The following is a 56,677-nucleotide window of genomic DNA, read 5'->3' on the forward strand; positions in this document are numbered from 1 at the left end:
CGCACGCCAGCTCGGCGACGCCGCTCCCGAGCACCCACGGCCGGGCGGGGCCGAGTGCGGCCGGGATGAGCGGCTCGAACACCGCGGGCCGCCGCAGGTGCAGGACACCCGCCGCGCCCAGCAGCCCGGCGAGGGCGAGGGCGGGCAGGTGCCGGCGCGCGGCGGCCCCGGTGGTCACGCGTTCCCGAGCAGCTGCTCGAACGAGGGCACGTCGTCGAACTCGTCGACCCGCACCACGGGCGGTCGGGCCGCGACCGTCGCCGCGAGCTCCGCACCCGCCCGGCGGATGCGGGACGGCAGGGCGTCCTCCGCGCTGCCCCAGTCGTCCGTCGCGGCGAAGACCGCCGTGCTCTCCACGTGCGCCCGCAGGTAGGTGAACAGCGGCCGGACGCCGTGCTCCACCGCCAGGGAGTGCCGCGCGGTGCCGCCCGTCGCGCCGAGCAGCACCGGCTTGCCCGTCAGGGCGTCCTTGTCGATGACGTCGACGAAGGACGTGAACAGCCCGGACGCCGTCGCGGCGAAGATCGGCGTCACGGCGATGAGCGCGTCCGCGCCGTCGACGGCCTCGAGGGCGTCGGTGAGCGCCTCCGAGGGGAAGCCCGTCAGCAGGCGGTTGACGACGTCGTGGGCGAGGTCCCGCACCTCGAGGGTGCGGACCTCGACCGGCACGCCGCGGGCCTCGAGCTCCTCGACGGTGGCCGACGCCAGGCGGTCGGCCAGCAGCCGCGTCGACGAGGGCTGGGACAGGCCCGCCGCGAGCACGACGAGCCGTCGCGGCTCGGGCGCGGGCACGCGGGTCGCGCCGTCCACGGCGTGCAGCGTGCCGTGCGACGAGCTGCGGGACGTGCCGGTCGGTGCACCCGTCGACGTGCCGCGCGGGCCGGTCGGGGTCGTCGCCATCAGGAGGCCGCCTTCGCGCTGGTGCGGGGGTCGTCGGAGGGGGTGGTGGCCTCGGCGCCGGACGCGTCGGCGTCCTCGGCGCGGCGGCCGGTCCAGCGGTCGGCGCCGACGACGGGCTGCGCGTGCAGCTCGCCGGCGGCGCGGGCGGCCGCGACGCGCTCGGCGTGGGTCGGGGGCCCGGAGGGCACGTGCGCGGGCCGCGCGGCCTCGGCCTCGCGGCGCAGGACCGGCACGATCTCCTCGGCGAGGAGGTCGATCTGCTCGAGCACGGTCTTGAGGGGCAGGCCGGCGTGGTCGATGAGGAACAGCTGGCGCTGGTAGTCGCCGACCTGCTCGCGGAAGCGCGCGTAGCGGTCGATGACCTGCTGCGGGCTGCCGACGGTCAGCGGCGTCTCACGGGTGAAGTCCTCCATCGACGGACCGTGCCCGTAGACGGGGGCGTTGTCGAAGTACGGGCGGAACTCGTCGACGGCCTTCTGGGAGTCCTTGCGGACGAAGACCTGCCCGCCGAGCCCGACGATCGCCTGGTCGGCCCGGCCGTGCCCGTGCTTCTCGAAGCGCTGCCGGTAGAACCGCACCATCTGCCGGGTGTGGCTCATCGGCCAGAAGATGTTGTTGTGGAAGAAGCCGTCGCCGTAGAAGGCGGCCTGCTCGGCGATCTCCGCGCTGCGGATGGAGCCGTGCCAGACGAAGGGCGGCACGCCGTCGAGCGGGCGGGGCGTCGAGGTGAAGCCCTGCAGGGGCGTGCGGAACTTCCCCTCCCAGTCCACGACGTCCTCGGTCCAGAGCCGCCGCAGGAGCGCGTAGTTCTCGACCGCGAGGTTGAGGCCCTGCCGGATGTCCTGGCCGAACCACGGGTACACCGGTCCGGTGTTGCCGCGGCCGAGCATGAGGTCCATGCGGCCGTCGCTGATGACCTGGAGCATCGCGTACTCCTCGGCCAGGCGGACGGGGTCGTTCGTCGTGATGAGCGTGGTCGCGGTGGACAGCGTGATGCGCTCCGTGACGCCGGCCAGGTAGCCGAGCATCGTCGTGGGCGACGAGGGGACGAACGGCGGGTTGTGGTGCTCGCCCGTGGCGAAGACGTCCAGGCCGGCCTGGTCCGCGTGCTTCGCGATGGTGAGCATCGACCGGACCCGCTCCGTGTCGTCCGGCGTGCGTCCCGTGGTGGGGTCCGTCGTGACGTCCCCCACGGTGAAGATCCCGAACTGCATCTCGCGCCTCCCGATCCATGCGTTTGCATGTACTGCTGACGAGGACCCTGAACCGTGCGCCCCCGGCGGGTATTCCGGTCGGCTCGACCCACCACGACGCTACCGTCCGGGCGCGACCTGCCGATGGTGGTCTGCGGGGACCGGGTGACGGGTCCCAGGACACGCGACCGGGCCCGGACGGGCCGGGGAGCCGGCGAGGGGACGGGACGTGCACGAGATGCGACCCTGCGTGGTGCTCGCGGGCGCCGCCACCACGGGCGGCACGGTGCTCTCGCTCGGCGACGGGTCCGCCCGCGTCGGCGTCGAGCGTGCTCCGGCGACGGGACCTGCGCGGCTCGCGGTCACGGCCCAGGGGCTCGCCGCCGTCCGGGACGAGACGGCCCTCGTGCCCGGCACGCCGGTCCGCCTGCGCGTCCAGGACGACGCGCGCGGCATCTGCGTCTACGGCGGCGTCGTCGCCGAGGTCGTGGCGGGCGAGCACGGCGGTGGGGAGGTGCGCCTCGTCGAGGTGGGGCTCCTGTCCGCCGTGCAGCTGCGCGCGGCGCTCCGCGTCGCCATCGACGTCCAGGTCGTCGCCACCGTGGTGCGCCGCGGCGCCGAGCCCGACGCCGCCCCCGAGCGCATGGAGCTGCAGCTCCTCGACCTGTCGGCGGAGGGGCTGCGCATCACCACGCCCGGGTCGCTCGCGATCGGCGACGAGCTCGTCACCGCGATCCCGGACGCCCGCCCCGTCGGCCGCGCGGCGGCCGAGCCGCTGCCCGTGCGCCTGGAGGTCGTGCGCAGCAGCGTGCACGGCGACGTGCAGCACCACGGCTGCCGGCTCGTCGGCCTCGGGCACCGCGAGGCCGAGGCGCTGCACGCCTTCGTCGCGCGCCTCCAGCGCGACCGCCGCGCCGCCTTCGCCGGCGTCTCCTGACCGGGCCCGTGCGGACGGGCCCGGACGGGACCCGGACGCGCCTGGACGACGCCTGAACCACCGGCGGGAGAGACCCGGACGGCGCGACCGCCGGCTGGACGGTCCGCGGACCCGCCCCTGGTGGTCGTCCGGCGACCGGGACGCCCCCGGGCGCCGACGGTCAGGCGACGGGCTCGTCCGGCGTCGGCGGCGTCCGCCGCGCGTCCTCGGCGACGAGCGCCGGCACCGGGCGGCCCAGCAGGCGGCGCGCCTCGTCGGCGGGGACGGCACGCGAGAACAGGTAGCCCTGCGCGCTCGCGCAGCCGATCGCCCGCAGCGCGCGCAGCTGCTCGGCGGTCTCCACGCCCTCGGCGACGACGTCGAGGTCGAGGGCGCGGCCCATGGCGACGACCGCGCGCACGAGCTCCTGCGACCGCGCGTCGTCGGCGAGCTCGGCGACGAAGGAGCGGTCGATCTTCAGCGCGTCCACCGGGTAGCGCTGCAGCGTCTGCAGGGAGGAGTGCCCGGTGCCGAAGTCGTCGATGTGCAGGCTCAGGCCCGCGTCCCGGAAGCGCCGGACCATCCGGTCGGCGAGCTCGGGGCTGCGGGCGATGACGCGCTCGGTGATCTCCAGCGCGAGGTGCTCCGGGCCGAGCCCGTGCCGCGTCAGCGTCGCGAGCGTCGTCGGCACGAGGTCCGCGTCCCAGAACTCGCGGTCGGACAGGTTGACGGACACGGTGACCGGCCCGGCGTGCGCGCGCCGCCACCCGGCGATGTCGCGCGCGACCCGGTCGACGAGCCAGCGGCCCAGGGCGACGACGAGGCCCGTCTCCTCCATGAGCGGCAGGAACTCCGCCGGCGGGACGAGCCCGCGCTCGGGGTGCCGCCACCGCACGAGCGCCTCGAACCGCGTGAGGTCGTCACCGGCCAGCGCCACGATCGGCTGGTAGTGGACCTCGAACTCCTGCCGCTCGAGCGCGCGCTGGACCTGGTCCTGCAGCCACAGGTGCTGCAGGGCGGCGTCGTGCATGGACGAGTCGAAGTACGACACGGAGCCGCGCTCGCGGACCTTCGCGTCGTACATGGCGGTGTCGGCGTCCCGCAGGACGTCCTCCGCGGACTCGTACCCCGCGCTGGACAGGGCGATGCCGACGCTCGCGGTCACCCACAGGGAGTGGCCGGTCACCTCGACGGGGCGGCTCAGCGCCTCGCGGATGCGCTGCACGACCGCCGGCACGTGCTCCGGCGGGAGCCCGTCGAGGAGGACGGCGAACTCGTCGCCGCCGAACCGGGCCGCGGTGTCGGCGGGCCGGACGGCCTCGCGCAGCCGGTCGCTGACGGCGCGTAGGAGGCGGTCACCGGTCTGGTGGCCGAGCGAGTCGTTGATGACCTTGAACCGGTCGAGGTCGAGGAAGAGCACCGCGAACGGCGTCCCGGCCGTCGCCCGCCGCACCGACGTGGTCAGCCGCTCGAGGAACGCGCGCCGGTTGGCCAGCCCCGTGATGGGGTCGACCGAGGCGTGGCGTCGCAGCTCCTCCTCGAGGCCCTTGCGGTGGGTGTGGTCCGACAGCGAGCCGAGCAGTCGCGGCGACCCCGTCCCGGCCGGGTGCGCGCCCAGGGGCATCGCCCGGCTGAGCAGCCACCGCCAGGTGACGTCCGAAGGCCCGCGGTAGCGGAACTCGCGCTCCTGCAGGGTCGTGCCCGTCCGTGCCGTGCGTCGCAGGTCGGCCAGGAGCCCGTCGAGGTCGTCCGGGTGCACCCCGCGCGCCCACTGCGCGCCGCGCTCGGGCTCCGGCACGTGCTCGAGGCCGAGCAGCGCCACGCACCGCGCGGACAGGTTGATGTCCCCGCCCTCGAGGTCCCAGTCCCACAGCCCCTCGTTCATCGCCGAGGCCAGCAGCGCGTAGCGCTCCTCGCTCGACCGCAGCGACCGCGCGAGGTCCTCCTGCTCGAACGACGCGCACAGCAGCGCCGCCCACTGGTTGTAGCTCTCGCGGCGCAGGTTGTCGTCGACGGACCCGACGACCGCCAGGACGCCCCAGTCGCGCCCGCGGGCGCGCACCGGCACGACGTAGACCGCCTCGCCCTGCTCGGGACGTGCCGCCGCGAGCACGTCGGACGACGGGAAGCACGCGGCCGTGCTCGCGTCCCCGGCGACGACGCGCAGCGTCCGGTGCGGGTCGTAGACGCCCTCGACGACGAGGCGGTCGCCGCGCCACAGGGCCAGCACCCCGGCGCGCACGCCCGTGCGGGACATCCAGGTGAGCCAGCGGGGGTCGCCGGCCCCGTGCCCGAGCAGCGCGACGCCCACGTCGTGCTGCTCGACGAGGGCGGCCTCGGCGCCGTGCGCCCGCCGCAGGTACTGGCCCGCGTGGACGTGGCTGAGCACGGCGGGCATGCGTCGCAGCATGGCGCGCAGCACCTGGCGTGCGCCGTCGTCGGGGGCGGCTTCGTCGGGGGCTGCCTCGTCGGGGGCTGCCTCGGCGCGGGCTGCCTCGTCGGCCTCGGCGAGGAGGGTCAGGTGCGCGGTCAGCGCGCCGACGGCGCGGTCCGTGCCACCGGGCAGCAGGCGCGCGTCCGTGACGGACCGCAGCGCGGCGGCCATGCGCGCTGGCGCGGGGGTGGTGCCGGTGCGCAGGACCTCCTCGACGACCGCCGCGACCTCCCGCAGCGCGTCCTCCACGGCCTGCTCGGGCCCCGCCGGGCCGTCGGCGTGCTCGAGGGCCGCGGCGAGGCCGTGCCGCAGCACCCCCACGGGGTCGTCGCCCCCGTCGTGGCGCACGACGTCCTCGCGCACCGCGACCGCCTCGCCCGGGCACCCGCACGACGAGCGCCGCACCAGGGCGACGGGGTGCCGCGGCTCCCCGTCCGGGTCCCGGCCCTCGCGGAGCGCGCGCAGGAGGCGCATCGCGTACGCGCCGGTCGCGTGGAAGGGCTGGTCGACGGTCGTCAGCGCGGGCACGCAGTAGGCGGCGGCCTCGATGCCGTCGAACCCGACGACCGCGACGTCCTGCGGCACGCGCAGCCCCACCCGCGCCAGGCCCGCGACGACCCCGAGGGCGTTGCGGTCGGTCGCGCACACGACCGCGGTGGGCGGCTCGCCGAGCAGCGCGAGGCCGGCGGCGGCGTGCTCGCCGCTGGCCTCGCCGTGGTCCGCCGTGGCGAGGAAGTGGGCGGGGTCGGGCGCGAGGCCCAGCTCCAGCATCGCCTCGTGGTACCCCGCGTACCGCTCGCGCATGTCCGCCTGGCCCAGGTTCCCGACGAAGCCGATGCGCGTGTGCCCGTGCTCGGCGAGGTGCCGGACGGCGGCGCGGGTGCCGGCCGCGTTGTCGGGGCTCGCGGACGCGAGACCGGCCGAGGCGAGGTCGCCGCCGGGCGGGACGCGGGGCAGCACGACGTCCTCCGACGCGGACACCACGGGCAGCCCGTGCCGCCGGAGCCGCTCGACGACGCCGCGGTCGACCGCGGTCGACACCGTCACCGCGCCCGCCACCTGGTCCCAGGCCAGCGGGGTGGCGGTCGTCGGCGCGTCGCCCGGCGCGGTCGCCCGCGTCCCGGCGTCGTACGTCTGCTGCACGACGAGACGCAGCCCCGCCCGCACGGCCTCCCGGTGCATGCCCGCGACGACGTCGCCGAAGTAGAAGCCCCCCGTCACCGGGGTGAGCACGAGGACGGCGTCGTCGGGCACGGCTCCTCCGTCCGGGTGTCGGGGTATCGGGTGGCGGGGCATCGGGGTGGCAGGGGTGGTGCGGTGGTGGGCCTGCAGGGCGAGGCGTCACCGGTGACCATCGGCCGGTACCGGGCGCGCGTGACGGGTGGGTGTGACGATCCTCGGGACGGATCACCCGGACGGGGCAGGTGGCGGCCCGTGCCGCCCCGCCCGGGCGGTGCCCCCACGGATGACCGCGCCGGGCCGCGGTGTTGTGACCACGGGACGACGAGCCGGACGCCCACCGGCGAGAGGGGACGACGATGACCGACCAGCCCGACGGCACCACCGCCGGACGCACGACCTACGAGGTGACGCGCACCGACGACGAGTGGCGCGCGGTGCTCGACGCCCAGGAGTTCGCCGTCCTGCGGCGCGCCGCCACCGAGCGGCCGTGGACGGGGGAGCTGCTCGACGAGTCGCGCGAGGGCGTCTACCGGTGCCGTGCGTGCGGCAACGAGCTCTTCCGCTCGGGGACGAAGTTCGACAGCCACTGCGGGTGGCCGAGCTTCTTCAGCCCGCTGGCGGAGGACCGGGTGCGGCTCCTCGAGGACCGCAGCCACGGCATGGTGCGCACGGAGGTGCTCTGCGCCCGGTGCGGGTCCCACCTGGGGCACGTGTTCGACGACGCGCCGCAGACGCCGACGGGGGACCGCTACTGCATGAACTCGGTGAGCCTCACGTTCGACGCGAGCTGAGCGCCAGCGCGTCGGGGACGCGGACGGGGCCCGTGCCGAAGGACCGGCACGGGCCCCGTCGTCGTCGGGGGAGGGAGCTCAGCGCGCCGTGCGCCGGAAGGCGTCGCCGTGCATGTCCTCGAGCTCGACGCCCTTCGTCTCGGGCACCTTGCTGAGCACGAACACGAAGGACAGCGCCGCGAACGCGGTGTAGAGGAAGTAGGGCACCGCCGCGCCGAAGGTGTCCAGCAGCGGCGGGAACGTCACCGTGATGACGAAGTTGGCGATCCACTGGGCCGCCGCGGCCAGGCCGAGGGCGGCGGCGCGGATGCGGTTGGGGAACATCTCGCCCAGGAGCACCCAGACCAGCGGGCCCCACGAGGCGCCGAAGAAGACGACGAACGCGTTGGCGCCGACGATCGCCACGACGCCCCACGGCCCCGGCAGGCTGATGTCCTCGCCGCTGCCCGACGCCTGCGTGAACGCCACGGCCATCGCGCCCAGCGACAGCGCCATCCCGAGCGACCCCGCCAGCAGGATCGGCCGACGCCCGACCTTGTCCACCAGCGCGATGGCGATGAAGGTGACCACCACGTTGGTGACCGACGTGATCGTCGAGGTGAGGAAGGACTGGCTCTCGTCGAACCCGACGGCCTGCCACAGCGTCGTGGAGTAGTAGAAGATGACGTTGATCCCGACGAACTGCTGGAACACCGACAGCAGGATCCCGATCCACACGATCGGCAGGACCTTGCCGCCCGGGCCGCGCAGCGACGCGCCCTCGGCGTTGCGGGCGTCCTCGTCGATGGTGTCCTTGATCTGACGGACACGGGCGTCGACGTCCTCGTCGGCCGGGAGCACGTCGGCCAGGACGCGGCGGGCGTCGTCCACCTTGCCGCGGGCGACGAGGTAGCGCGGCGACTCGGGGATCGCCAGGGCCAGCACGCCGTACACGACGGCGGGCACCGCGGCGACGAGGAACATCCACCGCCAGGCCGGCCAGCCGAACCAGAGGGGCTCCGACGCCCCGCCGGCGGCGTCGCGCAGGAGCTGGTTGGACAGCAGGGCCGCGAAGATGCCGAGCGTGATGGCGAGCTGCTGCAGCGAGCCGAGGCGGCCGCGCAGGCGCGCCGGCGCGATCTCGGCGATGTACGCCGGCGCGATGACCGACGCGATGCCGATGCCGATGCCGCACAGGAACCGCCACAGCGCGAGGTCCCAGGCGGAGAAGGCGGCGGCGGACAGCACCGAGGACACGAGGAACACCACGGCGCCGAGGACCATGACGTTGGTCCGGCCGAACCGGTCGGCCAGGCGTCCGCCGAGCCACGCGCCGAGCGCCGACCCGAGCAGCGCGATCGCCACGACGAAGCCCGTGACGAACGCCGACAGCGAGAAGCGCTCCTCCACCGCCGCGACGGCGCCGTTGATGACGGAGGAGTCGAAGCCGAAGAGGAACCCGCCGACGGCCGCGGCGACCGCGAGGGCCACCGCCTTGCCCTGGTGGGACCCGGAGGTGGCGGGTGCTGCGCCGCCCCGGGCGGACGTCTGGGCCATGCGTGGTTCTCCTCGTTCGTGCGGGCCGGCGCGGCTCCTGCTGCCGCGTCCCCCGGCGGGCAGGCGACGCACGCGGGGGTGGGGACGTCGGCGGGCCGGGGGTGGCCGAGGGCTCCCACTGTGGACCTGCTGGTGGGAGGCCGCACGTCGGGTGGAGGTGCATCATCGGCGGGATGGACGTCTCCTCCTCCGGCTCCGCCGGGCGCCCGCGCCCCCGGCGGCCCGCCAGCCTCGACCAGGCGACCGCCGACGCCCTGCCCGGGGGGCTGGACCCCGCGCAGCGCGCCGAGCTCGCGCACACGACGGCCGCGGCGCTGGTCCGCGACGGCCGGGCCGGCGGCGACGACCCCGCGGTGCTGGCCCGGCTCGTCGGGCTGGTGGAGCGCGAGGGGCTCGAGCTCGTCGCCACGCTCTGGTCGGACAGCCCGCCCTCGAGCCTGCCGGGCGCGCTGTGGCGGCTCTACGTCCTGCGGGAGTGGGTGCGGCGTGACCCCGTGACGGTGGCCGACCGGTACCGGCAGGGCGTCGAGCACGCCCCCGTGCAGGGCGCCGTAGCCGGCGTCGCGCTGCCGCCGGGACCCGAGGACGTGCGCGCCACGGCCGACGCGGTCCTCTCGGGCGTGTACGCGGGCGACCTCGCCGTGGCCCTCGAGCGCGCCGCCGCCTTCTGCCGGGTCCTGGCCACGGGCGGGGCCCTCGACGCCGACCACCTCGACCTCGTCGACCCCTCGGGGGCCGGGCGCCTCACCCGCGGCTCCGCGGCCCTCGGCCGGATCGCGGAGGAGCTCACCGCGGCCGCGGGGCTGTGGCGGGCCGGCGCGCTCGACTGACGCTAGTCTGGCGGAGGCGTCGGACCGCGGTAGCCCCGGGCTCCAACACCAGCCGCTCCGAGCGGCCTCGCGCCGAGAGGCGCTCCCGGTCCGGCGCCACCCCACCGGTTCGTCCTGGCCAGCCCGTCGTGCGCCGGCCACGTCCGCGTCACCGCGCGTTCACCGTCACGTCACCGGCCGTTGGGGAAACGTCCAGGTCTGTCCTAGCCTGATCGCGTCCACCCCCGTCCTGACGGAGACTCCCGTGCGCCTGCGCCTCACCCCGCGCGACACCTCGTACTTCGACCTCTTCGCCGCCCAGGCGGAGCACCTGGTCACCGGCGCCGGCCTCCTCGGTGAGCTGCTGGGCGCGCACCGCGCGCAGCGCAAGGCCGTCGTCCAGCGGATGTCGGAGGCGGAGCACGCCGCGGACGAGGCGACGCACAGCATCATGCGTCGCCTCAACCAGACGTTCGTCACGCCGTTCGACCGGGACGACATCTACGACCTCGCGTCGCGCCTCGACGACTGCATGGACCTCATGGACGAGGCGGCGGACCTCGTCGTGCTCTACAAGGTCGACGCGCTGCCCGCCCGGGTCTCCGACCAGGTCGCGGTGCTGCAGCGGGCGGCCGAGCTGACGGCGGCGGCCATGCCGCGCCTGCGCTCCATGGACTCCCTCAGCGAGTACTGGATCGAGGTCAACCGCCTGGAGAACCAGGCCGACAAGACCTACCGCAAGCTCGTCGCGCAGCTCTTCGACGAGGTGACGGACCCCATCGAGCTGCTCAAGCTCAAGGAGATCGTCGAGAAGCTCGAGGACGCGGCCGACGCCTTCGAGCGCGTGGCCAACACCGTCGAGACCATCGCGCTCAAGGAGTCCTGAGCCCCCGTGGAGCTCGCGCTCGTCATCGTCGTCGTCGTGGTCGCCCTCGGCTTCGACTACACCAACGGCTTCCACGACGCGGCGAACGCCATCGCCACGTCCGTGTCGACCCGGGCCCTGACGCCCCGGGCCGCGCTCATCATGGCGGCGTTCTTCAACCTGCTGGGCGCGCTGCTCGGCACCGAGGTGGCGACGACGATCGCCGAGGACATCATCACCGTGGCCGACGTGGCGCAGCACACGGGCCTCGTCGTCGTGCTGTCCGCGCTGGTCGGGGCCATCGTGTGGAACCTGGTCACCTGGTGGTTCGGCCTGCCCTCGTCCTCCACGCACGCGCTCATCGGAGGGCTGACGGGCACGGGCCTCGCCGCGGGCGTGACGGTGCACTGGGACGCCATCCTCGACAAGGTCGTCCTGCCGATGGTCCTGTCGCCGCTGGTCGGGTTCGGGCTCGCCTTCGCCGTCATGGTCGGCGTGCTGTGGCTCGTGCGGAACCGGCCGCCGACGCGGACGATGCGCCGGTTCCGGCTGGCGCAGACCGTCTCCGCCGCGGCCATGGCGCTCGGGCACGGCCTGCAGGACGCGCAGAAGACGATGGGCGTCATCGTGCTCGCGCTCGTCGCCGGCGGGTTCCACACCGCGGGCGGCGGCATCCCGCTGTGGGTCAAGCTCGCGGCAGCCACGGCCATCTCGCTCGGCACGTACTCCGGCGGGTGGCGGATCATGCGCACGCTCGGCCGCAAGATCATCGAGCTCGACCCCGCCCGCGGGTTCGTCGCCGAGACCGTCTCGGCCGCCGTGCTCTACACGAACGCGTACTGGCTGCACGCGCCGGTCTCGACGACGCACACGATCACCTCGGCGATCATGGGCGTCGGCGCGACGCGGCGGCTGTCGGCGGTGCGCTGGGGCGTCGCGAAGAGCATCGCGGCGGCGTGGGTGCTCACCATCCCCGCCGCGGCGCTCGTCGGGGCCGGCGCCTTCGTCGCTCTGCACGCGCTCCTGGGCTGACCAGGCCCGGCCCGAGCCGGCTCGGGCGGCTCGGCCGAGGCGTCGGGCGTAGCCCGGCCCTCACGCCGTCGGCCAGCGCTCCGCGGCGACGACGCGCGGCCCCTTCGCGGTGGCCGCCACGTGCACGACGAGGAGCTCGCCCGGCCGCAGGAACGGGTCGGAGGCCGGCAGCCACGCGGCGACGGCGCGGCGGGTGTGCTGGGCGAGGACGTCGACCACGGTCGGCAGCACGGGCCGGTGCGTGCACAGCACCGCCGGCACGGGCTCGGCGAGCAGCCCCTGCACGAGCCCCGCGACGCGGGCGGGCGAGCTCTCGTGCGCCGACTCCGTGAGCACCGGCTCCACGACGACGGGCACGTGGGCGGCGCGTGCGTAGGGCGTCACCGTGCTCCAGCACCGGTCCCACTCGCTCGTCACGACGCGCTCGGTGCCGTAGGCGGCGAGCAGCGGCACGAGGGCCCGCGCCTGCCGCCGGCCGCTGTCGGTCAGCGGCCGGTCGCCCTCGGTGCCGTCCCAGCTCGCGCGCTTGCGGGCGCGGCCGTGCCGCGCGACCACCACCGCGTGCGTCGCGAGCCGGCCCCGCTCGAGGGCGTGCAGCAGCGCGTCGAGGGGTTCGCGGTCCGCGGCACGGGTGAGGCGGCGGCGGGCCTCGTCGGCGCGGAACCAGCGGGTGCGGTCGATCTCCGTCGGCTCCGCCGGCGCCACGGGCTCGCGGGCGACGACGGCGGGCGTGGTCGGCGCCGCGGGGCGGGCCGCCCAGTAGTGGACCTGCTTGAGGCGGCCGTCGGCGAGGCGGTACGTGAGCGTGGGCAGCGGCTGCCCCAGCACGACCTCGACGCCGCCCTCCTCGGCGACCTCACGGCGGGCGGTGACGGGCAGGGCCTCCCCGGGCTCGAGCTTGCCCTTCGGCCACGACCAGTCGTCGTAGCGCGGACGGTGCACGAGCAGCAGCTCGACGCGGTGGTCCGCCGGCGCGTCGCCGCGGGTCCGCCGCTCGCGCCACACCAGCGCCCCGGCCGCCACGACGTCCGGGGCGCGGCGGCCGCTCACGTCGAGGAGATCCGGCGGCGCTGGCGGTGGCGGGCGATGAGCGTCGTCTGCTGGTCGACCAGGGGCTCGCCCTCGGGCCCGACGTGGCGGCGCGTCCACTGCCCGTCCGCGGCGAGGTGCCAGGACGAGACGGCCGGGTCGAGGCTCATGTCGACGAGCTCGATCAACGTGCTCACGTGCTCGGTGTCGGTCACCCGGACGAGCGTCTCCACGCGCCGGTCGAGGTTGCGGTGCATGAGGTCGGCGGACCCGATGTACACCTCGGGGCCCTCGAACCCGTCCTCGGCCGCCGGGTCGGCGTGCGCGAAGGCGAAGATCCGCGAGTGCTCGAGGAACCGGCCGAGGATGGACCGCACCCGGATGTTCTCCGAGAGCCCCTCCCGTCCCGGCTGCAGCGCGCAGATCCCGCGGACGACGAGGTCCACGCGCACGCCCGCCTGCGACGCGCGGTACAGCGCGTCGATGACGGCCTCGTCGACCATCGAGTTGACCTTGATCTTGATCCACGCGTCGTGCCCCGCCCGCGCCGCCGCCGCCTCGCGGTCGATGCGCGCCACGAGCCCGCTGCGCACGGAGCGCGGGGCGACGAGCAGCCGGTGGAACCGTGACTTGGGCGCGTACCCCGAGAGCTGGTTGAACAGCCGCGTCAGGTCCTGGCCGATGTCGTTGTCGCAGGTGAGCAGGCCGATGTCGGTGTAGAGCCGGGCCGTCTTCGGGTTGTAGTTGCCCGTGCCGATGTGGCAGTACCGCCGCAGCCCGTCGGCCTCCTGGCGCACGACGAGGGACAGCTTGCAGTGCGTCTTGAGGCCGACGATGCCGTACACGACGTGGACGCCGGCCTGCTCGAGCTTGCGCGCCCACTCGATGTTGTTCTGCTCGTCGAACCGGGCCTTGATCTCCACCAGCGCGAGGACCTGCTTGCCGGCCTCGGCCGCGTCGATGAGCGCGTCGACGATGGGGGAGTCGCCGGACGTGCGGTACAGCGTCTGCTTGATGGCCAGCACGTGCGGGTCCGCGGCGGCCTGCTGCAGGAACGTCTGCACCGAGGTGGAGAACGAGTCGTACGGGTGGTGGAGCAGCACGTCACGACGGCGGATGGCGGCGAAGACGTCCGTCGGCGTCGCGGACTCCACCTCGGCGAGCTGGCGCGGCGTCGTCGGCACGAAGCGGGGGTAGGACAGCGCGGGCCGGTCGAGGTCGGCGACGAGGTTGAGGCCCGTGAGGTCCAGCGGGGCCGGCAGCTCGTACACCTCGTCCTCGGCCATGCCCAGCTCGCGCGTGAGCAGCCGGCGGATGCGCGGCGTGATGGACTCCGCGATCTCCAGGCGCACGGGCGGCCCGAAGCGGCGGCGCAGGAGCTCCTTCTCCATGGCCTGCAGGAGGTTCTCGGCGTCGTCCTCCTCCACCTCCACGTCCTCGTTGCGCGTGACGCGGAACGTGTGGTGCTCCTGCACCGTCATGCCGGGGAAGAGCTGGTCGAGGTGCTGGGCGATGACGTCCTCGACCGGCACGAAGGACATGGGCTCGCCCTCGGCGCCGCCGCGGCCCGTCGGCACGCCCGGCCGCCCGGCCGCGTCGACCGCGATGAAGCGCGGGAGCAGCGGCGGGACCTTCACGCGCGCGAAGTGCTCCTTGCCCGTCGAGGGGTTCACGACGAGCACGGCGAGGTTGAGCGAGAGCCCCGAGATGTACGGGAACGGGTGCGCCGGGTCCACCGCGAGCGGGGTGAGCACGGGGAAGATCTGCCGGCGGAAGTACTTGCGCAGGCGCTCCTGCTCGCTCTCGCCGAGGTCCTCCCAGCGCACGAGCGTGATGCCCTCGCCCGCCAGGGCGGGCTGCACCTGCTCGGCGAAGACGGCCGCGTGCCGGGCCTGCAGCTCGTGCGCCCGCTCGGAGATGGCCTCCAGGACCTGCCGGGGCGACAGGCCGGACGCCGCGGTGACCGCCAGGCCGGTGGCGATGCGGCGCTTGAGCCCGGCCACCCGGACCATGAAGAACTCGTCGAGGTTCGAGGCGAAGATCGCCAGGAACCGCACGCGCTCCAGCAGCGGCAGCCCGGGGTCCTCCGCGAGCTCGAGCACCCGCTCGTTGAAGGCCAGCCACGAGACCTCGCGGTCGAGGAAGCGGTCCTCCGGCAGCGGCGGCAGCTCCTCGGCGGGGACGACGGGCACCCGCGGCACCTCGTCGCGGCGCGGCGGCGTCGCGGCGATGTGCTCGGCGATGTGCGCGGCCAGGGACTCGTCGAGGACGGGCGCATCGGTCATGGGGCCCATGGTGGCACCCGTCGGTGACGTGCGCGTCCGCCGCCCGTTCGCCCGGTGTTCACGCACCGGTGCACGGGTCGCGGCGGCGCCGTCCCCGTCCGCCGGCGGGCCGTACAGGACGTCGGCGCGCTCCCGCTCGAAGCCCGCGCGGCGGTAGGCGCGCACCGCGGCCGCGTTGTCGGACTCCGTGTACAGCACCGCCCGCCGCAGGCCCCGCCCCGCCAGGTCGGCGACGACCCGCTCGGTGAGGAGCCCGCCGAGGCCCTGCCCCTGCGCGTCGGGGTCGACGGCCAGGACGTACACCTCGCCGGTGTCGCCGTCCGGCGGGTCGACCTTCAGCCAGCAGGAGGCGACGAGCGCGCGCGTCCGGTCGGTGGTGCCCGAGCCGTCGGGCGCACCGGTCCCGTCGGCCGCCCCCGTGCGCTCGACGAGCCAGAGGTCGGCGGGGTCGAACCAGGGCTGCGCCGCGCGGTCCTCGAGGTCGCGCCGCGTCAGCCGGCCCTGCTCCGGGTGCCAGGAGAAGGCGCGGGCGTTGAGCGCGAGCCACGCCGCCTCGTCGCGCCCGGGCACGAAGGGCCGCAGCGCGAGCCCGTCCGGCAGCGGCCGCGGCTCGGGGACGAGGCCGTCGCGGGCCGCGGCGGTGAGGTCCAGCGCCATCCGCCACAGCGAGCGGGCGGGCTCGAGGCCCAGGTCCTCGACGAGCGCCCGGGCGGCGGGCAGGTCCCCGTGCGCCCACACCTGGAAGCCGCCGGGCGCCAGCGCCCTGACGCGGTCCAGCAGCAGCGCGCCCGTGCCCTGGTCCCGGGCGGCCGGGTCCACGACGAGCTCCACCGTGGGCAGGCCCTCGTCGTCGGGCACGAGCTGGGCGTACCCCACGTACCGCCGGCGGTCGCGCGCGACGAGGTGGACGACCTCGGGGCGGCCGACCTGCAGGAGCGTCTGCTCCGACAGCGGCTCGACGCCGTCGACGCGCTCCGCTCGGCGCGCGAGGGCCCGGACGGCACCGCGGTGGACGGCCCCGTCCTGCCCCGGGCGGACCGTCTCCACGGTGATCACGCCCCACATCACAGCACACCACCGACGGCTCCGGTCGCTGGCCCCAGGCAGGCTCCGTATCCTCGGGTGACCCCGACCGCCCCGAGCCGGCGGCCGCCACCACGGGGGACGACGACTCGGACCGACGACGCAGAGCACCACGCAGACCCACGACGACGCCCTGATGGAGACCACGTGCCCGGAAACGCGACCACCCGGTTCCGGAACGTGTCCCTCCTGTCGGTGACGAGCACGATCCCGTCGCGCGTGACGACGTCGGCCGAGCTGCAGGACCGGCTGGCCCCCGCGCTGGACCGCCTGCGGCTGCCGCGCACCGTCCTGCAGCGGGTCGCCGGCGTCCTCGAGCGCCGCAACTGGGCCCCGGGCGAGGGGTCGGACGAGGCGACGGTCGCGGCAGGCAAGGCCGCGCTGTACGAGGCGGGCGTGAACCCGGCCGACATCGGCCTGCTCATCAACACGTCGGTCACGCGCAAGCACCTCGAGCCGTCGGTGGCCGTCCGGCTGCACCACGGTCTGGACCTGCCGACGTCGGCGATCAACTTCGACGTGGCCAACGCGTGCCTCGGGTTCGTCAACGGCATGAGCCTGGCCGCCGGGATGATCGAGTCCGGGCAGGTCCGCTACGCGATCGTGCTCGCGGGCGAGGACGCGGACGACATCCAGGTCAACACGGTCGAGCGCCTCCTGCGGGCCGAGTCCGACCGCGACGCCTTCATGAGCGAGTTCGCCAGCCTCACGCTGGGCTCGGGCTCGGCGGCGGCGGTGCTCGGGCGCACGGACGAGAACCCGGGCGGGCACCGGCTGCTCGGCGGGGTGACGCGGGCGGCGACGCAGTACTACGACCTGTGCGTCGGCAGCGTCGACGGCATGTTCACGGACGCGCGGATGCTGCTCAAAGGCGGGCTCGACCTCGTCATGAGCGCCTGGCGCGAGGCGTCCGACGAGTGGGACTGGTCGGCGATGGACCGCTACGTGACGCACCAGGTCTCCAAGGCGCACACGGCCGCGGTGGTCAAGGCCGCCGGTCTCGACCGGCGCCGCGTGCCGACGACGTACCCGCGCTACGGCAACGTCGGCCCGGCGTCGATCCCCATCACGCTGGCCGAGGAGCAGGAGTCCCTGCGCGCCGGGGACCGCGTCCTGCTGATGGGCGTCGGCTCGGGCCTCAACACCGCGATGATGGAGCTCGCCTGGTGAGTGGCGTGCCCACCGGGGTCCCCCGCGCGGCGACCGCGACGTGAGCGGCCCCACCCCGGTCGACGGCCTGCCCGGCGTCGACCCGCGGGACAGCCGCGTCCTGGACGTGCCGGCGGCGCCCGGCGACAGGGGCGGTGACGGGCCCGGTGACGCGGCGGGCGACGCGACGGGTGAGACCCGGCGGTGGCACGTGCTCGACACCGCGGCGCGGCTGGCGGGGCTCGGCGTCGAGCCCGTCGGCACCCTGCTCGCCGTGCACGGCAACCCGACGTGGTCCTACCTGTGGCGGGCGCTGCTCGCACGCACGGTCGCGGACGCCGCGGCGGGCCGGCCGGCCTGGCGCGTCGTCGCCGTCGACCAGCTCGAGTTGGGCTTCTCCGAGCGCACGGGCCGCCGCCGGGACCTGGCGCAGCGGCTGGCGGACCTGTCCGCGCTGACCGACGCGCTGGGGCTCAGCGGGCCGGGGGCGACGGGCCCGGTCGTCACCGTGGGGCACGACTGGGGCGGGGTGGTCTCGCTCGGCTGGGCCGTGCGGCACCCCGAGGTGCTCGCGGGCGTCGTCACCCTCAACACGGCCGTGCACCACCCCCTCGGCGACCCGCTGCCCGCGCCGCTGCGGCTGGCGACCGCGCGCGGCGTGCTGGCGTCCGCGACCCGGCGGACCACCGCGTTCCTCGACGTCACGCTCGCGCTGGCCCGGCGTCCCCCGCTGCCCGACGAGGTGCGCGCCGCCTACCGCGCGCCCTACGCCGGACCCGCGGGCGGGCCGCACCGGCGCGACGGGATCGCCGGCTTCGTCGCCGACATCCCGGCCGACGCGACGCACCCCAGCCGGCCGGCCCTCGACGAGATCGCGGACGGCGTCGCCCGGCTCACCGTGCCGGCGCTCGTGCTCTGGGGTCCCCGCGACCCCGTCTTCACCGAGCGCTACCTCGACGACCTCGTCGACCGGCTGCCGCACGCGCGCGTGCACCGCTACGTCGGCGCCGGTCACCTGCTGGCCGAGGAGGTGCCGTACGCGGACGCCGTGGCGGCGTTCGTCGCCGAGGAGGTGGCGCCGTCGGTCGCCCGCCCCGGACCGGCGGGGCCGTCCACCGCTGACCTCGCCAGCAGGACGGACGGCGGTGACGCGGCCGGTGCCGCCGCGCCCGACGACGTCCCCACCGGCGCGCCCGCGCCCTTCGTCCCGCTCTGGCGCGCGCTCGACGAGCGGGCCGACGACGACGGGCCGGCCGTGCTCGACCTGTCGGTCCGACGGCGCGGCGCGCCGCTGACGGTGTCGTGGCGGCGGCTGGCGGAGACGGTCCGGGCGCTGGCCGCCGGGCTCGACGCGGCCGGCGTGCGTCGCGGCCAGCGCGTGCAGCTGCTGGTGCCGCCGGGGCCGACCCTCACCGCCCTGGTCTACGCCTGCCTGCGCCTCGGGGCCGTGGTCGTCGTGGCCGACGCCGGGCTGGGCGTGCGGGGGTTGTCGCGGGCCGTGCGCGCGTCCTGGCCGGACGTCCTCGTCGCCGCCGAGCCGGGCCTGCTGGCCGCCCGCGCGCTGGGGTGGCCGGGGCGGCGCGTGTCCGCGGTGGGGCTGCCCGCCGCGGCCCGGGCCGCGCTCGGCGTGGAGACGACGGTCGCCGGTCTCGTCGCCGTCGGGCGGGTCCGGCTGGCGGCCGGGCTGCCGCTGCCCGCGGAGCCCGGCGCCGACGACCCCGCGGCCGTGCTGCACACGTCCGGGTCCACGGGTCCGGCCAAGGGCGTGCGGTACACGCACGGGCAGCTCGCGGCGATGCGGGACGTCGTGCGCGACCACTTCGGCATCGGGCCCCGAACGGGCCTCGTCACCGGGTTCGCGCCGTTCGCGCTGCTCGGGCCGGCGTTCGGCACGCGGTCCGTGACGCCGGTGATGGACGTGTCGGCGCCGCGGACGCTCACGGCGCGGGCGGTCGCCGACGCCGTACGGGCCGCCGACGGGCGGGTCGTGTTCCTCTCGCCCGCGGCGATCCGGAACGTCGTCGCCACCGCCGGGGAGCTGGGGGAGGCGGACCGGGAGGCCCTGGGTCGCGTGACGACTTTCCTGTCGACGGGGGCCCCGATCGCCGAGCCGCTGCTCGCGGCTGCCGCCGCCCTCATGCCGGGCGCGGTCCCGCACACCCCCTACGGCATGACGGAGTGCCTGCTCGTCACGGACGTCACGCTCGAGGGCGTGCGCGCCGCGGCCGGCGCCCCCGACGGCGGCGTGTGCGTGGGCGTGCCGATCGGCTCCGCGCGCGTGCGGATCGCGCCGCTCGACGAGGGTGGCCGCGCGGTCGGTGCCGCCGCCACGACGCCGGGCGTCCTCGGGGAGGTCGTGGTCGCGGCCCCGCACCTCAAGGACGGCTACGACCGGCTCTGGCTGACCGACCGGGAGGCGGCGCGCGACGTGCCGGACGCGGAGGGCGCGCGGGTCGGGGCCGGTCCCCGCTGGCACCGGACGGGGGACGTCGGGCACCTCGACGACGAGGGCCAGCTGTGGATCGAGGGCCGGCTGGCCCACGTGCTGACGACGGCCGTCGGGCCGGTCGCGCCCGTGGCGGCGGAGACCGCCGCCGAGACCGTGCCCGGGGTGCGGCGGGCGGCGCTCGTCGGCGTCGGGCCAGCCGGCGTGCAGGTGCCCGTCGTCGTCGTCGAGCCGGAGGCCGGATCGTCGCTGGCGCGCTCGCGGACCGGTCCGCTGCGCGGTCGGTCCCCGCTGGCGCCGGCGGAGCTCGTCGCCGCCGTGCGCGCCGCCGTCGGGCCGGACCGCGCCGGCGTGCCGGTGGTCGCCGTGCTCGTCGCCGACACGCTGCCGACCGACGTGCGGCACAACTCGAAGGTCGACCGCGCGCGGCTCGCGGCGTGGGCGGCCCGGGTCCTCGCGGGCGACCCGGTGCGCCGGCCGTGAACGGGACCGTCCTCGTCACGGGGGCCAGCGGCTTCCTCGGCCGCGCGACGGCCGGGGCGCTGCTGACGGCGGGGTACGCGGTGCGCACCCTGCAGCGGCGGCCCGGCGGGGTGCCGGGGGCCGACGACGTGCTCGGCTCGGTCACGGACCCGGCGGCGCTCGCGCGGGCCGTCGACGGGGTGGACGCCGTGGTGCACCTGGCGGCCAAGGTGTCGCTGGCCGGGGACCCCGCGCAGTTCGCCGCGGTGAACGTCGGCGGGACGCGGGCGCTGCTCGACGCCGCCCGGGACGCCGGCGTGCGGGACGTCGTGCACGTCTCGTCGCCGTCCGTCGCGCACGCAGGGACGGCGCTCGTCGGGGTCGACGCGGGACCGGCCGACCTGGTGGGCGCCCGGGGGGAGTACGCGCGGACCAAGGCCGCCGCCGAGCGGCTGGCGCTCGCGGCCGACGGGCCGGACCTGCGGGTGGTGGCGGTCCGCCCCCACCTCGTCTGGGGACCCGGCGACCCGCAGCTCGTCGCGCGGGTCCTCGACCGGGCGGCCCGGGGCCGCCTCCCGCTGCTCGACCACGGCACCGCGCTCGTCGACTCCACGTACGTCGACAACGCCGCCGACGCCTTCGTCGCCGCGCTGCGGCGCCTGGACGTGACCCATGGGCAGGCCTACGTCGTCACCAACGGGGAGCCGCGCACGATCGCCGACCTGCTCGGCGGCATGTGCCGGGCCGCCGGCGTCCGCGAGCCGCGATGGAGCGTGCCGGCCGGGGCCGCCCGTGCCGCGGGCGCGCTCGTCGAGGCCGTCTGGGCGCGCCGCCCGGGGACCGACGAGCCGCCGATGACCCGGTTCCTGGCGGAGCAGCTCTCGACGGCGCACTGGTTCGACCAGCGCCGCACCCGCGCCGACCTGGCGTGGACCCCCGCCGTGACCGTCGACGAGGGGCTGGACCGTCTCGCGCACGCGGTGCGAGGCTGACGACGTGGCAGCTTTGCGCCGCACGCCCCGACCGTCCCTGACCGTCCCGGCCGCCGTCCTCGCCGTCGCCGCCGCTGCCGCCGTCGCCGGCTGCACGGGCGGCACGACGGCGTGGGCGGTCGACGGCCCGCTCGTCGTGTCCGCGGGGAGCAGCGAGGACGGCATGACCGCGATCGTCAGCGGCACGGTCGCCTACGACGGGACGTGCCTGACCCTCGACGGGTACCCGGTGGTGTGGCCCGAGGGGACCCGCTGGGACGCGGACGCCGAGGCCGTCGTCCTGCCCGGCGGGGCGCGGGCCGCCGTCGGGGACGCCGTCGAGGGCGGGGGCGGCTACCTGCAGGTCGTCAGCATGCTGCCGGAGGGCACGGACCCGGCGGCCGGACGGCTGCTCGAGGAGTGCGGCCGCAGCACGGGCGAGGTCGCCTTCTTCAACCTGGGCTCGCGCCCCACCGTCCCCGCCGCGGGCTGAGCGACGGCGGGGACGGCGGGCGTAGCAGACCGGCGGTGCCGCGTCAGTCACCGGCGGCCTCGAGCCGGTCGGCGTTGGCCATGACCGCGTCGTGCACCCACCGGGCGAGACCGGGCGCCCTGTCGTCGTAGTGCCGGGTGAAGCGCTCGTCGGCCAGGTACATCTCCGCCAGGGCGCGGTGCATGCCCGGGGAGCAGTCGTAGTGGACCTCGATGCTGCGCCGGTGCCGCTCCGCCAGGGCCGTGCCCTCCGCGGAGGCGGGGTCGACGCCCGCGGTGAGGGCGGCGGCGAGGTCTGCCTCCAGCGCCTCGTTCTCCTCCTTCACGCGCGTCCAGTCGGCGATGGTGAGGCGGGCGGTGCGCTCGCGGCCCTGCCGCCAGGCGTCCGTGTCCCCCCAGCGCTGCTCGGCCTCGGCGGCGTAGGCCTCGTCGTAGCCGTCGCCGAAGAGCTCCCGCAGCTCCTCGGTCGTGGCAGGTCGATCCGTCATCCCGTGCTCCGTTCCTCGTGCCTGCTCGTGCGGCGTCCCACTCGACCCCTCACGAGCCAGGGCACGGTCCAGGGCGTCGGCGAGCGCGTGCAGCTCGTCGAGCCGGTCGGCGACCACGGCCCGCCGGCGGCGCAGGTGCGCCACCCGCTCGTCCCCGTCGGCGTCCAGCAGCCGGGCGACCTCGTCGAGGCCGAACCCGAGCCGCCGGTGGACGACGACCGCCGCGAGCCGGGCGACGTCGTCGTCCGTGTAGAGGCGGTAGCCGGCCGTGCTGCGCCCCGAGGGCACGAGCAGCCCGATCGCGTCGTAGTGGTGCAGCGTGCGCACCGTGACGCCGGAGACGTCCGCCACCTGTCCCACCGTGCGCAGGGTGCGCGCGGGGGAGCCGGCCGTGGTGCCGGTGTCGGTGTCGGGGCCGGCACCGGTGCCGTGCAGGGACGGGGTCGTGGTCATGGCACGAGCCTGCGGCCTGACGCCGCGTGAGGGTCAAGCCCCCACGCGGCGCCCGCGCGTCAGCCCTTCGGGGCGGCCAGCCCGGCGGAGATGAGCTCCATGACGGAGGAGTCCGCCAGCGTCGTCGCGTCCCCGACCTGCCGGTGCTCGGCGACGTCCCGCAGCAGCCGGCGCATGATCTTGCCCGAGCGCGTCTTGGGCAGCTCCGGGACGACGAGCACCTGCCGCGGCCGGGCGATCGGACCGATCTGCCGGGCCACGTGCTGGCGCAGCTCCTGCTGCACCTCCTCGACGGGGCGACCGGCGGCGACCGCGTCGGCGCGCAGGATGACGAACGCGACGACGGCCTGGCCGGTGGTCTCGTCCGTCGCGCCGACGACGGCGGCCTCGGCCACGGAGGGGTGCGAGACCAGCGAGGACTCGATCTCCGTCGTCGAGAGGCGGTGGCCGGAGACGTTCATGACGTCGTCGACGCGGCCCAGCAGCCAGATGTCGCCGTCCTCGTCCTTCTTGGCCCCGTCGCCGGCGAAGTACAGGCCGCGGAACCGCGACCAGTACGTGTCGGCGTAGCGCTCGGGGTCGCCCCAGATGCCGCGGAGCATCGAGGGCCAGGGCTCGGTGAGGACGAGGTAGCCGGCCTGGCCGTTCGCGACGGGCTGGGCGTCGTCGTCGAGCACCTCGGCCGCGATGCCAGGCAGCGGGACCTGCGCCGACCCGGGCTTCGTCGTCGTCACGCCCGGCAGCGGGCTGATCATGATGGCGCCCGTCTCCGTCTGCCACCACGTGTCGACGATGGGCGTGCGGTCGCCGCCGATGACGCGCCGGTACCACGTCCACGCCTCGGGGTTGATGGGCTCGCCCACCGACCCGAGCACCCGCAGGCTCGACAGGTCGAACCCGCCGGGGATCTCCTCGCCCCACTTCATGCAGGTGCGGATGGCCGTGGGGGCGGTGTAGAGGATGGTGACGCCGTACTTCTGCACGAGCTCCCACCAGCGGCCGCGGTGCGGGGTGTCCGGCGTGCCCTCGTACACGATCTGCGTGGCGCCGTTGATGAGCGGGCCGTAGACGACGTACGAGTGCCCGGTGATCCAGCCGACATCGGCGGTGCACCAGTAGACGTCGGTCTCGGGCTTGAGGTCGAAGACGTTGCGGTGCGTGTACGCCGCCTGCGTGAGGTAGCCGCCGGTGGTGTGGAAGATCCCCTTCGGCTTCCCCGTGGTGCCCGAGGTGTAGAGGATGAACAGCGGGTGCTCCGCCTCGACGTCGACGGGCGTGTGCTGGTCGGACGCGGTGTCGACGACGTCGTGCCACCACACGTCCCGGCCCTCGGTCCACGTGTTGTCGCCGCCGGTGCGTCGCACGACGAGCACGTGCTCGACCGTGGGGGTGCCGGCGGCGACCGCCTCGTCGACGGCGGGCTTGAGCGGGCTGGCCGCGCCGCGGCGGTACCCGCCGTCGGCGGTGACGACGAGCTTGGCGCCGGCGTCGTCGATGCGGCTGCGCAGGGCCTCCGACGAGAAGCCGCCGAAGACCACCGAGTGGGGGGCGCCGATGCGGGCGCAGGCCAGCATCGTGACGACGGCCTCCGGGATCATCGGCAGGTAGATCGCCACCCGGTCGCCGGTGCCCACGCCCAGCGCGCCCAGGGCGTTGGCGGCCCGGGACACCTCGCGCTGCAGGTCGGCGTAGGTGATCGTGCGGGTGTCGCCCGGCTCGCCCTCGAAGTGGATGGCCACGCGGTCGCCGTTCCCGGCCTCGACGTGGCGGTCGACGGCGTTGTACGCGGCGTTGAGCCGGCCGTCCGCGAACCAGCGCGCGACGGGCGCACCCGACCAGTCGAGCACCTCCTCGAACGGCGTCGCCCACGACAGCAGCGTGCGCGCCTGCTCGGCCCAGAAGGCGGGGCGGTCCGCCGACGCCTGCGCGTACAGGTCGGCCGTCGCGTTGGCCTGCCGGGCGAACTCGGGCGACGGCGCGAAGGTGAGCGCCGCGGGCCCCTCGGGGTGGGCCTCGTCCGGGGCGTGGCTCTCGGCTGTGCTGGGGACGGTGTCGGTCACGTCAGGGCCTCCTGCAGCGGCATCGGTGCTGGTGGAACGTCTGCAGACCCTAGACCGCCGACGGGCGCGCGGGCGAGCCTCCGGGCGGGGGAACGCCGAGAAGAACCGCCGTGCTTCTGGTGCGGCCCGTGGGCGTCGTGCCTGCGTCGTGCCTGCGTCGTGCCTGCGTCGTGCCTGCGTCGTGCCCGGCCCGTGCGCCGGTCAGCGGCGGACGGGGCCGCCGGGGTGGTGGCGCTCGCGGAAGACCCCGAGCCGGTACCCGCGTCGCCGCGTCGCGGCGGCCGTGAGCCCCCCGACGAGCACCAGCAGCCCGGCGACGAGGACCGTGCCGGACGTGGCCGAGACGAGGGACTCGAGCACCGTCGGGCGCCAGGTGCCCCAGGACCACCAGCCCAGCACCTCGGTCCGGGCGATCCCGGGCGCGACGAGCGCGAACCCGCCCGCGACCGCCAGGAGCAGGCCGGCCGCGACGGGCACGGCGGCGGACCAGGTCGCGAGCCCGACGACCGCCGCCGCCAGCAGGGCGCCGGCCGCCAGGCACGCGATGCCCAGCACGTCGGGGGCGCCGGTCCCGACCGCGAGCACCCGGCCCTGCCCGACGACGAGGAGCCCGGCCACGACGGGGGCGAGGACGAGCCCGAGCAGCACGCCGAGGACGTGCCGGCCGACGCTCGCCGACCGGGGCGGGTCGGGGTCCGGGAAGAGGCCGGGCTCCGTCGCCCGCGTCGGGGTGCCCATCACAGGCAGGGGCGTCGCGTCGTCGTCGGCGGCCCAGGGCGCGCGGGAGCCGGGGGTGGATGCGGTGGCGTCGCGCTCGGCGGCCGACCGGTCGGCGGCCGGCGCGGGTGTCGTGGCCGGCGCGGGCGGCGTGACCGGCGCGAGCGGCGTGACCGGCGCGGTGGATGCGGTCGGCGGGCCCGCCGTCGCCGCTCCGGCCGGGACGGAGCCGGACGGCCCGGGCTCGGGCGGGGGGACGGGTGCGCCGCGGACCACGGCGTGCCGGCCGGTGATGGCGCCGGGCTCCTCCGGTGCCGGTGCCGGTGCCGGTGCCGGTGCCGGTGCGGGTGCCGATGCCGATGCGGTGCCGGCCCGCGCCTCGTCGGGGGCGCGCGCTCCGTCCGGCACCTCGTCGTCGCGGCGCCAGGGGTGGCGGGGGTCGGGCGTCCTCGCGTCAGCCGTCATGACCTCACGCTAGTGCGGCGTCGAGGCGCTCCTCGTCGGGCACGCCGCCGGCAGTCGCTCCCGCACCCGACCCGGCAGCCGTCCCAGCACCCGTCCCTGCACCCGTCCCTGGGCGCCCGGGCAGCGAGCCGACGGCGTAGGCGGCCCCGACGATCACCGCTCCGCCGATGGTGTTGCCCAGCCCGACCAGCAGCATGTTGCGTGCGAAGGCCCCGAGGGTCACGCCGGGGACGTCGCCGAGGACGCCCAGGGACAGCGCGGTCATGTTGGCGACGACGTGCTCGAAGCCCGAGGTGATGAACACCATGACGCAGGCGAAGACGACCGCGATGCGCGCGCCCTCGCTCGTCAGCCGCGCCGCCATCCACACGGCGAGGCAGACCATGACGTTGCAGAGGATGCCGCGCGTGAGGAGCTGCAGGTCCGTCTCGCTCGTCTTGTGGGCCAGCACGGCCGTGAGCGCTCCGCCGGCGGGCGTGTCGGGCGCCATGAGGCCGGACAGGTGCACGACGACGGACCAGACCACGGCGCCGGCGAGGTTGCCCAGCATCGTGGCCAGGAGCACCACCGCGGCGCGGCCCCAGCGGACCGTGCGCGCGAGCCCGCCCTGGGTGAGCACCATCATCGCCGAGGTCGCCAGCTCGCCGCCGCCGATGACGACGACCGTGAGCGCGACGCCGAACACGAGCCCCTGCACGAGCGGGGCCAACGGCGCGAGCACGGAGCCCTCGACCCGGAGGGGTCCGCCGGCGGTCAGCATGATGACGACCCCGATGCCGACCCATGCGCCGGCCAGGGCCGACCGGACGGCGAACACGGCGGGGCGGGCGAGCAGGGCGGACTTCTCGGCGGCGGTCGCGGCCTGGGCGGCGACGGCCTCGGGGATCGTGAGCACGTCCCCAGGATCGACGTCGCGAGGGGCGCGGCCGTGGGACGAAAGGCCATCAGGGTGCGGTCGTCGTGCCGGCAGGTCGCACCGAGCGGCGTCCCTCGTGGGGCTCACCGGACGGGGCCGTCAGGACGGCCGCTCGGCGTGGGCGCGCGCCGCCTTCTCGACCGCACCGGCGACGACCTCGGACACGTCCGGGTGGAACACGCTCGGCACGATGTAGGTCGGGTTGAGCTCGTCCTCGGTGACGACCGAGGCCAGGGCCCGCGCCGCCGCCAGCAGCATCTCGTCGGTGACGGTGCTGGACTGCGCGTCGAGCAGGCCGCGGAAGACGCCGGGGAACGCCAGCACGTTGTTGATCTGGTTGGCGAAGTCCGACCGTCCCGTCCCGACGACCGCGGCGTGCTGGGCGGCCTCGTCGGGGTCGATCTCCGGGCGCGGGTTGGCCATGGCGAAAACGATGGAGTCCGCGGCCATGGTCGCGACGTCGTCGCCCGTGAGGATGTCCGCGGCGCTCACGCCGATGAACACGTCGGCACCGGCCAGCGCCCCGACGAGCGTGCCCGTCACGCCGCGCGGGTTGGTGTGCTCGGCCGTCCACCGCAGCGACTCGGCGAGCCCTGGCCGGTCGGGGTGCACGACGCCGTCGATGTCGGCGACGACCACGTCGCGGGCCCCCGCGGCCAGCAGCAGCCGCAGCACCGCGGTCCCGGCCGCACCCGCACCCGAGAGCACGATCCGCACGTCCTCGATCGCCTTGCCCACCACCCGCAGCGCGTTGGTGAGGGCCGCGACGACGACGATGGCCGTGCCGTGCTGGTCGTCATGGAACACGGGGATGTCGAGACGCTCGCGCAGCCGCCGCTCGATCTCGAAGCACCGCGGCGCGGAGATGTCCTCGAGGTTGATGCCGGCGAACACCGGCGCGATGGCCACGACCGTGTCGACGATCTCGTCGACGTCCGTGGTGTCCAGGGCGATGGGGAAGGCGTCGATCCCCGCGAACCGCTTGAAGAGCGCTGCCTTGCCCTCCATGACCGGCAGCGAGGCCAGCGGCCCGATGTCCCCCAGGCCGAGCACCGCCGTCCCGTCGGTGACCACCGCGACCGTGTTCCGCTTGATGGTGAGCCGCCGGGCGTCCTCCGGCCGCGCGGCGATGGCCTGGCAGACCCGCGCGACCCCCGGGGTGTAGGCCATGGAGAGGTCGTCGCGGTTCCGCAGCGGCACCTTGCTCTCCACCGACAGCTTGCCGCCGAGGTGCAGGAGGAACGTGCGGTCGCTGACGCGGGAGACGGTGACGCCGGCGATGCCGCGCAGCGCCTCGACGATCTCCGCCGCGTGGTCCTCGCCGCGCGTGGCGCACGTGACGTCGACGGTCATGTGCTCGTGGCCCGACGCGGTGACGTCGAGGGCTGTGACGATCCCGCCGGCGCGCTCGATCGTCGTCGTGAGCTCGCTGACCAGCGTCGGTCGCGGCGGCACCTCCAGGCGGGCGGTGATGGACGAGGACACGCTCGGGGCTGCGACCATCGCGCCATCGTGGCACCGCCACCGCGCCGCAGCCCCCGCACGCGCCGGGCGCGTCTGGCAGGCTCGCGCGGTGCCCGACGAGGACCGCCCGCCGCCGCCCGCGACGCCCCTGCCGGCCGGCGACCCCCTGGCAGGGCTGGCCGCGCTGCCGGCGGTGGTGGCGGCCGTCGGCCGGGCCCGGGAGGCGTGCGAGGCGCTGCGGTGGCACGAGGCGTACCGCCGGCGGTGGCGAGAGGTGCGCGCGGAGTGCACGCTGCGTGCCGCGCGCGCCGGAGCGGCTCTCGAGGGCGCGCGCGTCCCGCTGGACCTCCTGCGGGGCGCGGCGCTGACGCCCGACGAGGGCCGCCCCGACGAGGGCCGCCCGGACGGGCGCGTGCCCGACGACCATCGGCCGGACGCGGCCCTCGCCGTCGCACGGGGCGTGTTCCGCGCCGACGCTCTCGTCGCCGACCTCCTGCCGCCGCTCGGCGGGCCGGGTGCCCCTGCGGTGCCCGCCCTGCCGCCGACGGCCCAGCTCCTCGCGCGGCTCCACGCCGCGGTCGTCGGTGGCCCGGGCGGACGAGCCGATGCCGGCCGCCTCCGGGCCGCCCACGAGCAGCCGCTCGACCTGCGCGGTCTCGGTGCGGCACCGGCGGCGGCCGACGCCGCGGCCCGGGTGGCCCTCCTCGGCCAGGTGCTGGCGGCCACGCGGGCACCGGCCCTCGTCGTGGCCGCGGTGGCGCACGCGGAGCTGCTGGTGCTGCGCCCCTTCGCCGTGGGCAGCGGGCCGGTGGCACGGGCGTTCGCGCGGCTCCTCGTCGTGCGCGGCGGGCTGGACCCGACCGGCACCGTCCTGGCGGAGGAGGTGTGGGCGGCGGCGCCGCAGGCGTACCTCGCCGGCGCGGCGCAGCTCGCGACCGGGACGCCGGACGGCGCCGCCCGGTGGGTCGCCCTGTACGCCGACGCCGTCGTCGACGGTGCCCGGCGGGCCCGGGACGTGGCGGACGGCGTGCTCGCAGGACGGATGCCCTGGATCGTCGCCCGCTGACGTCCGGTATCCGGACGCGCGTCTCGCCAGGCGTCCAGGTCGCCGCCGTCGTCGCAGGACGGGGGCCGGAGCTCTTCCCTCCGGGCCGCGACGGGTGTAGACCGAGCCCTACAACTGAAGACCGTGCCGGGCACCCACGCGCAGGAGAGCCCCCCTAGGGGCGGATCGACCGGACTGGCTCCGTTGCGATCGCGATGATGCACGCCTGTTCACCCGCACGGTCGACGGTCACGGCGACGGCGTCCCGAGGGGCGCCGTCGTCCGTGTCCGGGTCGGGAGGACATGGGGCGCCGGGGCGGGGAGGGTCGGTGACGCGGTTCGCGATCGACGTCGCGACCGCGCTGCGCCTGCTCGAGGACGACGCCGTCCTGCCCGAGGGGCACCTCCTCGTCGCCCCGAAGGTCCTGCAGTCGCACGTGCTCGCAGCCGTGGCTGCAGCAGATGTTCGAGGGCTCCAAGTTCAACTGGGAGAACTACCACCGCTACGAGTACCGCGAGGTCCTGGTCGAGGTCCGCGACGCCCCGACCCCCGCCCAGGTCGCCGCAGGGGAGCCGGGAACCGCCCACCGCTTCCGGGTGGACTCGTACGATCCAGGCGAGGCCATCGTGTCGCGCAAGGACACGCAGCTGGCGGAGGTCAAGCCGTCGACGGCCCGTTCGTACATCGATGAGGTGGTGCGGAAGTACAACCCCTCGAACAGTGGCCTCCGCGTCCTCGGTACGGACAGCAACGCCGCGCAGTTCGGTGACAGGTCCCCGCAGATCGTGGGGAGGCCGTTGCGGGGACAGATGACTCTCGAGATCCCCGTCCAGCCTGGTGGTGTCCCACAGGCTGTGCTCGACTATGCAGATCGGTGGAACGTGCGGATCCAGGACGTCACGGGTCGTGTCTACGAAAGCGAGTACTGAGCCATGTCAGCCCTGTACACCGAGAGGTACAACGCTCGTCGGCACGCGCCGGCGGGCGACCTGCCGTGGTGGACGACCGACGAGGCGCGCACTCGTTACGCCCATCAGCAGGACCTGCTCGTCGTCGAGGAGCGTCATGGCGACGGAGGGGTGCTGGCGCCGCGTTGGGTGCTCGGCATCACCTCGCAAGGCATTCGGGTCCAGACGTTGGACCAGCACGGCTCGATCCTCCAGATCACCGATTTCGACGCCCGTGAAGGGCGTCTGTGGCGGTGGATCACGACGATGTACACGTATCCCGCCGCGGATCGGTACTTCGCACAGCCGGACTGCACGTCGGTGGTCACGTCCCGGTTCGAGCCCGACGGCACCGGCGAGGTCGAGTTCAAGGACAAGGCCACCGCAGAGGTGCACGTTGCGCGAATGACGGATGCGCCGGTGGGTGGATTCTGGGCGGAGTGGCCGGTGTTCGGTGAGTGGGAGCCGTTGACGGACCCGAACTACGGCGCGCCGGGTTCTCCGGAGGTGCCGTTCTCCAAGCTGCGGGCGTGATGCCGGGCTGCTCGTGGCCCGCATCTCGACCGTGAGCGCCGAGGACGTGGCGCGCTCGTCGGACGCGGTGGCGCGATCGTTCGTCGAGGGATCGCCCGCCGGCTGGGTCTCCGCCGAGCTCGTGTACCTGGAGCTCGGCAAGACCGGCGAGATGCGCGCCTTCACCACGGGACCGGACGGCCGCACGGTGCGTGTGAGGATGCCGATGTCGACGGTGGACGCGTTCGACAGTCTTCGGGCTGACATGTTCCGCCCCGGGGAGGGTGCATGGTTCACCGCGACCTGCCGCATCTCCGCTGAGCGGCGCGTCAGCTTCGACTTCGACTTCGACTCCGAACCGGCCTTCTCCTCGGAGATCAGCCTGGGGCACGTCCTCGAGGAGATGCAGACGTACCCTCGCGACGACGCCCACACCCCGGTGTGGCTCGCCGACCGGCTCGTCGCCGCCCGCGAGTGGGAGCAGCGCGTCTGACACGCCGGGACCGGGAGGGGATGCTGGTGCGGGGCCAGGACGTCGTCCTCGAGCAGTGGCTGGCGGACATGCACCCGCGCCTGTCGCGGTTCCGGGACCTGCTCATGCCGCCATCGTGGAACGGCGACTGGTCGCGGAAGTCCTTGGCGGGCCTCGAGGCGGACCTGCTGCGCCGCTGGCCGGACGACACGTCGTTCCTGGCGGACCCCGTCACGGACCTCGTCGACGGCGCGGTCCGGTACGTCGGGAATACGCTGCTGCGGTCCTGCGGCGGCGGTTGGTCGATCGAACACGACCTCGCGTTCGTCTTCACCGGGCGTCCGTTCGTGCAGCTCGACACCTCCGATGCGACGCCGATCTCGCCGTTCCACCTCCTCACCGCTGCGCTGCACCGCAGGACCGGCACGGTCCTCACGAAGGTGATGGACGCCCAGACCCGGCGTGTGGCTGAGCGTCGTGCGGCCGAGGATCCGGGGTGGGAGCCGGCGCGCGCACCGGTTCCCGGCATGGCCGACGATGCCGCGGGTGCCGCCGAGGACGACGACGCCGCACGCTGGGTGGCAGGGCTCCCCGGGCTCCTCGCGCGGTTGCCGGAGCTCGTCGGCCCCGACGTCGCCGGACGCCTCGACGGCAGCGAGGGCTCGCCGGCAGCGGCCGAGGAGACCGGCCCTGGCGTGGCCCGAGCGGCCGAGCGGAGCGCTTGGATCTGCGGATGTCGCGTTTTCCGAGGTGCGACCGTGAGCGCCGAGGACGTGGCGCGCTCGTCGGACGAGGTGGCGCGCTCGTTCGTCGAGGCGTTCCCCGACGGTTGGGTGTCCGCCGAGCCCGTGTACATCGAGCTGGGCAGGACCAGTGAGATGCGCGCCTACGTCACCGTCCCGGAGGGCGACGTGGTGCGCGTACGGATGCCGCTGCCGACGGTGGACGCGTTCGACCGGCTCTGGGCCGTGTTGTCCCGCCCCGGGGAAGGTGCGTGGCTCACCGCCACCTGCCGGATCTCGGCCGGACGGACCGCCACCTTCGAGTTCGACCACCACTCCGAGCCGGACTTCTCGTCGGAGATCGGTCTCGGGCACGTCCTCGAGGAGCTGGAGGCGCATCCCCGCGACGACGCCCACACCCCGGCGTGGCTCGCCGACCGGCTCGCCGCCGGCCTCCGGTCGACGCGCTCCGGGAGATCGCGTAGGCCGCGGTGGCGGCCGCGTCGCCCGGGTGGGAACGGATCGACCTCGAGTTCCTCACGGCGGGGAAGGTCACCGAGATGCGCGCCTACGAGACCCGCGCGGGCGAGGCGCAGCGCACGCGGTTCCCCCGCGCCGCGCTGGCCGCCATGGACCGGCCGCGCGCCGAGATGGCTCGCCCCGGGTCGGGCACCTGGTTCACGGCGCGCCTGTCCGTCGCCGCGGACGGCGGCGTCACCCACGACTTCCTCGATGACGACGAGCCCTCCTGGTCCCGGGCCGTCGTCGTCCCGGAGAACTACCGCATCGACCTCGAGCGGTTCCCCCGCGACGCGACGCACACGCCGGCGTGGCTCCGCGACCGGCTGGCCGAGGCGGACGGACGGGCGACGGACGAGGACCGGGGGCGCGAGCCGTGACCGCCGAGCACGTCGCGGTTGTCGGACGACGTCGTCCGCTCCTTCCTCGAGGCGTCTCCGCCGGGGTGGGTGACGGTCGAGCTCGAGTACCTCCGGCTCGGGAAGACCGCGGAGCTGCGGGCGAACCTCACGTGTCCCGACGGCGAGGTCCTGCGGGTCGCGATGCCGCGGGCGACGTCGGCCGCGTTCCGCGCCCTGCGGGGCGCGGTGGCACGGCCGGGCGAGGGCACGTGGTTCACGGCGGGCTGCCGCATCGACGGCGACGGGCGGGCGTCGTTCCGCTTCGACGGCGACGGCGAGCCGGCGTTCGCGTCGGAGGTCAGCGTCGATGACGCGCTCGAGGAGATGGAGGCCCACCCCCGCGACGCCGCGCGCACGGCCCCGTGGCTCGCCGCGCGGCTGGCCGCCGCGCGTGAGCGCGACGGCGCACCGGGACTACAGTCCTGACGCACAGCGATCTCGAGGGGGAGACATGGCGAGCACCACGGCACGCGGGACCGGCCCGGACGGCACGGCGGACCTCGTGCAGGACCCGTCGCTCCCACCGGTGGCGCTGGACCCGGACGTCCGCGATGCCGAGGACCGGCACTGGACGCCGGCGAAGATCGCGCTCTGGGCGGGCATCGCGCTGCTGGGCGGGGTGAGCTGGGTCGTCATCGCGCTGGTGCGCGGGGAGACGGTCAACGCGATCTGGTTCGTCTTCGCGGCGGTCTGCTCCTACCTCATCGCCTACCGGTTCTACTCCCGCTACATCGAGAAGCACCTGCTGCGGCCCGACGACCGTCGCGCCACCCCCGCGGAGTACAGGGCCGACGGCCGCGACTACGTGGCCACCGACCGGCGGGTCCTGTTCGGTCACCACTTCGCCGCCATCGCCGGCGCGGGACCGCTCGTCGGGCCGGTGCTCGCCGCCCAGATGGGCTACCTGCCGGGGACGATCTGGATCATCGTCGGCGTCATCCTGGCCGGCGCGGTGCAGGACTACCTCGTCATGTTCTTCTCGATGCGCCGCGGCGGCCGCTCGGTGGGGCAGATGGCGCGCGACGAGCTCGGCGTCATCGGCGGGACCGCCGCCCTGCTGGCGACGCTCGTCATCATGATCATCATCGTGGCGATCCTCGCGCTCGTCGTCGTCAACGCGCTGGCGGAGAGCCCGTGGGGCGTGTTCTCGGTGTCGATGACGATCCCGATCGCGCTGCTCATGGGCTGCTACCTGCGCTTCTTCCGGCCCGGGAAGGTCAGCGAGGTGTCGGTCCTCGGGTTCGTGCTGCTCATCGCCGCCATCGTCGGCGGCGGGGTCATCGCGGAGACGTCGTGGGGCTCGGAGCTGTTCCTGCTCGACAAGGTGACCATCGCCTGGGGGATCATCGTCTACGGGTTCGTCGCCGCGGTGCTGCCCGTGTGGCTGCTGCTGGCGCCGCGGGACTACCTGTCGACGTTCATGAAGATCGGCACGATCGTCATGCTGGCCGTCGCCATCGTGCTGGTGCGGCCGGTGCTCGAGGTGCCGGCGGTCAGCGAGTTCGCGCGCTCCGGGCAGGGGCCCGTCGTCGCGGGGTCGCTCTTCCCGTTCCTCTTCGTAACCATCGCCTGCGGCGCGCTGTCGGGCTTCCACGCGCTCATCGCCTCGGGGACGACGCCGAAGCTCGTCGAGAAGGAGCGACAGACGCGCTTCATCGGCTACGGCGGCATGCTCATGGAGTCGTTCGTCGCGATCATGGCGCTCGTCGCGGCGCTGTCGATCGACCGCGGCATCTACTTCGCGATGAACTCCTCCGCGGCGCTGACCGGCGGGACCGTCGAGGGTGCGGTCGCGTTCGTCAACGGGCTGGGGCTGCAGGGCGTGTCGCTCACGCCGGAGATGCTCACGAGCACGGCGACGAACGTCGGCGAGGAGACCATCGTCTCCCGCACCGGCGGCGCGCCGACGCTGTCCGTGGGGCTGGCGACGATCATGGCGCAGCTCGTCGGCGGCACCTCGCTCATGGCCTTCTGGTACCACTTCGCGATCATGTTCGAGGCCCTGTTCATCCTCACGGCCGTCGACGCCGGCACGCGCGTGGCCCGGTTCATGCTGCAGGACAGCATCGGCAACGTCGTGCCGCGGTTCCGGGACACGTCCTGGCGGCCGGGGGCCTGGCTCGCGACCGCCGTCATGGTCGGGGCCTGGGGCGCGGTCCTCATCATGGGCGTCACCGACCCCCTGGGTGGCATCAACACCCTGTTCCCGTTGTTCGGCATCGCGAACCAGCTGCTCGCGGCCATCGCGCTCGCGGTCTGCATGGCCATCGCGGCGAAGCGTGGGTCGTTCCGGTACCTGTGGATCGTGGCCGTCCCGCTCGCGTTCGCGTCGGCGGTGACGATCACGGCGTCGATCCAGAAGATCTTCTCCGACGTGCCCGCCATCGGGTACTTCGCCCAGCACGCGGCGTTCCGGGACGCGCTCGCGGCGGGGGAGACCTCCTCCGGGACGGCGACGAGCGTCGAGGCGATGCGGGCCGTCGTGCGGAACACGATGATCCAGGGCGTGCTGTCGGTGGTGTTCGTGACGCTGGCCGTCGTCGTCATCCTCACCGCCGTCGTCGCCACCGTCCGGGCGTTCCGCGCCGGCGGCGGGCCCAGCAGCGAGGACGCCGCCGTGCCGTCCCGGGTGTTCGCGCCCGCCGGCTGGGTGGCGAGCCCCGCCGAGAAGGAGCTGGAGCAGCAGTGGGCCGCGCACGGGCCGGTGGCGGGGCGGACGACGCCCGCCGTCCGGCACTGACGGGCATGCCGACGAGAGTGCTCACCGCCGTGCCGCCCACGGTGCTGCAGGCGCTGCGCCGGGCCGGGCGCGGGGTGGCCTGGTATACCCGCGGCCTCGTGCGCGAGGACGCCTACGAGCGGTACGTCGCGCACCTGCGCGCCACGCACCCCGACCCCGACCACCCGGTGCCCACGCCGCGGCAGTTCTGGCGCGAGCAGGCGGACCGCCAGGACGACCACCCGGAGGGCCGCTGCTGCTGACCGGCGCCGCTGCGGGAGGTCGCGAGGTCCGACGAGCGCGGCGCGGAGCCGGTCAGCCGGCCGTGACCCAGGCCAGTGCCGACAGCAGGACCGTCGCGACCGGCACCAGCAGGGACAGGGCGGTCGTCGTCCGACGAGCGGACCGGCGGGCGTCAGCGCCGTCCGGATCGGCCGGCGACGAGGCGGCGGTCGATCCGGCAGGGGCGACGACCGGGTCGCCCTCGCCCAGGGCCCGGTGCTGGACCACAGCACCGGCGATGAGCAGGAGCAGCCCGACGGCGAGCACGCCGGCCGCAGGCAGGGCCAGCACGAGATCACGCCAGAGCGCCGCCGGCAGCACGGCGGCGACCATCGCCGCCACCACCACGAGCCACGCGACGACGGGGCGGTGCACGACGGCCCGCAGGAACGGACCGTGCGCGACGCCGAGCAGCGCGATGACGACGAGGGTGACGACGGCGGTGACGAGCACGCCGCCGGCGACCTCGACGGCTCCGGTCCCTCCCAGCGCGCCGACGGCGGTCGGGACCGCGAACAGCGCGGCGACCTGCAGCACCGAGCCGAGCACGACCGGCCCGACCCCGTCGCCTTGGGCGGGCACGGCGGGCAGGTCGAGCGAGCGGGCGTAGGCGACGGGCTCGTCGAAGGCCTCCGCGGCCGGCTCCCCGGAGTCGCGGCAGTGGGCCTCGACCTCTGCCAGGGCGTCGCCGATGCGGTCGCCGGGCACGTCGAGCAGACGCAGCTCCAGGACGAAGGCGTCGGCCCAGCCCTTGTCGACGTGCGGTGCGAGCGCGGACGGGTCGGCGGGCGAGGGGCGGGTCATCGGTCCTCCACGGCGGTGAGGGTGCGCACGGAGCTCGTGCTGGTGATGGTGCTGCTGGTGGAGCCGGGGTCCGCCCCGAGGTGCGCCCCGGTGGTCGCCGTGAAGGCGGCCCACCGCGACGCGGCGTCCGCGAGGGCGTCCCTGCCCTCCGCGGTCAGGGCGTAGTACTTGCGGCCGGGGCCGCCGTCGCCCGCGCGCCACTCGACCGTGACGTGCCCGGCGGCCTCCATGCGGCCGAGCAGGGGGTACAGGGTGCCGCCCTTGGGGCGGCCGAGACCGGCGGCGTCGAGACGCTCGGCGATGGCGTAGCCGTAGGTCGGCCCCTCGACGAGCACGCGGAGGACGCACGGCTCGAGCACGCCGCGCAGCCACTCGCTGGGCCAGGCGGCGTCGGGCATGAGTGGACAGTAGAGCGATCTAGAAAGACTGTCTACCTACCGTGGTGCGGGAGAGGCCACCTGGCGGAGGAGGGTCAGGGCTGCAAGGGGATCACGCGGGGACGCGGCGCGTCAGGGCCAGCGCCACGTCCGCGATGCCGCGCTGCATCGCCGGCCCGCCGACGTCCTCGCCGGCCATGACGGCCGCGCGCTGCAGCTCCCCGTGCGTCGTGATGAGCAGGCGTAGCGCGACCTCCGGGTTGACGCGGAACGCGCGCCCGGCACGGCTCAGCGCCCGGTCGACCAGCGGCAGCACCGAGGCCAGCAGCCGCTCGCGGTCGGCCGTGAAGCGGGTGGCGACCGCCGGGTCGCGCAGTGCCAGCAGCTCGAGCTCCAGGTGCATCACGCACCACTGCCGGGTGTCGAGCGGGCCCGCGATGAGCTCGACCACCACCGCGCCGATGCGCTCGTCGTCGAGGTCCGCGCCCGACCCGTCCGTGGGCAGCAGGGCGTCGATGCCCTCCTCGAGCTGGCGCAGCCGCTGCTCCTTCTCGCGGTCCAGCAGCGCGAAGAACAGCTCATCCTTCGTCTCGAAGTTGGAGTAGAAGGCGCCGCGCGTGAAGCCGGCGCGCTCGCAGATCTGCTCGACCGAGACGGCGGCGAGGCCCACGTCCGCGAACGCCTCGTACGCCGCGTCGAGCAGGCGCTCGCGGGTGCGGCCCCGGCGGGCACTGGGGGCGGCGGACGGGGCGGCGATGCTCACGGTGCTCCTGGCGACGGCGGTGCTGAGGGCGCGGGACGGGTTGTCGATGCGCCACTGTATCGGATACGTTCATGCATCGGATACACCGACGTATCGCGCCGTCCCACCTCTTGCCCCGGGAGCACCGTGTCCTCGTCGTTGTACCGCCTCGGCCGCTGGGTGTTCCGCGCCCACCGCCGCGTAGCCGTGCTGTGGCTCGTCGTCGTCGTCCTCGCCGGGGGCGCCGCGGGGCTGCTCAACCAGGGCACGGACAACACGTTCTCCATCCCGGGGACGGAGTCGGGGGAGGCGCTCGGCCAGCTCTCGCGCACCTTCCCGCAGGTCAGCGGCGCGACGGCCTCGCTGGTCGTCGTCTCGCCGGGCGGGTCGCAGGTGACGGACCCGGCCGTGCAGGGCCCGGTGGAGGACGCCGTGGCGGCGCTCGGCGACCTCGAGGAGGTGGCCGCCGTGACCGACCCGTTCGCGACCGGCGAGGGCGCGGTGGCCGGTGCGGTGTCCGACGACGGGTCGGCGGCCGTGGTGAGCGTCCAGCTCGACGGGCAGGCGCAGGGCGTCGGCGAGGCGACGAGGGAGTCGCTGCAGGAGGTCCGCGCCGACCTGGCGGCGGCGCTGCCGGACGGCGCCCAGGTGGCGCTCGGGGGCGACCTGTTCGCCAACGAGGTGCCGGCGGTCAGCATCACCGAGGGGCTCGGCCTGCTCGTCGCCCTCGTCGTGCTGGTGCTGACGTTCGGCTCGCTGCTGGCGGCCGGCATGCCGCTGCTCACCGCGGTGCTCGGGGTCGGCATCGCGATGGCCGGCATCTTCGCGGCGACGTCGGTGGCCACCATCTCCTCGACGACGCCGCTGCTCGCGCTCATGCTCGGGCTGGCCGTCGGCATCGACTACGCGCTGTTCATCATCAGCCGGCACCAGAACGAGCTGGCGGCGGGGCTGGACCCGGAGGAGGCGGCGGCCCGGTCCCTGGCCACCGCCGGGTCGGCCGTCGTCTTCGCCGGCCTGACGGTGATGATCGCGCTCGTCGGGCTGTCGGTCGCCGGCATCCCGTTCCTCACGACGATGGGCGTGGCCGCGGCGGTCGCCGTCGGCATCTCCGTCGTCATCGCGCTCACCCTGACGCCGGCGCTGCTCGGGTTCGCGGGCGAGCGGCTGCGGCCGGGGCGGCGCGCCGCGCGCCGGGCCGCTCGTCGGGCCGAGCGTCAGGCGCAGGAGGAGGAGGCGGTGCTGGCGGCGGGGGCGCGCGGCGGGGCGACGGCGGCGACCGGCGCTGCCGACACCCCCGGCGCCGCCGCGGCGGTCACGGCCCCGGTCGCGCACGCGCCCGTCCGCGAGAACCGCTTCTTCGCCGGGTGGGTCCGCGCCGCGACCCGCTGGCCGCTGCTGACGGTCGTGCTCGTCGTCGGCGCGCTGGGCGCCCTCACGCTGCCGGCGACGAACCTGCGCCTGGCCCTGCCCGACGCCGGCTCCCAGCCGGAGAGCTCCGGCGCGCGCCAGGCCTACGACCTGCTGGCCGAGAACTTCGGCGAGGGCTACAACGGCCCGCTCATCGTCACCGGCACGATCATCGGCTCGACGGACCCGCTCGGGCTCATGCAGGACCTCGCCGACGAGATCGCCGACCTGCCCGGCGTCGCCGCGGTCCCCCTGGCCACGCCCAACGCCTCCGCCGACACCGGGATCATCCAGGTCGTGCCCGAGGGCGGGCCGGACTCGGAGGCGACGAAGGACCTCGTCGCCGAGCTGCGCGGCCTGCACGACCACTTCAGGGACACGTACGGCGTCGACCTGTCGGTGACGGGGCAGACGGCCGTCGGCATCGACATCTCCGACAAGCTCGGCGCGGCGCTGCTGCCGTTCGGGGTGCTCGTCGTGGGGCTGTCGTTCGTGCTGCTGGCGATGGTGTTCCGGTCCCTGTGGGTGCCGCTGAAGGCGACGCTGGGGTACCTGCTGTCGGTCGGCGCGTCGTTCGGCGTGGTCTCGCTCGTGTTCGTCGAGGGGCACGGCGCGGAGCTCATCGGGGTGGACCGCGTCGGGCCGATCATCTCCTTCATGCCCATCGTCCTCATGGGCGTGCTGTTCGGGCTGGCGATGGACTACGAGGTCTTCCTCGTCTCCCGGATGCGCGAGGACTACGTGCACGGCGGCGACGCGCGCGCCGCGGTCCGGTCGGGGTTCCTCGCCTCGGCGAAGGTCGTCACGGCGGCCGCCGTCATCATGTTCTCCGTCTTCGCGGCCTTCGTGCCCGAGGGCGACGTGAACATCAAGCCCATCGCGCTCGGGCTGGCCGTCGGGGTGTTCGTCGACGCGTTCGTCGTCCGGATGACGCTCGTGCCGGCGGTGCTGCAGCTCCTGGGCGACCGGGCGTGGCACATGCCGCGGCGGCTCGACCGCGTGCTGCCGTCGTTCGACGTCGAGGGGGAGGGGCTGGCGCGCGAGCTGGCGCTCGCCGACTGGCCAGAGCCGGGTGCGGACCTCGCGATCGCCGCCGAGGGGCTGCGGCTGGAGGCGCCGGACGGCACCCCGATCTACGACGGGGTGGCGCTGCGGGTGCCGACCGGCGGCACGCTCGTCGTCGACGGACCGCACCGCAGCGGGCGCACCGCGCTGCTGCTCACCCTGGCCGGGCGCGCGCACGCCGACGCGGGGACGCTCAAGGTCGCGGGGCTGGTCGCGCCCGAGCGCGCGGCGGCCATCCGCGCGCGCGTGGCGGTCGCGTCGCTGACGCGCGCCGTCGACCCGGTCGGGGAGCTGGCCCGTGCGTTCGCGGCGCGGGCGCCGATCGTCGTGGTCGACGACCTCGACGCCGTCGGCGACCCGGTGCTGCGGGCGGAGGTGCACGACGAGATCGCCCGCGCACGGGCGGCCGCCGCGGTCGACGGGCGTCCGATGACCCTCGTCGTGAGCTGCCTGAGGCCCGACGCGCTGGTCGGGCTGCTGCCCGACGGGCCCGCCACGGTCGTCGACGTCCCCGCGCACGCCGCCGCAGCGGCGCGCGCCGCCGTCGGTCCGGCCGCCACGCCCTCGCACGACGCCGCCGACGCCTCGCACGGCGCCCCGCACGACCTCGAGAAGGTGCTCTGATGGCCCAGCCCACCAGCGGCCACGTCCCTGCCCACGTCCCGGCCCACGACGCCGCCCACGTGCCGGCGCACGCCGCTGCACCCGCCGACAGGGGCGAGGGGGGCCTCGTCGTCCCCGCACGCGGCGCGTCGGCCGTGCGCGTCGCCCGGCGCGACCGGCGCGGCGGGCTGCTGCACCCCGAGCGGGCCCGCTCGTCGGGCCGCGCCACCTGGTTCACGCTGCTCGGCCTCGTGCTCGTGCCGCTCACCGTCGGCGGGCTGCTGACGTGGGCGCTGTGGCAGCCGACCGAGCGGCTCGACCGGGTGACGGCCGCGATCGTCAACCTCGACACCCCCGTCGAGCTCGACGGGCAGACCGTGCCGCTGGGTCGGCAGCTCGCGTCGGCCCTGGTGACGTCCGACGGGTCGACGAACTTGGCGGCCTCGCCCTCGGCGACGGTCGACGACGACGCGGTCGCCAACGTGTCGGGGTCGGACTCGTCGCGGAACTTCACATGGGTCCTCACGGACGAGGAGGACGCCGCCGAGGGCCTCGCGGACGGCACCTACGCCACCGTCGTGACGATCCCCTCGTCCTTCTCGGCCGCCGCGACCTCCGTCGGTGGTGAGGCGTCCGCTGCGGAGCAGGCGACGATCGACATCGCCACGAGCGAGCGCTCCCGCCTCGTCGACCGGGCGGTCGCCCAGGCCGTCACCAGCACGGCGGTCGGGCTGCTGGACCAGGAGCTGACGACCTCCTACCTGGAGAACGTCTACGTCGGGTTCTCGACGTTGAACGAGAGCCTGGGCCAGGCCGCCGAGGGCGCGGGCCGGCTCGCCTCCGGAGCGGGGGAGCTCGGCACGGGCGCGCAGGGCGTGGCCTCGGGCTCCGCGTCCCTGGCGGACGGCGTCGGGCAGGTCGCCTCCGGCGCGGACGACCTCGCCGACGGCGTGGGGCAGCTGGCCGACGGCGCCGACGAGCTGGCCGCCGGGCTGGGGCAGATCGCGACGCAGACGGCGTCGTCGGCGCAGGCGGCACAGGCGGCCGTGCCCGGGGCGCAGCAGTTCACGCAGGGCCTGGACGCGCTCGCGGCCGGCGTCACCGGCGGCGACGGGCTCGCGTCGGGGACGCGGTCGCTCGCGGCGGGGGCGAGCGCGCTCTCGACGGGCGTGGGCACGTTCCTCGACGGGATCGAGCAGGCCGCGCAGGGGTGTGCGGCCGGCTCGGACGCGGCGTGCCAGGGGCTCGTCGCCGCCGTCCAGGCGCAGCAGGGCAGCGCGCCCGTCGGCGGGCAGCCCACGCTCACGGCCGGGGCCGCGGGCCTCGCCCAGGGCGCGGCTGCGCTCGACGCCGCCGTGAACGGGCCGGGGGGCCTCGCCGCGAGCGTCCCGCAGCTCGCGGCCGGCGGACGCCAGCTCGCGGACGGCGTCGCCGCCTCGGCGACGGGCCTCGGGACCCTGTCCGGCGCGCTGCAGCAGACCGCGACGGGGGCCCGCTCCCTCGCCGACGGCGCCGACGACGCGGCGGCAGGGGCCCGGAGGCTCGCGACCGGCGCCGGCAGTGCCGCCTCGGGGGCCGACGAGCTGGCGGAGGGCGCCGGTGCGCTCGCGGGCGGCGCGGGCCAGCTGTCGTCGGGCGCGACGGACCTGGCCGGCGGGCTGCAGCAGGCCACGGAGCAGGTGCCCTCCTACACGACGGAGGAGGCGCGGAGCCTGGCCGAGGTCGTCGCCGACCCGGTGGCGGCGCAGGGCGAGGACGGCTCGCTCTTCGGCTCGACGAGCGTGCCCTTCCTCGTGACCGTGGCGCTCTGGCTGGGCGGGCTCGCGACGTTCCTCGTCCTGGGGGCGGTCACGCGGCGAGCGCTGCCGTCGACGCGGCCCTCGGTCGTGCTGGCGCTGCGGTCGTTCGCGCCGGCGGCACTCGTCGGGGTCGTGCAGGGGCTGGCGCTGGTGGCGGTGCTCGCCGGTGCGCTGAGCCTCGCGCCCGGCGGCTGGGTCACCCTCGCCGTGCTGTGCGCGCTGACCGGGGTGGCGTTCGCGGCGGTCAACCAGGGCCTCGTGGCGGTCCTGGGCGGCGTCGGTCGGTTCGTGTCGGTGCTGGTCGCGGTCGTGGGACTGGCGACGGCGGTCGTCTCGACGGTGCCGGGGGTGCTCGACGCGGTGTTCGGCGTCCTGCCGCTGGCCGCGTCGCTGCGGGGGCTGCAGGGTGTCGTCAACGGCTCCGGCGGGGTCGGCGGTGCGGCGGCGGTGCTCGTCGTGTGGACGCTGCTGGGCCTGGCGCTGACGACGGCCGCGGTCGCGCGCCGCCGCGTCGTGCCGGCCGGGCGCCTGGCCCAGTGGGCCCGCGCGGCCTGATCGCTGGTGGGCGGCCGCGGGTTCGGCCGCTCGTCGTCAGGTCGGACCCGCGGCCGCGACGACCGCGGCCCGGGCGCCACGGCGCACCAGCGCGAGGGCGCGAGCCGCGACCACGGCGGCGGCCACGGCCGCGAGAGCGGCCGCGACCCCGGCGGTGCGGGCGCCCGGGACGAGGACGAACGGGCGCGGGTGGCGGAAGACGAGCTGCCCCCAGCCCTCGGCGCGCGCCCGGCCGACGAGCGCGCGGTCCGGGTTGACGACGAACGCGTGGCCGACCGCCGCGAGCATGGGCGCGTCCGTGACAGAGTCGGAGTAGGCGTAGCTCGCGGCCAGGTCCCAGCCGTGCTCGGCCGCCAGCGCGCGCATCGCCTCGGCCTTGCGCTCGCCGTAGCAGTACCACTCCACCGCGCCGGTGTACCGGCCGTCGACGACGTGCATGCGGCTGGCGACGACGGCGTCGGCGCCGATGAGCGCCGCGATCGGGCGGACCCATCTCCTCCGGCGAGGCGGACACGACGACGACCGCGCGGCCCTGCGCGTGGTGCTCCTCGACGAGCGCCACCGCCTCCGGCGAGAGCAGCGGGCGCACCGACTCCTCGGCGGCGTCGGCCACGGCGCGCGTGAGGACGTCGACGTCCCAGCCGCGCACGAGGGGCGTCATCGCCTGCTTGAGTCGTTCGGTCCGGTCGGCGGTCGCGCCGCGGAGCAGGAAGGCCGTCTGGGCCCGGGCGGCGCACAGCATCGCCCGCCGGGTGAGCAGGCCGGTGCGCCGCAGCGCCGCCGAGAACGCGGCGGGGGTCGTGGTGGCGATGAGCGTCTTGTCGAGGTCGAAGAAGGCCGCCGCGGACGACGGGGGGCTCGGCGTCGCGGTCGCGGGGACTGTGCCCGTGCGCGAGGTGCTGGTCGGAGAGGTGCTCGTGGGGGAGGTGCTCGTCGGCGAGGCCGTCCCCCGCGCCCGTGCGTCGTCCACCGCCGTCACCTCCCCGTCGTCGTCGTCGGTCCCCGGGTCGATCTCGCGAGGGTCGCCCTCGTCGAGGCCGACCCGGTGCGGCGAGCGTAGGGGTGGCGTCCGTGAGCCGCGCGTCCGGCGGCGGCCCCTGGGGACGACCCGCACCGAGCCGTCCCCAGCCCCTGCCGGCGCGTCCTGCTCCCCTGCCGGGAGTGGTCGAGCCCCGCGGTCGCCCCGCCGCGAGCAGCCTCCCGGGCATGTCCGACGCGCGAGCCGCCCTGCCGACCCTGCCCGGGGACGACCTCGTCGCCCCTGCCCGATCCAGGTGCACCGAGGTCCCGTCGGCGACCGGTCCTCGTCCTGACCGGGCCCGTGCCGGGACGCGGGACCACCCGGAGGACGCGGCGCTGGTGCTGGCGGTCGTGGGCGCTCGGGGCGGGGCGGGTGCCTCCACGGTGGCGGCGGCGCTCGCCCGCGTCGGGGGTCCGCGGACGGCGACGGTGCTGGTCGACCTCGTGCCCGACGGCGCGGGGGTGGACCTGCTCGTCGGCGTCGAGGACGACGCGGGGGTGCGGTGGCCGGACCTCGCGGGGGCCCGGGGTGCGCTGGACGGCGACGAGCTCGTCGCCCTCCTGCCCCGGTGGGGGCCGGTCGCGGTGCTCAGTGCTGACCACCGCCGGCCGGGCCTACCCTCCCCGGCCGTCGTCGTGGCCGCGCTGGAGGGCCTCGCGGCCGTGCACGGGCTCGTCGTGCTCGACGTCGGCCGCGACGCGCTCGTGCCCGTCGCGCCCCGGTGCGACGCGGTCGTCCTCGTCGTACCGCAGGACCTCGCGGGGGTGGCCGGTGCCCTGGCGGTGCTGGCACGGCTGGCGGACGCCGGCGCGCCGGGCGTCGACGTGCTGCTCGTGACCCGCGGGCCGGCGCCCGGAGGGCTCGGCGTCGCCGAGGTGGAGACGGCCCTCGGGCTCCGGGCCGCCGCGCGGCTGCCGCACCGCCGGTCGGTGGCGCGAGCGGGGGAGCGCGGTGCCGTGGGTCTGGGCGGTCCGGCCGCCCGCGTTGCCCGCCGGCTGCTGGACGGGCGGTCGCGGTGAGCGCCGTGGCCCGGACCGGGCGGGTCGCCCGTGCGGCTGGTCCGGCCGTCGAGCACCGGGCGGGCGGGGACGTCCCCGCCGCCGCGTGGCACGAGGAGGGCGACCCCGCCGTCGTGGTGCCGCCACGGCTGCTGGCCGACGTCCGGCACCGGCTCAGCGGCACCGCGGGCGGAGCCGGTCCGGCGGGGCCCACGCCGGACGACCTCCCGGCGGCCGTGCGGGCCGCCGCGCGTGCCGCGGGCCTCGTGCTCGGCGACGAGGGCGCCCACGCCCTCGTCGCCGCCACCCGGGACGCGCTCGCGGGCGCCGGCCCGCTGCAGCCCCTGCTCGACGACCCGGCGGTCACGGACGTGCTCGTCAACGGCCCCGAAGACGTGTGGGTGGAGCGGGCGGGGACCCTGCGGCGTGCCGACCTCGCCCTCGGGACGGTCGAGGACGTCCGCGCGCTCGCGGTGCGTCTCGCCGCGCTCGGGGGGCAGCGGCTCGACGACGCGGTGCCCACGGTCGACGCCCGGCTGCCGGACGGGACGCGGCTGCACGCGGTGCTGCCGCCGGTCGCGGACGGCTGCGCGCTGCTCAGCCTGCGCGTCGTGCGCCCCCGCGCGTTCACGCTCGCCGAGCTGACCGCCGCCGGGACGCTGGCGCCGGGGCTGGCCGAGGTGCTGGCGGCGCTCGTGGCGGCACGGGCCTCGCTGGTCGTGTCGGGTGCCACCGGGGCCGGCAAGACCACGCTGCTGGCGGCCCTGCTGTCCCTGGTGCCGCACGACGAGCGCGTCCTCGTCGTCGAGGAGTCCGGCGAGCTCGCGCCCCGGCACCCGCACGTCGTCCGCCTGCTGGCCCGCCGCGCGAACGTCGAGGGCGCCGGCGGCGTCGACCTCACGGACCTCGTCCGGCAGGCGCTGCGCATGCGCCCGGACCGGCTCGTGCTCGGGGAGTGCCGCGGGGCGGAGGTCGCGACCGTGATGGCCGCGCTCAACACCGGGCACGAGGGCGGCTGCGTCACGGTGCACGCCAACGCGGCGGCCGACGTGCCGGCACGCCTGGAGGCGCTCGCCGCGCTGGCGGGGCTCGACCGGGCGGCGGTCGCGGCGCAGGCGTCGGCCGCGTTCGAGGCGGTGCTCCACCTCCGGCGGGTGCCGGGCGGCGGTCGTCGCCTGGTGTCCGTCGGGGTGCTGGGTCGCGGCGGCGACGGCACGCTCGTCGTCACGTCCGCCCTGGAGGTGGGGGCGGGCGGCGGGGTCACGGCCGGGCCGGCCTGGGCCCGCCTGCAGGAGCGGCTCGACGTGCGGGGCCCGGTGTGAGCACGGGCGCGGCTGCGGCAGCCGTGCTGTCGGTGGTCGCGCTCGTCCTCCTGCTGCTGGGGGGACCGGCGTCGTCGCGCACGCCCGCCGTGACGGCGCGGCCGAGCGCCGCAGTGACGGGCGACGACCGCGACGAGGAGGCGCGGCCGGGGGCGCGTGGCGGGCGGCGACGGCGCGAGGGGCTGACGCCCCGGGGCGCGACGCGTCGCCCCGCACCACCGCTGGACGCCGTCCTGCTCGACGTCGCGGCCCGGCTGCGCGCCGGGGTCGCGCCGGCGGCGGCCTGGTCCGCGGTGCTCGGGACGGCCGCCGGGCCCGTCGGCGCGGACGGGGTGCCCTCGGTGGGCCAGCTCGGAGCGGCGGGGACCCGCCGGCCCTCGCTCCGGTCGCTCGTCCGACGAGATGCGGAGGCGCCCCTCGGCGACGCCACGCCCGGCGCGGTCGAGGCGGCGGTGGTCGTGGCCGCCGCCCGACTGGCCGGGACGCTCGGCGCGCCGCTCGCGCCCGTGCTCGAGCACGTCGCCGACGCGGTCGCCGCGCAGGCCGACGTGGACGGGGAGCGCCGCGCGGCGGTCGCGGGCCCGCGTGCGTCGGCGGCGCTGCTCGGCCGGCTACCGCTCCTCGGGGCCGGTGTCGGGCTCGCGCTCGGCGCGGACCCCCTCGCCGCGGCGACGGACGGCGGACCCGGGACGGCCGCCGTCGTGCTCGGCGTGGTGCTGCTCGTCGTCGGCCGGCGCTGGTCCGCGGCGCTGCTGGCGCGCGCCGAGCAGGCCGGGCGCGCGCCGTGAGGCGGGTGCGTCGCAGGGTACGGGCGCTGGGCGTCGGCGTCCCGCCGCGCCCCTCGCAGGCGCCGGCGGCTGCCTCGCCCGGTGAGGTCGTGGTGCCGGAGGTGTTCGTGGTGGAGCTCGTCGCGGCGGCGGTCGGGACGGGCGCCCCCGTCCCGCGCGTCCTCGACGCCGTCGGCGCGGCGATCGGGGGCGGGCGCGGGCAGGACCTGCGCCGGGTGGCCGCGGCGCTGCTGCTCGGCGCGACCTGGGGCAGCGCGTGGGAGGACGTGACGTGGGCGTCCGGCCTCGCGGCGGCGCTCGCGCCCGCCTGGGCCGGAGGAGCGCCGGCGGCCCCGGGTCTGCGCGCGCTCGCCGACCGGCGCCGACGGGAGCAGCGCGCCGCCGCCCGGGCGGCCACGGGCGCGCTGGGCGTCCGGCTCCTGCTGCCGCTCGGGACCTGCCTGCTGCCGGCGTTCGTCCTGCTCGGGCTCGTGCCCGTCGTGCTCTCGCTGCTGCAGGACCTGCTCGGGTGAGCGGCTGCGCGCCCCTGGGCGCGCCGGGACGCCCGCGAGCCGTCCCCAGCCCGCCTCCGACCGCGTCGTCCCCGGACCCGAGGAGCGCCACCACGACGGCGGGGGCGCATCCGGCACCGTCGTCCTGCGGCGGCCGCCGGGGCCGCCCGGGAGGAGGGACAGATGATGAGGAGCACAGGGGCGCGCGGTCTCGTGCGGGCGGCAGGTCGGCTGCGCGGTCTGCGGCACCGGGGGCGGGTCGTGGCGGGATGGGCGCGCCGCCGGGGCGGCCTCGGCCCGGACGCGGGCATGGCCACCGCGGAGTACGCCATCGTCACGCTCGCGGCGGTCGGCTTCGCCGGGATCCTGCTGGTGGTGCTCAAGAGCGAGCAGGTGCGCTCGCTGCTGCTCGGCATCGTCCGCGCGGCCCTCGCGTCGTGAACGCGTGGCGTTCCCCCGGTCGCGCGGTCCGGCCGGCGCACCGCTCCGCTGAGGAGCGGGTGCGGGTGCCGGTGCGGGTGCGTGGGGCGCACCGGCGGCCGCACCGGCGTGCCGTCCGGCCCACCGGGCGGGACCGGGGGAGCGTCACGGCCGAGCTCGCGCTCGCGCTGCCGGTCGTGGTGGTGCTCCTCGCGCTGGTGCTGGCCGGCGGAGGCGCGGTGGCCGCGCGGCTGGCGTGCGAGGACGCGGCACGTGCCGGTGCCCGCGCCGCCGCGCTCGGCGAGGGTGCGGCGGAGGTGACAGCCGCGGCGCAGGAAGCCGCGGGTGGGGGTGCTCGGGTGACTGTCGCACCGTCCGGGCCCTGGGTCACCGTCACGGTCAGCAGGGCGGTGACGCTCGGCCGTTGGGCCACACCGGTGCGGGTGTCGGGCTCGGCCACGGCCCGGGCGGAACCGTGACGCCGCCGCGCTCCCCGGTCCGTCCCGGCACCGGCGGGCGGGCCGGCGGGCGTCCGGGCGAGCGGGCCGCGGGACGGGCCGGCAGCCGGACCTCGCCCGCGGACCGCGGGTCGGGGACCGCGCTGGTCCTCGCGCTCGCCGGCGCGGTGCTCGCCGTCGCGGCGGTGCTGGCGGTCGCCGGGGGGTCGGTCGTCGCGGCCGCCCGGGCGAGCACCGCCGCCGACCTCGCGGCGCTCGCCGGGGCCGCCGCAGCGCTCGTCGGTGATCCTGGGTGCGGGACGGCCGGCGCGACCGCGGCCCGCAACGGGGCGCAGGTGGTGAGCTGCGTCGTGGTGGTGGACGGCTCGCTGCGCGTGTCGGTGCGCGTCACCGCACCGACCGGCGACCTGGTCCGGCACGCGCGTGCGGGCCTGCGGTGAGCGGGGCGCCGCCCCCCCGGGCCCGCACCCGGTCAGGGGACCGCGAGGGGCTCCTCCGCCCCCTCGGCGTCCTCCAGGTCCCCGTCCGGCGGGCCCGGGACGTGCGCCAGCACCACGTCGAGCAGGCGCAGCGCGGCGGCCTTCTCCAGCGGGTCGTTGCCGTTGCCGCACTTGGGGGACTGCACGCAGGCCGGGCAGCCCGACGGGCAGGGGCAGGTGGCCAGCACGTCCCGTGTGGCGGTCAGCCAGCGCTCGGCCAGCTCGTAGCCCCGCTCGGCGAACCCGGCGCCGCCCGGGAACGCGTCGTGCACGAAGACGGTCGCCCGACCGGTGTCGGCGTGCAGCGCCGTCGACAGGCCGCCGAGGTCCCAGCGGTCGCACGTCGCCAGGAGCGGCAGCACGCCGATGGCGCAGTGCTCAGCCGCGTGCAGCGCCCCGGGGGTCAGCTCGACGGTGACCCCGGCCTCCAGCAGCACCTCCGCCGGCACGGACCACCACACCGACGCGGTGCGCAGCGTCCGGGCGGGCAGGTCGAGGTCGTCGCCCCCGACCACCTGCAGGTCCGGGATGCGCTTGCGCTGGTAGCCCAGGACCTGGGTGGTGACGTCGACCATGCCGAAGGACCACGTGACGGGGCCCCAGGACGTGCTGCGGGCGGTCTCGACGACCTCCGTCGTCGTCACCCAGCGGGCCCACGTGCCGTAGTCGACGTCCCGGCGTGTGACGAGCGCGACGGCGTCCGCGAGCTCCAGGCGCTCGACGACGAACGACTCACCCTGGTGCACGTACACGGCCCCGTCGTGCACCTGCGCGTCGGCCGACGCCGCGTCGACCGTGCCGAGCACGCGACCGGTGGCCGCCTCGATGACGCGCACGGGGTCGCCGCCCGTGCCGCGCAGGTCCGTCAGGCGCGCGGCCTGCTCCGCGTGCGTCCAGTACCAGCCCGACGCCCGGCGGCGCAGCGCACCCTGCGCGACGAGCACGTCGAGCAGCCCGGCCGCGCGCGGGCCGAAGAGGTCGAGCTCCTCGCTGCGGACCGGCAGCTCCTGCGCCGCCGCGCACAGGTGCGGGGCGAGCACGTAGGGGTTGCCGGGGTCGAAGACGGTCGCCTCGACGGGCGCGTCGAGCACGGCCTCCGGGTGCGTGACGAGGTAGGTGTCGAGCGGGTCCTCGCGGGCCACCAGGGCGACGAGCCCGTCGGCACCGGCACGGCCGGCGCGGCCGGCCTGCTGCCACAGCGACACCCGCGTGCCCGGCCAGCCCGCGAGCAGCACCGCGTCGAGGCCGGAGATGTCCACGCCGAGCTCGAGCGCGTTCGTCGTCGCCAGGGCGCGGATCCGACCCGTGCGGACCGCGGCCTCCAGGGCCCGTCGCTCCTCCGGCAGGTAGCCGCCGCGGTACGCCGCGACGGTCGCCGGCAGCGCCGGGTCGACCTCCGCCAGGTGCGCGCGTGTGGCCGCCGCGACGGACTCCGCCGCACGGCGCGACCGCGTGAAGGCCAGCGTCCGGGCACCGGCGCTCGTGAGGTCGGCCAGCAGGTCCGCCACCTCGGCGGTGGCGGTGCGGCGCGGGTGGTCGCCCGACCAGGGGTCCTCCTCAGGCAGCAGCGACGCCCACGGCGCGGACCCGTCGCGGCCGGTGCCCTCCTTCGCGGGGGGCTGCCACAGGACCATCGTGCGGCTGCCCGTCGGGGAGCCGTCCGCCGTCACGGCCGCGACCTCGTCGGGCTCCACGCCCACGAGCCGGGCGGCGCTGACGGCGGGGTCGGCGGTCGTGGCCGACGCGAGCAGGACCGTCGGGGCGGCGCCGTACGAGGCGGCCAGCCGCCGCAGCCGCCGCAGCACGAGGGCCACGTGCGCGCCGAAGACCCCGCGGAACGCGTGGCACTCGTCGAGCACGACGTAGCGCAGCGACCCGAGCAGCCGCGCCCACCGGCGGTGCTGCGGCAGGAGCGCGAAGTGCAGGAAGTCGGGATTGGTGAGCACGACGTCGGCGTGGTCGGCCACCCAGCGCCGTTCCTCGCGCGGGGTGTCGCCGTCGCACGTCGCGACGCGCACGTCGGTGACCGCGCCCGCGCCGAGCAGCCGGTCCAGGGCCGAGAGCTGGTCGGCGGCGAGCGCCTTCGTCGGGCACAGGTAGAGCGTCGTGGCGCGGCGGCCGACGGTCTCGATGCGACCGCTCGTCGCCGCCGGCGGCGGGGTGACGGCGGCGCGGGCGGCGGTCAGCGCCGGGAGCCAGAAGGCGAGGGACTTGCCCGACCCCGTCGACGTCGCCAGCACGGTGTGCCGGCCCGCACGGGCGTGCTCGGCCGCCTCGACCTGGTGCGTCCACGGGCGGTCCACGCCCAGCGCGCGGTAGCCGGCCACGACGGCCGGGTCCGACCAGGCGGGCCAGTCCGCCGACCGGCCCTCGCGCGGCTCGGTACGGCGCAGGTGGGTGACCCGGTCGGCCCGTCGCCCGTGCGCGACGAGCACGTCGAGCAGCGCCCCGGACTCCACGGCCTCCATCCTCGCACCGCCCGGCGGTGGTCCCGGTGGACGGCTCACGCCGGGCCGGCCCCGGCTCCTCAGGTGGGCGGGACCGTGTGGGTGCCGCCACCTACCCTGGCCCGCATGCCACCGCCCGCGCTGCGCGTCGAGGAGGTCGTCGACCTCGTCGGGCCGGCGGCGTTCACGCGGGGGCTCGAGTACGCCCACCGCGGGCGCGTCCGCAGCCGGTCGTGGGACGCGGCCGAGCAGCTCCTCGACGCGGTGGTGGCGGGCTCGGCGCCGCACCCCTACGTCGTGCGCGTGCGGTTCCGGGGACGGACGGTCCGGGCGGCGGACTGCACGTGCCCGGTCGGCGGGTGGTGCAAGCACGTCGCGGCGGCGCTGCTGCAGCGCACGGGCGACGGGACGGGAGGCCCGGTCGGCGTCGCGGGTGCGGGGACGGCGGCAAAGGGACCCGCGGGCGCGGGCACCGGCGCCAGGGGGACGACGGCCCCGGTGTGGAGCGCGCTGCTCGACGGCGTGCTCGCAGCCCCTCCCCAGGCGTCGGGGCCCGCGCGGACCGTCCGGGACCTGGCGCTCCTCGTCGAGGTGCAGGACGACCCGGCAGGTAGCCGGCTGCGTCCACCGCGGCCGCGACGGCTCGCCGCGCGGCCGGCCGTCCGCAGCGACCGGGGCGGCTGGGTCCGCACCGGCGCCGCCTGGTCCGACGTCCTGCACGGCTACGCGCTGACGACACGGCCCGAGCAGCGGGCCGCGTTGCGCGCGCTGCACCGCGCCACCGAGGAGGACACGCCGTACCGCTGGGGCGCGACCGCCGCCTGGATCGCCCTGGACCGGGCGCCGGGACCGCTCGTCTGGGCGGCGCTCGAGGAGCTCGGTCGGCTCGGCGTGCCGCTCGTGGCCCCGAAGGCCCCGTTCCGTCCGGTGACGCTGCTGCCGGGCGCCGTGCGCGCGGTGGTGGACCTGCGGGAGGTGGAGGGGGAGCTCGTCGTGCAGGCGCGCCTGCTGCTGCCGGACGGCACGGCGCCGGAGGTGCCGGAGCCGGCACCGGAGGCGCTGGGCCTGGTCGGCGCGCCGGAACCGGTCGCCGCGTACTGGACCGGCGCCTCGGGCGACCTCGTGCTCGCCCGGCTCGACGGGCACGTGGACCGGCGGGCGGAGTCGCTGCTGACCCTCCCCTCGCCGCTCCGCGTGACCGAGGGGACGACGGACGCGTTCTGGTCGGGCTACGCCCCGCGGCTGGCCGCCGTACTCCCCCTGACCAGCAGCGACACGTCGGTGCGGGTCCCGTCGCCCGCGCGCTGCGTGCTCCGGCTGGAGCTGGTGCCAGGGGAGGACCTGACCGTGGCGGCGCGCTGGACGTGGGCCTACCGCGGGGAGGAGGGCGGCGGCCCGCCGGCCGTGCCGGTCGGGCCGCTCGACCGGGCGGCGCAGCCGTGGCGCCGCGTCGACGACGAGGCGAGGGTGCTCGCCGCGACGTCGGCCACGGTCGACGCGGCCCTGGCCGCGGCAGCGCCGACCGTGCCGGGCTCGTCCGAGCGCCTGCGGGCGGCCCTCGTGGCGCCGCTGCTCGTCGGGCGCTCCGACGGCCGCTTCGACGACCACGCCGACGGCCGCTCCGACGGGGCGGTGCTGCAGGCGTGGGACGGCGTGACCCTCGCCGGGGCGGTGCTGCCGGCGCTCGCGGACCTGCCGGACGTCGAGGTGCGCGCCACCGGTCCGCTGCCGGAGTTCCGCGAGGCGTCGGCACCGGTGGAGGTGCACGTCCGGACCTCCGCCGGCGGTACCGACGACGGGAGGGACGACGGCACCGACGACGCGTCCGGCTCCGCGACCGACCTCGCCCCCGGCGCGGCGACCGACGTCACGCCTGGTCCCGTCGCGGCCGCACCCCGGCTCGGCGGGGACCGGGACTGGTTCGACCTGTCCGTGAAGCTGCGCGTCGACGGGCGCGACCTGCCGCTGGCCCGCGTGCTGACCGCCATGGCCGCCGGGCAGGACCGGGTCATGCTCGACGACGGCCTGTGGGCGCGCGTCGACGGCCCGGCCCTCGAGGCCCTGCGCGCCCTGCTCGCCGAGGCGCGGGCACTGGACGACCCGCGTCGGGCCGCCGGTCTGCGCGTGAGCCGCTACGACGTGTCCGCGTGGGACGAGCTCGAGGCGGTGGGCGTCGTCGTCGAGCAGGCCCGGGCGTGGCGGTCGGCGGTGGAGCGGCTCGCGACGCTGGCCGACCCCTCGTCGGACGTCGAGGTGCCGCCGGGCGTCGCCGCCACGCTCCGGCCCTACCAGCGCGCCGGGTACGCCTGGCTGCGCCGGCTCGCGGAGTCCGGTCTGGGCGGGGTGCTCGCCGACGACATGGGGCTGGGCAAGACGCTCCAGGTGCTGACCTTCGCGACCTGGTACCGGACGACCACGGCAGGCCGGGCCGGCCCGGTGCTCGTCGTGGCCCCCACGTCCGTCGTCGGTGCCTGGGCGTCGGAGGCGGCCCGCTTCGTGCCGGACCTCGTCGTCCGCACGGTGGAGGCGACGGCGGCGCGGCGCGGGACGTCCCTGGCGGAGGTGGCCGCAGGGGCGGACGTGGTCGTCACCTCCTACGCGCTGTTCCGGCTCGAGGCCGACGAGCACCAGGGCGTCGGCTGGTCCGCGCTCGTGCTCGACGAGGCGCAGACCCTCAAGAACCACACCTCGCGCGGGTACGCCGCCGCGCGGACCCTGCCGGCGCCCCTGAAGGTGGCGATCACCGGCACGCCGCTGGAGAACTCGGTGCTGGAGCTGTGGGCGCTGCTCGGGCTCGTCGCCCCGGGTCTGCTGCCGTCGCTGCAGCGGTTCACCGAGCGGTACCGGACGCCCATCGAGCGCGAGGGCGACACCGCGCGGCTCGCGGACCTGCGTCGGCGCATCCGCCCGTTCCTGCTGCGGCGCACGAAGGAGGACGTGGCGGCCGACCTGCCGCCGCGGCTGGAGCACGCGGTGGAGGTGGAGCTCGCGCCCCGGCACCGGGCGCTCTACGACCGGTACCTGGCGCGGGAGCGGCAGAAGGTGCTGGGGCTGCTGGACGACCTCGACGGCAACCGGTTCGCGGTGTTCCGGTCGCTCACGCTGCTGCGCCGGCTCGCCCTGGACCCGTCCCTCGTCGACGAGCGGCACGCGGGGGTGCCGGCCTCCAAGCTCGACCACCTCGCCGGGATGCTCGAGGAGATCGTCGCCGACGGGCACCGCGTCCTGGTGTTCTCGCAGTTCACCTCGGTGCTGGGCCGCGTCCGCGAGCGGCTGGACGCCGCGGGGACGGCCTACGCGTACCTCGACGGCGCCACGCGCCGGCGGCCGGAGGTCGTCGAGCGGTTCCGCTCCGGCGACGCGCCCGTGTTCCTCATCAGCCTCAAGGCCGGAGGTGCCGGCCTGACGCTGACGGAGGCGGACTACGTCGTGGTGCTCGACCCGTGGTGGAACCCGGCGGCCGAGGCCCAGGCCGTCGACCGCGCGCACCGCATCGGGCAGACCCGGCAGGTGATGGTCTACCGGCTGGTCGCGGCCGGGACGATCGAGGACAAGGTGATGGCGCTCAAGGGGGCCAAGGCGGCGCTGTTCGCGTCGGTGCTGGGCGGCGAGGAGCTCACCGGCGGCCGACTGACCGCCGCGGAGGTGCGCACGCTGCTCGACGCCGACCGGTGACGAGCGCCATGAGGAGAGAGCGGGTGGCCCGGCCCAGCCGGGCCCGGCGCCCGGCCGAGGTGCGGGCCCGCGGGTCGCACCGGACGCGCGATCAGGTCGGGCGCCCGCCCTCGAGCTCCTCGAGCACGTCGACGGCGTCACGGTGGCCGGCCTCGGCCAGCGCGCGCAGGGTGTCGAGGTCCTCCTCCTCGGCCGCGACCTGGACGAGCTCGTCGAGGGCGGCCCGGGAGCCCGCGTCCGCGAGACGGCGCAGCTCGACCAGGTCCCGCCGCTCGCCGGCGAGCTCGACGAGCTGGTCGACGGCGTCGCGGTCGCCCGCGTCGGCGCGCTCGCGCAGCGCCGTCAGGTCCCCGTCGTCCTCCGGTCCTCCGTGCGTGGCCATGCGGCCCACGGTGGCCCGGAACGTGCCGCCCGGCAAGCCCTGGCCGGGGCCGCGCCCGGGGACGACCGGCGCCGGGCGTGCGGCACCCGACGGAGGGGTGCGTGCCCCGGCGCGGCGGCCTACGGTCACGCGGAGGGGCGTCGGCCGGCGCCCTCCAGCTCCGGGACAGGAGAGAGCCATGCCCACCGCCACCCTCGACGGCACCGTCCTCGCGGAGGCCACCGACGACGAGGTCCTGCACATCGAGGGCAACGTCTACTTCCCGCCGTCGTCGGTCCGCACGGACCTCCTCGAGGCGTCGCCCACCCCGTACACGTGCCCCTGGAAGGGCGAGTGCCAGTACTGGACCGTCGCGTTGGACGGCACCCGGCTGCAGGACCGCGCCTGGTCCTACCCGCACCCGTACCCCACGGCCTTCGACCGCGTCGGCCGCGACTTCAGCGGCTACGTCGCGTTCTGGAAGGAGGTCCGGGTCTCCTGACGGACGACGCAGCACACCCTGCCGGTGCGACCACGGGGAGCGGGATGACCGGCGACGGGCACGGCCCGGTCCTCGACCTCAACTGCGACCTGGGCGAGGGCGACGGGCCGTGGCGCGGCGGTGAGCCCGTCGCCGACGAGGCCCTCCTCGACCTGGTCACGAGCGCCAACGTCGCCGCCGGCTTCCACGGCGGCGACGACGCCACCATGCTCGCCACCTGCCGCGCCGCCGCCGCCCGCGGCGTCGTGGTCGGCGCCCACCCCTCCTACCGGGACCGGGAGGGGTTCGGACGACGGCGCACCGACGTCGCGGCCCACGTCCTGCGGGCCGACCTCGTCGAGCAGCTCGAGGCGCTCGCCCGGCACGCCGCGGTGGCCGGCACCGGCGTCCGCTACGTGAAGCCGCACGGCGCGCTGTACCACCGCGTCGGGCACGACCCGGAGCAGGCCGGTGCGCTCGTGGAGGCGGTGCTGGCGGTCGACCGGGACCTCGCCGTCCTGGCGGCGCCGGGGTCGGTGGTGCTCGACGCGGCGGCGCGGGCGGGGCTGGCGGTCGTCGCCGAGGCCTTCGCCGACCGCGGGTACCGGGCGGACGGCTCGCT

Annotated in this window: 47 protein-coding genes and 2 pseudogenes (2 of these 49 running past the window's edge); 29 read left to right on the top strand and 20 right to left on the bottom strand. The window is 76.4% G+C overall.

The genetic code is table 11. The annotated features are described in order from the left end of the window. The 3 genes in view from AC2TDM_RS03320 to AC2TDM_RS03330 are tightly spaced (each overlapping or abutting the next) and all read right to left on the bottom strand, a layout consistent with a single transcriptional unit that may run on beyond the window. Nucleotides 1-178 carry the 5' end (the start) of a DoxX family protein gene (locus tag AC2TDM_RS03320; RefSeq protein WP_484635814.1) on the bottom strand. Its footprint begins 287 nt before the window's first position, so the window shows 178 of its 465 coding nt (coding positions 1-178); its start codon is at nt 176-178; the stop codon falls past the left edge of the window. Continuing rightward, entirely contained in the window at nt 175-900 is a 726-nt protein-coding gene (locus tag AC2TDM_RS03325; protein ID WP_090031705.1) for an FMN reductase, read from the bottom strand. Before AC2TDM_RS03325 ends, AC2TDM_RS03320 begins: the two co-directional genes overlap by 4 nt. Continuing rightward, nucleotides 900-2,114 (bottom strand): LLM class flavin-dependent oxidoreductase, encoded by a 1,215-nt coding sequence (locus tag AC2TDM_RS03330; protein WP_090031706.1) that lies wholly within the window; start codon nt 2,112-2,114, stop codon nt 900-902. Before AC2TDM_RS03330 ends, AC2TDM_RS03325 begins: the two co-directional genes overlap by 1 nt. 217 nt (nt 2,115-2,331) lie before the next feature. Here AC2TDM_RS03330 and AC2TDM_RS03335 point away from each other — a divergent pair, with 217 nt between their 5' ends. Then, nucleotides 2,332-3,030: a PilZ domain-containing protein gene (locus AC2TDM_RS03335; RefSeq protein ID WP_484636377.1), complete on the top strand. Its 699-nt coding sequence runs from the start codon at nt 2,332-2,334 to the stop codon at nt 3,028-3,030. A gap of 160 nt (nt 3,031-3,190) precedes the next feature. On the opposite strand, the gene AC2TDM_RS03340 is transcribed toward AC2TDM_RS03335, so the two are convergent. Beyond that, nucleotides 3,191-6,697, bottom strand: coding sequence for an EAL domain-containing protein (locus AC2TDM_RS03340; RefSeq protein WP_484635815.1), 3,507 nt, complete (start codon nt 6,695-6,697; stop codon nt 3,191-3,193). Nucleotides 6,698-6,981: 284 nt separating this feature from the next. Here AC2TDM_RS03340 and msrB point away from each other — a divergent pair, with 284 nt between their 5' ends. Continuing rightward, nucleotides 6,982-7,416 (top strand): peptide-methionine (R)-S-oxide reductase MsrB, encoded by a 435-nt coding sequence (gene msrB / locus AC2TDM_RS03345; RefSeq protein ID WP_484635816.1) that lies wholly within the window; start codon nt 6,982-6,984, stop codon nt 7,414-7,416. Between the two features lie 78 nt (nt 7,417-7,494). Here msrB and AC2TDM_RS03350 read toward each other — a convergent pair whose 3' ends face one another. Continuing rightward, nucleotides 7,495-8,952, bottom strand: a complete 1,458-nt coding sequence (locus AC2TDM_RS03350; RefSeq protein ID WP_484635817.1) for a sugar porter family MFS transporter — start codon at nt 8,950-8,952, stop codon at nt 7,495-7,497. Between the two features lie 173 nt (nt 8,953-9,125). On the opposite strand from AC2TDM_RS03350, the gene AC2TDM_RS03355 reads away from it, so the two are divergent. The 3 genes from AC2TDM_RS03355 to AC2TDM_RS03365 all read left to right on the top strand — a co-directional run bounded on the left by AC2TDM_RS03355 (nt 9,126) and on the right by AC2TDM_RS03365 (nt 11,658). After that, entirely contained in the window at nt 9,126-9,782 is a 657-nt protein-coding gene (locus tag AC2TDM_RS03355; RefSeq protein ID WP_484635818.1) for a hypothetical protein, read from the top strand. A 244-nt stretch (nt 9,783-10,026) separates the two neighbouring features. Further along, a complete protein-coding gene (locus tag AC2TDM_RS03360) occupies nt 10,027-10,647 on the top strand; it encodes a DUF47 domain-containing protein (protein WP_090031716.1) in 621 nt (206 codons plus the stop codon). Between the two features lie 6 nt (nt 10,648-10,653). Beyond that, complete coding sequence (locus tag AC2TDM_RS03365; RefSeq protein WP_484635819.1) at nt 10,654-11,658, top strand: anion permease; 1,005 nt, start codon at nt 10,654-10,656, stop codon at nt 11,656-11,658. A 60-nt stretch (nt 11,659-11,718) separates the two neighbouring features. On the opposite strand, the gene AC2TDM_RS03370 is transcribed toward AC2TDM_RS03365, so the two are convergent. From AC2TDM_RS03370 to mshD, 3 genes and pseudogenes are all read right to left on the bottom strand, one after another. After that, nucleotides 11,719-12,708, bottom strand: coding sequence for an NUDIX hydrolase (locus tag AC2TDM_RS03370; RefSeq protein WP_484635820.1), 990 nt, complete (start codon nt 12,706-12,708; stop codon nt 11,719-11,721). Next, nucleotides 12,705-14,972 carry an RNA degradosome polyphosphate kinase gene (locus AC2TDM_RS03375; RefSeq protein ID WP_484636378.1) on the bottom strand — a complete coding sequence of 756 codons (2,268 nt, stop codon included), beginning with the start codon at nt 14,970-14,972 and terminating at the stop codon, nt 12,705-12,707. Before AC2TDM_RS03375 ends, AC2TDM_RS03370 begins: the two co-directional genes overlap by 4 nt. A 171-nt stretch (nt 14,973-15,143) precedes the next feature. Continuing rightward, nucleotides 15,144-16,037, bottom strand: a pseudogene (mshD, locus tag AC2TDM_RS03380) (mycothiol synthase); the annotation flags it as partial. 165 nt (nt 16,038-16,202) lie between these two features. Between mshD and AC2TDM_RS03385 the strand changes: the two are divergent. Genes AC2TDM_RS03385 through AC2TDM_RS03400 form a run of 4 tightly spaced genes read left to right on the top strand, consistent with a single transcriptional unit; the run spans nt 16,203 to nt 21,576 of the window. Then, nucleotides 16,203-17,225 (top strand): 3-oxoacyl-ACP synthase III, encoded by a 1,023-nt coding sequence (locus AC2TDM_RS03385; RefSeq protein ID WP_484635821.1) that lies wholly within the window; start codon nt 16,203-16,205, stop codon nt 17,223-17,225. Nucleotides 17,226-17,265: 40 nt separating this feature from the next. Further along, on the top strand, nt 17,266-20,133 hold the full coding sequence (locus AC2TDM_RS03390; RefSeq protein WP_484635822.1) for an alpha/beta fold hydrolase: 2,868 nt from the start codon (nt 17,266-17,268) through the stop codon (nt 20,131-20,133). Further along, nucleotides 20,130-21,104 (top strand): NAD-dependent epimerase/dehydratase family protein, encoded by a 975-nt coding sequence (locus AC2TDM_RS03395; RefSeq protein ID WP_484635823.1) that lies wholly within the window; start codon nt 20,130-20,132, stop codon nt 21,102-21,104. The genes AC2TDM_RS03390 and AC2TDM_RS03395 overlap by 4 nt, the downstream gene beginning before the upstream one ends. A 4-nt stretch (nt 21,105-21,108) precedes the next feature. Beyond that, nucleotides 21,109-21,576, top strand: coding sequence for a hypothetical protein (locus AC2TDM_RS03400; RefSeq protein WP_484635824.1), 468 nt, complete (start codon nt 21,109-21,111; stop codon nt 21,574-21,576). A gap of 43 nt (nt 21,577-21,619) precedes the next feature. Here AC2TDM_RS03400 and AC2TDM_RS03405 read toward each other — a convergent pair whose 3' ends face one another. The 5 genes from AC2TDM_RS03405 to AC2TDM_RS03425 all read right to left on the bottom strand — a co-directional run bounded on the left by AC2TDM_RS03405 (nt 21,620) and on the right by AC2TDM_RS03425 (nt 28,177). After that, nucleotides 21,620-22,516 carry a MerR family transcriptional regulator gene (locus AC2TDM_RS03405; protein ID WP_484635825.1) on the bottom strand — a complete coding sequence of 299 codons (897 nt, stop codon included), beginning with the start codon at nt 22,514-22,516 and terminating at the stop codon, nt 21,620-21,622. Between the two features lie 59 nt (nt 22,517-22,575). Beyond that, nucleotides 22,576-24,576 carry an acetate--CoA ligase gene (gene acs, locus AC2TDM_RS03410; protein WP_484635826.1) on the bottom strand — a complete coding sequence of 667 codons (2,001 nt, stop codon included), beginning with the start codon at nt 24,574-24,576 and terminating at the stop codon, nt 22,576-22,578. 201 nt (nt 24,577-24,777) lie between these two features. After that, a complete protein-coding gene (locus AC2TDM_RS03415) occupies nt 24,778-25,758 on the bottom strand; it encodes a hypothetical protein (RefSeq protein WP_484635827.1) in 981 nt (326 codons plus the stop codon). A 4-nt stretch (nt 25,759-25,762) separates the two neighbouring features. Next, a complete protein-coding gene (locus AC2TDM_RS03420; RefSeq protein WP_484635828.1) occupies nt 25,763-26,653 on the bottom strand; it encodes a formate/nitrite transporter family protein in 891 nt (296 codons plus the stop codon). Between the two features lie 120 nt (nt 26,654-26,773). Beyond that, on the bottom strand, nt 26,774-28,177 hold the full coding sequence (locus AC2TDM_RS03425; RefSeq protein ID WP_090031733.1) for an NAD-dependent malic enzyme: 1,404 nt from the start codon (nt 28,175-28,177) through the stop codon (nt 26,774-26,776). A 70-nt stretch (nt 28,178-28,247) separates the two neighbouring features. On the opposite strand from AC2TDM_RS03425, the gene AC2TDM_RS03430 reads away from it, so the two are divergent. The 8 genes from AC2TDM_RS03430 to AC2TDM_RS03465 all read left to right on the top strand — a co-directional run bounded on the left by AC2TDM_RS03430 (nt 28,248) and on the right by AC2TDM_RS03465 (nt 35,740). Beyond that, on the top strand, nt 28,248-29,204 hold the full coding sequence (locus tag AC2TDM_RS03430; RefSeq protein ID WP_484635829.1) for a cell filamentation protein Fic: 957 nt from the start codon (nt 28,248-28,250) through the stop codon (nt 29,202-29,204). Between the two features lie 441 nt (nt 29,205-29,645). Beyond that, nucleotides 29,646-30,113: a hypothetical protein gene (locus tag AC2TDM_RS03435; protein ID WP_090031735.1), complete on the top strand. Its 468-nt coding sequence runs from the start codon at nt 29,646-29,648 to the stop codon at nt 30,111-30,113. A 3-nt stretch (nt 30,114-30,116) separates the two neighbouring features. Beyond that, a complete protein-coding gene (locus AC2TDM_RS03440; protein ID WP_484635830.1) occupies nt 30,117-30,665 on the top strand; it encodes a hypothetical protein in 549 nt (182 codons plus the stop codon). 31 nt (nt 30,666-30,696) lie between these two features. Next, nucleotides 30,697-31,137 carry a hypothetical protein gene (locus AC2TDM_RS03445; RefSeq protein WP_484635831.1) on the top strand — a complete coding sequence of 147 codons (441 nt, stop codon included), beginning with the start codon at nt 30,697-30,699 and terminating at the stop codon, nt 31,135-31,137. A gap of 1,192 nt (nt 31,138-32,329) precedes the next feature. Continuing rightward, a complete protein-coding gene (locus AC2TDM_RS03450) occupies nt 32,330-32,737 on the top strand; it encodes a hypothetical protein (protein ID WP_090031740.1) in 408 nt (135 codons plus the stop codon). 18 nt (nt 32,738-32,755) lie between these two features. Next, the gene (locus AC2TDM_RS03455; protein WP_484635832.1) at nt 32,756-33,184 is read left to right on the top strand and encodes a hypothetical protein; all 429 of its coding nucleotides are present in this window, start codon (nt 32,756-32,758) and stop codon (nt 33,182-33,184) included. 25 nt (nt 33,185-33,209) lie between these two features. Next, nucleotides 33,210-35,498, top strand: a complete 2,289-nt coding sequence (locus AC2TDM_RS03460; RefSeq protein WP_484635833.1) for a carbon starvation CstA family protein — start codon at nt 33,210-33,212, stop codon at nt 35,496-35,498. A 5-nt stretch (nt 35,499-35,503) separates the two neighbouring features. Continuing rightward, complete coding sequence (locus AC2TDM_RS03465; protein WP_484635834.1) at nt 35,504-35,740, top strand: YbdD/YjiX family protein; 237 nt, start codon at nt 35,504-35,506, stop codon at nt 35,738-35,740. A 52-nt stretch (nt 35,741-35,792) separates the two neighbouring features. Here the strand turns inward: AC2TDM_RS03465 and AC2TDM_RS03470 are convergent, their stop codons facing one another. The 3 genes from AC2TDM_RS03470 to AC2TDM_RS03480 all read right to left on the bottom strand — a co-directional run bounded on the left by AC2TDM_RS03470 (nt 35,793) and on the right by AC2TDM_RS03480 (nt 37,703). Further along, nucleotides 35,793-36,563 carry a hypothetical protein gene (locus AC2TDM_RS03470; protein ID WP_484635835.1) on the bottom strand — a complete coding sequence of 257 codons (771 nt, stop codon included), beginning with the start codon at nt 36,561-36,563 and terminating at the stop codon, nt 35,793-35,795. Next, a complete protein-coding gene (locus AC2TDM_RS03475; protein WP_484635836.1) occupies nt 36,560-36,961 on the bottom strand; it encodes a PadR family transcriptional regulator in 402 nt (133 codons plus the stop codon). The genes AC2TDM_RS03470 and AC2TDM_RS03475 overlap by 4 nt, the downstream gene beginning before the upstream one ends. A gap of 91 nt (nt 36,962-37,052) precedes the next feature. Then, complete coding sequence (locus AC2TDM_RS03480; RefSeq protein ID WP_484635837.1) at nt 37,053-37,703, bottom strand: TetR/AcrR family transcriptional regulator; 651 nt, start codon at nt 37,701-37,703, stop codon at nt 37,053-37,055. Nucleotides 37,704-37,829: 126 nt separating this feature from the next. Here AC2TDM_RS03480 and AC2TDM_RS03485 point away from each other — a divergent pair, with 126 nt between their 5' ends. Next, nucleotides 37,830-40,781 carry an MMPL family transporter gene (locus AC2TDM_RS03485; protein ID WP_484635838.1) on the top strand — a complete coding sequence of 984 codons (2,952 nt, stop codon included), beginning with the start codon at nt 37,830-37,832 and terminating at the stop codon, nt 40,779-40,781. Further along, nucleotides 40,781-43,114 (top strand): hypothetical protein, encoded by a 2,334-nt coding sequence (locus AC2TDM_RS03490; protein ID WP_484635839.1) that lies wholly within the window; start codon nt 40,781-40,783, stop codon nt 43,112-43,114. Before AC2TDM_RS03485 ends, AC2TDM_RS03490 begins: the two co-directional genes overlap by 1 nt. Before the next feature lie 36 nt (nt 43,115-43,150). On the opposite strand, the gene AC2TDM_RS03495 is transcribed toward AC2TDM_RS03490, so the two are convergent. Next, nucleotides 43,151-43,552, bottom strand: coding sequence for an HAD family hydrolase (locus tag AC2TDM_RS03495; protein WP_484635840.1), 402 nt, complete (start codon nt 43,550-43,552; stop codon nt 43,151-43,153). Between the two features lie 112 nt (nt 43,553-43,664). Next, a pseudogene (locus tag AC2TDM_RS03500) lies at nt 43,665-44,228 on the bottom strand (haloacid dehalogenase-like hydrolase); the annotation flags it as partial. A gap of 92 nt (nt 44,229-44,320) precedes the next feature. Between AC2TDM_RS03500 and AC2TDM_RS03505 the strand changes: the two are divergent. The 7 genes from AC2TDM_RS03505 to AC2TDM_RS03535 all read left to right on the top strand — a co-directional run bounded on the left by AC2TDM_RS03505 (nt 44,321) and on the right by AC2TDM_RS03535 (nt 49,052). Then, a complete protein-coding gene (locus tag AC2TDM_RS03505; protein WP_484635841.1) occupies nt 44,321-45,154 on the top strand; it encodes a CpaE-like family protein in 834 nt (277 codons plus the stop codon). 113 nt (nt 45,155-45,267) lie between these two features. Continuing rightward, complete coding sequence (locus tag AC2TDM_RS03510) at nt 45,268-46,455, top strand: TadA family conjugal transfer-associated ATPase (RefSeq protein ID WP_373308454.1); 1,188 nt, start codon at nt 45,268-45,270, stop codon at nt 46,453-46,455. Then, nucleotides 46,452-47,243 (top strand): hypothetical protein, encoded by a 792-nt coding sequence (locus AC2TDM_RS03515; protein ID WP_239078930.1) that lies wholly within the window; start codon nt 46,452-46,454, stop codon nt 47,241-47,243. Before AC2TDM_RS03510 ends, AC2TDM_RS03515 begins: the two co-directional genes overlap by 4 nt. Then, on the top strand, nt 47,240-47,755 hold the full coding sequence (locus AC2TDM_RS03520; protein ID WP_175499362.1) for a type II secretion system F family protein: 516 nt from the start codon (nt 47,240-47,242) through the stop codon (nt 47,753-47,755). The genes AC2TDM_RS03515 and AC2TDM_RS03520 overlap by 4 nt, the downstream gene beginning before the upstream one ends. 162 nt (nt 47,756-47,917) lie before the next feature. After that, complete coding sequence (locus AC2TDM_RS03525; protein WP_090031753.1) at nt 47,918-48,175, top strand: DUF4244 domain-containing protein; 258 nt, start codon at nt 47,918-47,920, stop codon at nt 48,173-48,175. A 65-nt stretch (nt 48,176-48,240) separates the two neighbouring features. Then, nucleotides 48,241-48,633, top strand: a complete 393-nt coding sequence (locus AC2TDM_RS03530) for a TadE family type IV pilus minor pilin (RefSeq protein WP_484635842.1) — start codon at nt 48,241-48,243, stop codon at nt 48,631-48,633. After that, complete coding sequence (locus tag AC2TDM_RS03535; RefSeq protein ID WP_484635843.1) at nt 48,630-49,052, top strand: Rv3654c family TadE-like protein; 423 nt, start codon at nt 48,630-48,632, stop codon at nt 49,050-49,052. The genes AC2TDM_RS03530 and AC2TDM_RS03535 overlap by 4 nt, the downstream gene beginning before the upstream one ends. A gap of 32 nt (nt 49,053-49,084) precedes the next feature. Here the strand turns inward: AC2TDM_RS03535 and AC2TDM_RS03540 are convergent, their stop codons facing one another. Then, nucleotides 49,085-51,559, bottom strand: coding sequence for a DEAD/DEAH box helicase (locus AC2TDM_RS03540; RefSeq protein ID WP_090031756.1), 2,475 nt, complete (start codon nt 51,557-51,559; stop codon nt 49,085-49,087). 105 nt (nt 51,560-51,664) lie between these two features. On the opposite strand from AC2TDM_RS03540, the gene AC2TDM_RS03545 reads away from it, so the two are divergent. Beyond that, a complete protein-coding gene (locus AC2TDM_RS03545) occupies nt 51,665-55,213 on the top strand; it encodes a DEAD/DEAH box helicase (RefSeq protein WP_484635844.1) in 3,549 nt (1,182 codons plus the stop codon). 91 nt (nt 55,214-55,304) lie between these two features. On the opposite strand, the gene AC2TDM_RS03550 is transcribed toward AC2TDM_RS03545, so the two are convergent. Continuing rightward, nucleotides 55,305-55,595, bottom strand: a complete 291-nt coding sequence (locus tag AC2TDM_RS03550) for a hypothetical protein (RefSeq protein ID WP_484635845.1) — start codon at nt 55,593-55,595, stop codon at nt 55,305-55,307. A 178-nt stretch (nt 55,596-55,773) separates the two neighbouring features. On the opposite strand from AC2TDM_RS03550, the gene AC2TDM_RS03555 reads away from it, so the two are divergent. Together AC2TDM_RS03555 and AC2TDM_RS03560 are read left to right on the top strand one after the other, a co-directional pair. Continuing rightward, complete coding sequence (locus AC2TDM_RS03555) at nt 55,774-56,076, top strand: DUF427 domain-containing protein (protein WP_090031758.1); 303 nt, start codon at nt 55,774-55,776, stop codon at nt 56,074-56,076. A gap of 44 nt (nt 56,077-56,120) precedes the next feature. Beyond that, nucleotides 56,121-56,677, top strand: partial view of a LamB/YcsF family protein gene (locus AC2TDM_RS03560; RefSeq protein ID WP_484635846.1) — the 5' portion only. It continues 235 nt past the right edge of the window; only the first 557 of its 792 coding nucleotides appear in the window; it begins with the start codon at nt 56,121-56,123; its stop codon lies beyond the right edge, outside the window.

The sequence above is a fragment of the Cellulomonas sp. plas2 genome, assembly GCF_057221735.1.

Excerpts from the sequence above, each read along its gene's own strand:
- AC2TDM_RS03325 (WP_090031705.1), bottom strand. The coding sequence starts at position 900 with ATGGCGACGACCCCGACCGGCCCGCGCGGCACGTCGACGGGTGCACCG.
- AC2TDM_RS03330 (WP_090031706.1), bottom strand. The coding sequence starts at position 2,114 with ATGCAGTTCGGGATCTTCACCGTGGGGGACGTCACGACGGACCCCACC.
- AC2TDM_RS03335 (WP_484636377.1), top strand. The coding sequence starts at position 2,332 with ATGCGACCCTGCGTGGTGCTCGCGGGCGCCGCCACCACGGGCGGCACG.
- msrB (WP_484635816.1), top strand. The coding sequence starts at position 6,982 with ATGACCGACCAGCCCGACGGCACCACCGCCGGACGCACGACCTACGAG.
- AC2TDM_RS03350 (WP_484635817.1), bottom strand. The coding sequence starts at position 8,952 with ATGGCCCAGACGTCCGCCCGGGGCGGCGCAGCACCCGCCACCTCCGGG.
- AC2TDM_RS03355 (WP_484635818.1), top strand. The coding sequence starts at position 9,126 with ATGGACGTCTCCTCCTCCGGCTCCGCCGGGCGCCCGCGCCCCCGGCGG.
- AC2TDM_RS03375 (WP_484636378.1), bottom strand. The coding sequence starts at position 14,972 with ATGACCGATGCGCCCGTCCTCGACGAGTCCCTGGCCGCGCACATCGCC.
- AC2TDM_RS03405 (WP_484635825.1), bottom strand. The coding sequence starts at position 22,516 with ATGACCACGACCCCGTCCCTGCACGGCACCGGTGCCGGCCCCGACACC.
- AC2TDM_RS03415 (WP_484635827.1), bottom strand. The coding sequence starts at position 25,758 with ATGACGGCTGACGCGAGGACGCCCGACCCCCGCCACCCCTGGCGCCGC.
- AC2TDM_RS03425 (WP_090031733.1), bottom strand. The coding sequence starts at position 28,177 with ATGGTCGCAGCCCCGAGCGTGTCCTCGTCCATCACCGCCCGCCTGGAG.
- AC2TDM_RS03435 (WP_090031735.1), top strand. The coding sequence starts at position 29,646 with ATGTTCGAGGGCTCCAAGTTCAACTGGGAGAACTACCACCGCTACGAG.
- AC2TDM_RS03440 (WP_484635830.1), top strand. The coding sequence starts at position 30,117 with ATGTCAGCCCTGTACACCGAGAGGTACAACGCTCGTCGGCACGCGCCG.
- AC2TDM_RS03460 (WP_484635833.1), top strand. The coding sequence starts at position 33,210 with ATGGCGAGCACCACGGCACGCGGGACCGGCCCGGACGGCACGGCGGAC.
- AC2TDM_RS03465 (WP_484635834.1), top strand. The coding sequence starts at position 35,504 with ATGCCGACGAGAGTGCTCACCGCCGTGCCGCCCACGGTGCTGCAGGCG.
- AC2TDM_RS03470 (WP_484635835.1), bottom strand. The coding sequence starts at position 36,563 with ATGACCCGCCCCTCGCCCGCCGACCCGTCCGCGCTCGCACCGCACGTC.
- AC2TDM_RS03475 (WP_484635836.1), bottom strand. The coding sequence starts at position 36,961 with ATGCCCGACGCCGCCTGGCCCAGCGAGTGGCTGCGCGGCGTGCTCGAG.
- AC2TDM_RS03490 (WP_484635839.1), top strand. The coding sequence starts at position 40,781 with ATGGCCCAGCCCACCAGCGGCCACGTCCCTGCCCACGTCCCGGCCCAC.
- AC2TDM_RS03495 (WP_484635840.1), bottom strand. The coding sequence starts at position 43,552 with ATGCACGTCGTCGACGGCCGGTACACCGGCGCGGTGGAGTGGTACTGC.
- AC2TDM_RS03505 (WP_484635841.1), top strand. The coding sequence starts at position 44,321 with ATGTCCGACGCGCGAGCCGCCCTGCCGACCCTGCCCGGGGACGACCTC.
- AC2TDM_RS03525 (WP_090031753.1), top strand. The coding sequence starts at position 47,918 with ATGATGAGGAGCACAGGGGCGCGCGGTCTCGTGCGGGCGGCAGGTCGG.
- AC2TDM_RS03540 (WP_090031756.1), bottom strand. The coding sequence starts at position 51,559 with ATGGAGGCCGTGGAGTCCGGGGCGCTGCTCGACGTGCTCGTCGCGCAC.
- AC2TDM_RS03545 (WP_484635844.1), top strand. The coding sequence starts at position 51,665 with ATGCCACCGCCCGCGCTGCGCGTCGAGGAGGTCGTCGACCTCGTCGGG.
- AC2TDM_RS03550 (WP_484635845.1), bottom strand. The coding sequence starts at position 55,595 with ATGGCCACGCACGGAGGACCGGAGGACGACGGGGACCTGACGGCGCTG.
- AC2TDM_RS03555 (WP_090031758.1), top strand. The coding sequence starts at position 55,774 with ATGCCCACCGCCACCCTCGACGGCACCGTCCTCGCGGAGGCCACCGAC.